At 65.8% G+C, this 51,661-nt stretch carries 21 protein-coding genes (1 of these 21 only partly in view); 6 read left to right on the forward strand and 15 right to left on the reverse strand.

Translation table 11 applies throughout. From position 1 onward, the window contains the following. The 7 genes from IEY68_RS13310 to IEY68_RS13340 all read right to left on the reverse strand — a co-directional run. Positions 1-619: the 5' portion of an IS630 family transposase gene (locus IEY68_RS13310; RefSeq protein ID WP_229718752.1), read on the reverse strand. It extends 413 nt beyond the left edge of the window; only the first 619 of its 1,032 coding nucleotides appear in the window; it begins with the start codon at positions 617-619; its stop codon lies off the left edge, out of view. A 226-nt stretch (positions 620-845) separates the two neighbouring features. Next, complete coding sequence (locus tag IEY68_RS36170; protein WP_229718753.1) at positions 846-2,801, reverse strand: hypothetical protein; 1,956 nt, start codon at positions 2,799-2,801, stop codon at positions 846-848. 505 nt (positions 2,802-3,306) lie between these two features. Then, complete coding sequence (locus IEY68_RS13320) at positions 3,307-5,016, reverse strand: class I adenylate-forming enzyme family protein (RefSeq protein WP_082681658.1); 1,710 nt, start codon at positions 5,014-5,016, stop codon at positions 3,307-3,309. Then, on the reverse strand, positions 5,013-6,362 hold the full coding sequence (locus tag IEY68_RS13325) for an MFS transporter (protein WP_058856907.1): 1,350 nt from the start codon (positions 6,360-6,362) through the stop codon (positions 5,013-5,015). The genes IEY68_RS13320 and IEY68_RS13325 overlap by 4 nt, the downstream gene beginning before the upstream one ends. After that, a complete protein-coding gene (locus IEY68_RS13330) occupies positions 6,359-6,892 on the reverse strand; it encodes a 3-isopropylmalate dehydratase small subunit (protein ID WP_058856906.1) in 534 nt (177 codons plus the stop codon). The genes IEY68_RS13325 and IEY68_RS13330 overlap by 4 nt, the downstream gene beginning before the upstream one ends. Beyond that, positions 6,889-8,133, reverse strand: coding sequence for a 3-isopropylmalate dehydratase large subunit (locus IEY68_RS13335; RefSeq protein WP_058856925.1), 1,245 nt, complete (start codon positions 8,131-8,133; stop codon positions 6,889-6,891). Before IEY68_RS13335 ends, IEY68_RS13330 begins: the two co-directional genes overlap by 4 nt. Before the next feature lie 17 nt (positions 8,134-8,150). Continuing rightward, entirely contained in the window at positions 8,151-9,020 is an 870-nt protein-coding gene (locus IEY68_RS13340) for an isocitrate lyase/PEP mutase family protein (RefSeq protein ID WP_058856905.1), read from the reverse strand. 153 nt (positions 9,021-9,173) lie between these two features. On the opposite strand from IEY68_RS13340, the gene IEY68_RS13345 reads away from it, so the two are divergent. From IEY68_RS13345 to IEY68_RS13355, 3 genes are all read left to right on the forward strand, one after another. Continuing rightward, positions 9,174-9,968, forward strand: a complete 795-nt coding sequence (locus tag IEY68_RS13345; RefSeq protein WP_058856904.1) for an IclR family transcriptional regulator — start codon at positions 9,174-9,176, stop codon at positions 9,966-9,968. A 547-nt stretch (positions 9,969-10,515) separates the two neighbouring features. Beyond that, complete coding sequence (locus tag IEY68_RS13350; RefSeq protein WP_063001107.1) at positions 10,516-27,642, forward strand: non-ribosomal peptide synthetase; 17,127 nt, start codon at positions 10,516-10,518, stop codon at positions 27,640-27,642. 2 nt (positions 27,643-27,644) lie between these two features. Beyond that, complete coding sequence (locus IEY68_RS13355; protein ID WP_058856892.1) at positions 27,645-28,307, forward strand: DUF6875 domain-containing protein; 663 nt, start codon at positions 27,645-27,647, stop codon at positions 28,305-28,307. A 142-nt stretch (positions 28,308-28,449) separates the two neighbouring features. On the opposite strand, the gene IEY68_RS13360 is transcribed toward IEY68_RS13355, so the two are convergent. The 4 genes from IEY68_RS13360 to IEY68_RS13375 form a co-directional block, all read right to left on the reverse strand. Then, entirely contained in the window at positions 28,450-30,396 is a 1,947-nt protein-coding gene (locus IEY68_RS13360; protein ID WP_058856903.1) for an acyl-CoA dehydrogenase family protein, read from the reverse strand. Positions 30,397-30,688: 292 nt separating this feature from the next. Continuing rightward, positions 30,689-38,980: a preprotein translocase subunit SecA gene (locus IEY68_RS13365; protein ID WP_058856893.1), complete on the reverse strand. Its 8,292-nt coding sequence runs from the start codon at positions 38,978-38,980 to the stop codon at positions 30,689-30,691. A 62-nt stretch (positions 38,981-39,042) separates the two neighbouring features. Continuing rightward, the gene (locus IEY68_RS13370) at positions 39,043-39,468 is read right to left on the reverse strand and encodes a YbaB/EbfC family nucleoid-associated protein (protein ID WP_082681654.1); all 426 of its coding nucleotides are present in this window, start codon (positions 39,466-39,468) and stop codon (positions 39,043-39,045) included. Positions 39,469-39,529: 61 nt separating this feature from the next. Continuing rightward, positions 39,530-41,191, reverse strand: a complete 1,662-nt coding sequence (locus IEY68_RS13375; RefSeq protein ID WP_156426405.1) for a hypothetical protein — start codon at positions 41,189-41,191, stop codon at positions 39,530-39,532. A 173-nt stretch (positions 41,192-41,364) separates the two neighbouring features. Between IEY68_RS13375 and IEY68_RS13380 the strand changes: the two genes are divergently transcribed. Then, positions 41,365-41,976 (forward strand): helix-turn-helix transcriptional regulator, encoded by a 612-nt coding sequence (locus IEY68_RS13380; RefSeq protein WP_229718754.1) that lies wholly within the window; start codon positions 41,365-41,367, stop codon positions 41,974-41,976. Between the two features lie 62 nt (positions 41,977-42,038). On the opposite strand, the gene IEY68_RS13385 is transcribed toward IEY68_RS13380, so the two are convergent. From IEY68_RS13385 to IEY68_RS13395, 3 genes are all read right to left on the reverse strand, one after another. Next, the gene (locus IEY68_RS13385; protein WP_082681655.1) at positions 42,039-42,980 is read right to left on the reverse strand and encodes a pyridoxamine 5'-phosphate oxidase family protein; all 942 of its coding nucleotides are present in this window, start codon (positions 42,978-42,980) and stop codon (positions 42,039-42,041) included. Between the two features lie 16 nt (positions 42,981-42,996). Beyond that, on the reverse strand, positions 42,997-44,127 hold the full coding sequence (locus tag IEY68_RS13390; protein ID WP_189094234.1) for a peptidogalycan biosysnthesis protein: 1,131 nt from the start codon (positions 44,125-44,127) through the stop codon (positions 42,997-42,999). 471 nt (positions 44,128-44,598) lie between these two features. Next, positions 44,599-45,480 carry a hypothetical protein gene (locus IEY68_RS13395; RefSeq protein WP_156426407.1) on the reverse strand — a complete coding sequence of 294 codons (882 nt, stop codon included), beginning with the start codon at positions 45,478-45,480 and terminating at the stop codon, positions 44,599-44,601. Positions 45,481-46,009: 529 nt separating this feature from the next. Between IEY68_RS13395 and IEY68_RS13400 the strand changes: the two genes are divergently transcribed. After that, a complete protein-coding gene (locus IEY68_RS13400) occupies positions 46,010-47,236 on the forward strand; it encodes a DUF6250 domain-containing protein (protein ID WP_058856899.1) in 1,227 nt (408 codons plus the stop codon). 143 nt (positions 47,237-47,379) lie between these two features. Here the strand turns inward: IEY68_RS13400 and IEY68_RS13405 are convergent, their stop codons facing one another. Further along, entirely contained in the window at positions 47,380-48,225 is an 846-nt protein-coding gene (locus IEY68_RS13405; RefSeq protein WP_058856900.1) for a 2OG-Fe(II) oxygenase, read from the reverse strand. Positions 48,226-49,218: 993 nt separating this feature from the next. Here IEY68_RS13405 and IEY68_RS13410 point away from each other — a divergent pair. Continuing rightward, positions 49,219-50,886, forward strand: a complete 1,668-nt coding sequence (locus IEY68_RS13410) for a WXG100-like domain-containing protein (protein WP_156426408.1) — start codon at positions 49,219-49,221, stop codon at positions 50,884-50,886. Positions 50,887-51,661: the final 775 nt, after the last annotated feature.

Genomic DNA, 51,661 nt, shown 5'->3' on the forward strand with positions numbered 1-51,661 from the left:
GGGTGACGCCCCACAACTGGTCGTCGTCGAGGCTGTAGCAGCCGTGGAAGTAGCGGATGCCATGGGTTCGGCGGTAGGTCGCGGGCAGCCGGTGCGGTTTCGACGCCTGCGTCCATGCCGATCCGTGGCAGGGCCGGATCGACAGCGGCCCGAACTGGTCGAACGAGAAGCACCGGTCGGGGTGTTCGGTGGTGACCCGCTCGATCCGGTCCAGTTTCGTTTCTTTGTCCGGATCGGTGGATTCTTTCCAGGTTCGGGTGTGTTGGAAGGTGATCCCACGCTCACACAGGATCTGCCGCAGCCGCTCACGGCCGACCGTCACGATCCGAACCGGGTTATCAGCCAGGGAACCGGCGAGTTTGCGCACGCTCCAGTGCGTGAACGGCCGGTCGAGGGTGACCGGTCGCGTTGTGGCCGCCGCGATGACGAACTCGATGTCGTCATCGCTGATCAGGCGGGGACGGCCTCCCGCCCATCGAGGGTCCAGCGCGGCCAGGCCTTTCTCGTTGAACGCATGGATCACGTCCCGGACGGTGTCCTCGTCGGCTGCCACCAGTCGGGCGATCGCCGGTACCAGCGTCCCGGACGCCGACGCCATGATGATCATCGCCCGCCGCATCCGGATCGCCGACCTTTACCGCGCCGCACAATCTGTTGCAGCCGTTGACCTTCCGCGTCGGTCAGCCGACGCGCTCGAACCGGTTCCGCTACAAATCACCCCACACAATTGACAGCGATCACCGTCAACAGTGCGGCAATCTCCCCCACACCGCCGGATTCCCAGCGGCGTGTCACCTCAACCCGGCCAACGTTCGTGGTCAACGCACTAGACCGCCTATCTCCGGCTACGACGAAAACAGATACTTCAAATCGCCGCCCCGCCTGAGGTTATCGATCCTCTGTCGGTATTGGTCTCGCTGATGTGTCGCGTACATGCTCACTGTTTCGCCGGTGACGATCGCCCGGATGACAGTGTTCAGCGCGCTCCGGCCCATTGCCAGGGCGAAATCAGCGATGCTTTCGCACGCCGCGGTGGACAGCGTGCCTCCGTGGATCGCTGCGTTACGGGATCGCGTCAACCGTCCCACCCGGGCATTGAGCAGGCGGAACTCGGCATCGAAGGAACTTCCGAGTGCGGTCGTCGAGCGGAGGATGTCGTCGGTTTCGCTGAGCTGACGCACCAGCCAGTGCTTCGAGTAGATCCGTCTCAACGTGCCCACATGTGGCAGGGCTTTCCGTACATCAAAATGCGAGCTCCACCCGGACTCTTCGATGTCGTCTTGTATCGCCCTCAGGGCTGGATCGTCCGGTGCACCAGGTGTGCGATCCGGCCTGTGCTGGACCACGGCGGCAAAGGCATCGTGTCCGATACGATTCGCCAACGATGTGACGGCGAACTCGTCGAACAGGTACTCCTCGGCAAACGCGTACCAGTTGTACTTCTCGTGGGGCGCAACCCAGGTATTGCAATGTTCGATGGCCCTGACCGCGGCTGTGACAATTGCTTGCGGGTCTTCCCGAGGTACACCCGTGAGCGCATGAAGGAGCGCGAGCACTGGCTGCAGCTGTTGTGCACGTTCGCTGGTGATCAGAAAGCCGTCAGCAGTCATCTCCCTAAGATTGGTGGAGAAGTAATCGTTCTCAAAAAATACGGGATTGGGCATTGGATGCTTCGGCCCCCACTCGGTGGGACGCGGGTTGTAGAAACCGTCGCCGAAAAGCAATGTGCCGCCGAGAACCTGCCACATCTCCTCCGGAGCTCCTGCCACTGCGAGTACCGTGTCCAAGTACAGTCGAGCCATTTCTACGGCGCGGTGGCGCTCGACTCCGTCAACGGCCACCCTGGCGTAGACGAGCTGCGGAAGGTACTCGAAACCGGAAAAATCGTCCATATCGTCGGACAGTTGAAGTTCGCGAATCTTGTCGGTCAGCAGCTCCTCCGGCACCACGGAGAAATTTTCCCGTGCTCGCTCATGGTCGCAGAGTGCACTGGCCAGCTGCTGTGCGTCGTAGAATGTGACATTGCCATGGGTCATGCACTCGTAGCCCTTGACAAACGCCGGGTGAAGACGAAACCACACAACGTAATCCGCCGTTGCGGGCGTCTGCACAATGCAGCGCTCGGCCAGGGTAGCCAGTTCGCTATCGGTCAAATTTGTCGGTGCATTGAAGTTCTCGGGTGTAATTGGGTCGACCGGGTCGCCAACCCTAACTTGCGCGTCTCTGACGCTGCTGGCATGTCCAAACAGAACCTTCACAGCGGTTGACATTGGGCTCCAAAACCAACGCCCTTGCCGGCGCAAGTCGCTTAGTCCGACCAGCGTGTCTCGAAGGTAAGCAACTCGCTCGTGCGGGTATTTGGCATAGTCAATATCGCGGCACGCTTCCACCAAGTCACTCCAAGCCGCAACGAGGGCCTCATCCGGTTCCAGAGCCTTAGCCAGCGTGTCAACATGCCCGGCGATTACGGGCCGTACGCTGTCCTCAAGGTTGTACCCTCTTCCATTCGTCTTGGGAACGAGCAGTTGACTCGTGATCGTTTGGTGAACGACTGTCGCCTTGGAGCCGACCAATTTTTGCAGTTGTGGCCCTATCCAAGTGGCGGCCTCGTCGAGGTCAGAGGCCATCGACTGCCAGTCACGTACCTGCTGCCCAGTATGTTCGCGTGCATCCGCACAGGCGTTAGAGATTTCATGAACGATCGCGGTCAACGGCATACGACCTGCCGTGCAGGTGATCGTTTTCTTCCGCCCGGTGTACTCGTCGAGTTCCTCAAGCCACCGATCACGCTGTTCGAACATCCAACCTCCTCTTGTGCTGGTCATTTGTTAATAGCCGCGCGGCATGACAGGTCGTTCGTTGTCAGTTTGACGTCGATAAGTGTGTTTCGCCAGGTAATCGACCGGGATGCAGCGGGACCAGAACGGGACCACACGCTACGCACGATGCCGAACAACCGCCATGTCAGCGCCGATCGGCGCATCACCGAATCATGCTTCTGACCAGGTAATTTCGCTCAGCGGCTGGACTGGGGGGCAAGTGGGTCGGTGACGACAGGTCTGACGACAACGCCGACGACAGCGGAGTCAGTCGCACCGCCCACTTCGTGCCGACTGAGGGTCGAAACGCCCTGATCGCGGACCGGTCCCGTGCCTGGCAGTGTGAGGACACGGGGATTCGAGGCCGCTTGGCTTCATCAAGACGCAGGCCGGGTCCGGGACCACCCCGTTCCCGGCCTGTTCTATTTGACCCAACCCGCATTTACCTGAAGGTCTGCCCGGATTGCAGCACGGCCGGGGACCTTCTTTATGCGGTCCTGGCCTCGGTATGTTGATCGCGTAGCACTCGTCGGCGAATCTTGCCGGTCTGCGTTTTCGGCAGGTCCGCGACGACTTCCACAGTCCTAGGTCGTTTGTAGGGCGCGAGTCGATCACGGGTGAACGAGATCAGGTCATCGGGCCTGGCGCTGTGCCCGTCCTTCAGGGAGACGTAGGCGGCCACGGACTCACCTTGATACTCGTCAGGAATCCCTACGACTGCCGCTTCGAGCACAGCCGGATGCTCGTAGAGGACATCCTCGACCTCGCGCGGCCACACTTTGTACCCGGAGACGTTGATCTGGTCTTTGATCCGATCGACCAGATACACCCACCCCTGCTCGTCCACGATCGCGCTGTCGCCGGTTCGGAGGCGGCCTTCGGGCAGGGCGGCCTCGGATTCTTCTGGTTTGCGCCAGTATCCACGGATAACCTGTGGGCCGGTGACGACGAGTTCACCTTGGTTGCCGGGTGGGAGGGGGTGGCCTTCGGGGTCGACCACCTCGACGTTCACCCCCGGGAGCGGTAGTCCGATGGACAGGGTGCCGCTGTTCGGGTCGACCGGTGCGCTCGTTCCTGGCGGTACCGCGGTGACTGCCGACGAGGTTTCGGTCATGCCGTAGGCGTTGTGGATGTAGTGCCCGAACCGTTCGCGGAATCGGGCGACCGTGCTCGGCGGGACCGGTGCGCCCCCGCTGAACAGCGTCTTGATGGTGGAGAAGTGTTCGGCGGTGGCGTATTCGGAGTTCATCATCGCGTTGAAGGCGGTGATGGAACCGATTGTGTAGGTGACGCCATGTTCGCGGAGTGCGCTTACGGCGACATCAGTGTTGAATCGTCCGGTGAACACCAGCGATGTCCGTTCGGTTAGCGCGAGTGCGCCGATGACGACGGCTCCGGTTATGTGGAACAGCGGGGCCAGTGCGAAGACGACGTCGCCGGGCATGATGCCTGCGAGCTCGGCGAAACTGCTGGTTACCGCGCGGACATTGGCGTGCGAGTTCATCGCGCCCTTGGGTGGGCCGGTGGTGCCGGAGGTGTAGGCGAGGAATGCCAGGTCCTCGCCGCGCACCTGAACCTGCGGCGGTGGCTGCCCGATGTACCTGTGGGCCAAGCAGAGGAGGTCGGAATCGCGGGGAATCGACTTCGTCGCACCGACTTCGATCACCCGGGGGTCGTGGCGCGACTGCAGTTCCGACTCGGAAGTTCCCAGCACCCACCGGACCTCGGTGCCCTCGATGTCCTCCTGGACCTGCCGCACATCGCGGTCGGTGGTGATGATCCCGATCGGTTCGGCGTCGCTGACGAGTTCGCGGAGTTCCCGCCCGCGATACATCGGATTGAGCAGCAGCGCGACGGCACCGAGTTTCCACAGCGCGAGCAGGACCAGCGCGTATTGCGGAATGTTCTGTAGGTGGATACCCACCCGCTCTCCGTGACCCACGCCGCGCTCGGCCAGCGCGACAGCGAGTGCGTTGGCGAGATCGTCGGTCTGGCGCACGGAGAGCGTCGTGTCGAAGTACACGATGGCCGGGGCGTCGGCGTCGCGCTGCACCCGGTCGTTCCATGCCTCCACGAGTGTGTCGAAACGTGGACGGTGTTCGGGAGCCACCAGCTGCGCGGACCCCCCGCCCGCCGCACCCTCATCAAATGCGGCGGGCGGAGCTGTCCGGGCCGACCTGGTGTCGCCGGCGCTCATGCCGGGAGTTCCTTCCGCCCCGTCTCGCGGATCGTCGCGACGGTGAGCAGCCCGATGGCGCAGACGCCCATCACCCAGTAGGCGGGTGACATCGCACTGCCCGTTGATTCGACCAGTTGGGCGGCGACATACGGTGCCGTTCCGCCGGCCGCGATGGTGCCGATATTGAAGCCGAGGGAGACCCCGGTGTAGCGGACCGTGCGGGGGAACAGTTCGGTGAACAGCGGGAACGCCGGAACCTGCACCACACCGTTGAGGACCATGTAGACGAAGTAGACGAGGCCGATCACGACAATGCTGCTCGTCGCACCCATGATCAGGAACGCCGGGAGGGCGATCACGACGTAGGCGAGGTAGCCGAAGATGAGGACTGGTTTCCGGCCGTACCTGTCGGTGAGCATGCCGCTGATCGGGAAGGTGGCGCAGGCCAGGGCGATGGCGATGGCTGATGTCCAGTACACGGCGTCTTTGGAGAAGCCGAGGTTCTTGATCAGGTAGACGCTGAAGTAGGTCAATCCGATATAGCCGGAGCCGTTCATCGCGATGGCGACACCGACGACGCGGAGTACCGACCACGGGTTCTTCGTGACGACGTCCTTGAGCGGGCTCTTGGCGACCTGCTCCTTCTCGGCCATCTCCTCGAATTCGGGGGTGTCTTCGAGCTTCAACCGGACGCGGAGGCAGACGTAGGCGAGGGGGAGGGCGAGCAGGAACGGGATGCGCCAGCCCCACGACTCCATCTGTTCGTCGGTGGTGACGAGGGCGACCAGGCCGACGACGGCGGCGGCGACGGCGAAGCCGAGGGTGGAGCCGACCGGGGTGAAGGAGCCGAAGAAGCCGCGTCGCCCGGGTGGGGCCGATTCGGCGATGTAGGTCGCCGCGCCGCCTACTTCGCCGCCGGCGGAGAAGCCCTGGGCGAGTCGGACGAGTACTAGAAGGACGGGGGCGAGTACGCCGACGGACGAATGGGTGGGGAGTAACCCGAGGATGCCGCAGGCTATGCCCATCGCGACGACTGTGGCCACGAGGGCGTGGCGGCGGCCGCGGCGGTCGCCGAGGCGGCCGAAGAAGATGCCGCCGAGGGGGCGGGCGACGTAGGCGACGCCGAACACGGCGAGGGTCGACAGGATCGACACCCCGGGATTGTCGGACGGGAAGAACAGGGGGGCGATGGTGACGGCGAGGAAGCCGTAGACCGCGAAGTCGTAGTACTCGATGAGGGTGCCGACGCCGCCGGCGATGGCGGCGCGGCGGGCCACTGAGTTGGACTTCTTCGGGGCGGTCACCTGATGCCGGCCGGTGGGCTGTCTGTCAGGGTTCTCGACGCGATGATCGACATTGGTCATTGCGGTTGTCCTTGGCGTGTGTGCTCGGCGAGCAGGAGTTCATACGAGCCACCGGCTTCGATGACCTGAACGGTCCGCGGATTCGGTGGGGTTCCGACCAGGTCGGTTCCCTCGGGCCGGCGCAGGGTCGCGGCGCGCCAGTCGAGGACCACGGGATCGTCCACTGTCACAGCGGTCGATACGCCGGGGATCGTGATCAACGGCATGCCGTTGAAGGTCTCGCCGCGCCAGAAGCCGGGCGAGAAGGATTCCGCGACGATGGCCGAGATCCCCGCATTGCGGAGGGCGACCATGGGCGGATAGTGCGGGTGACCGTAGCCGAAGTTACGGCCGCCGACGATGATATCGCCGGGGCGGACGCGGTCGGCGAAGGTGGGGTCGTAGGCCTGCATGCACACCGAGCGCAGGTGGTCGGGGTCGTAGGACTTGATATTGGAGACGCCGACGACGAGGTCGATATCGAAATCGTCGCCGAAGATCCAAGCGACCTTGCCTTCGATAAGGTCGGGTGGGGGTGGGTAGGCGCTCATAGGGCCGACTCCTGGATGGTGCCGGTGAGGGCGCTCGCGGCGACGGTGTAGGGGGAGCCCATGTAGATATTGGCGTCGGGGCTGCCCATACGTCCGGAGATGTTGAGGACGCCGGTGGAGATGCAGTTCTCGCCGGGTTGCAGGGGTTTCTGGTAGCCGAAGCAGAAATCGCAGCTCGATATATTGATATGCGCACCTGCGGATCGGAGCACATCGAGGAGACCCTCTGCCTCGGCCTGCTCGTACACCTTCTGGGAGGTGGGGACGACATTGAGTTCCACGCCGGGCGCGACCTTGCGACCGTCGAGGACCAGGGCGGCGGCGCGCAGATCTTCGATGCGGCCGCTGGCGCACGAGCCGATGAATGCCTTGGTGATGGGTGTGCCGGTGAGTTCCTGGGCGGTTTTGGTGTTGACGGCTCGGGCCGAGCCGGGCAGCACTACCCGGGGAGTCAGGGTCGAGAGGTCGATGGTGTGGCGGGCCGCGTAGGTGGCGTCGGGGTCGGGATAGACCGGGTCGAAGTCGCGGCGGGCGACCTCGTTCGCGTAGGCGAGGGACATCTCGTCGGGTTCGAAGATCGCGGAGACGGCACCGGTGAACATGGCCATTCCGCACAGGCCCTGGCGGTGGTCGATGGCCATGGCGCGGGCGCCGGGGCCGCCGAATTCCATCACCTGATGGGCGCAGCCGTCGGCGCCGACCATATCGATGATGGTGTGGACGAGGTCGCGGCTGTCGACGCCGGGTGGGAATTCGCCGACGAGGTCGAAGCGGGTGGTGGCGGGGATATCGACGAAGATCTTGCCGGTGACCCAGGCTTCGATGAGGTCGCGGCGGATGCCCCAGCCGAGGGCGCCGAAGGCTCCGATACCGCTGATGTGGCCGTCGAAGTGGACGAGGAATTCGCCGGGGATCGCGAGGCCCAGTTCGGCGGTGAGCTGGTGGCCGATGCCGCGGCCCTCGTGCAATTCGATGCCGTAGAAGTCGCACCAGTCGCGGGTGACCTGGTGGACTTCGGTTTCCTTGTCGTTGCGCTTGGTGAGCATGTGATCGATGAAGACGATGTAGCGGCTCGGGTCCTGGAGCTCGGTGATGCCGAAGTCGTCGCGCATCTGCCGGAACATCACGTCGGTGTACCCGGGGAAGTCGTAGGCGATCATGCGCGCGGGGTGGACCGCGTGGTTCTCGGCGGCGCGGACAGTGTCCTGGTCGGAGGCGCGGCCCAGGATCTTCTCCGTCATGGTGTAACCCACGGCGGTCACCGGTCCTGTTTCGCGGGTAGGTACTTGTTCTGCTTGGCCTCGACCTCGGGGAAGCCGATCAGTTCGACGAATTCGTGGTGCTGGAGTGTGTCGGCGCTGACCTGGGCGGGTGCTTCGCCCGCGGCGAGCCGGCGCAGCGTCGCCTGGGCGGCCCCGGCCACTGCCATCAGGACCTGGGTCGGCAGCAGGGCGAGGCGGACGCCGATCTGGGCGAGGATCTCGGGGGTGAAATCGCGTTCGGTCCAGGTGGAGGCGGTGAGGGTGGCCATCAGCGGGACCCCGGCCTCTTCGTGGCAGCGCTGCCACTGTTCGACGGTTTCGAAGGTTTTGGTCACCGGCATGATCATGTCGGCGCCGGCTTCGACGTAGGCCTGGGCGCGGCGGATGGCGTCGTCGCCGCGGGCGTCGGTGCGGGCGATCAGGAGGACGTCGTCGGGGATCGAATCGCGGACGGCGCGGATCTTGCCGGTCGCTTCGCCGATGGTGATCAGGTCGACGGGGTCGCCCACGCAGATGGGGCAGGACTTGGGGGAGACCTGGTCCTCCATGAACATCCCGCCGACGCCCGCGTCCGCGAACTTGGCGGCGGTGCGGGCGGCGTTGACGGCGTTGCCGTAGCCGGTGTCGATATCGGCGACCAGTGGCAGCTTCGAGGACTCTCGGATGGTGCGGACTGCCTGCAGGTTCTCGGTCTGGGTGTAGAGCTCGGCGTCGGGCAGGCCCAGCGCCGCCGAGACGGCGAATCCGGACGCGCACAGGGCGCTGAATCCGGCCTGTTCGGCGAGACGGGCGGTCAAACCGTCCCATACGCCGGGGGCGTAGACGAGTCCGTTCGACGTGAGGTCTTTCAAGGTCGGGCTGCGCACCAGTCCACTCTCCGTTTCGCAATGCGGAATGCGTTTCGTATCTCGGTACGCACGGTAAGGTGGTGCGGGTCACAAAGTCAACCCCGGTCGGTGGATGTCTGTTCGTATGGTGACGACACCGATCGCACGATCAACGAAAGCGAGTGAGCCGCAGTGACTGTGTCCATCGAGTCCGAAGCGCCGGGCGGTCGCGACGTTGTGGGCGCTGTTCTCAAGGCCTGCACGCTGCTCGGTCACTTCGGTGCGGACCGGCCCGTCTGGACGCTGAACGACCTCACCACGGCGAGTGGGATGAACAAGACGACGGTGTATCGCCTGATGTCCACGCTGATCCAGGCGGGGTGGGTGACTCGTACCGAAGAAGGCGCCTACCGCGTCGCGATGCCGGTATTCGAGATCGGTTCCGCTGCGCTGTCGAAGCTCGATATCCGTTCCGCGGCAAAGCCGTTCATGTCCGAACTGGCGTCCGCCTTCGGTAATACCGCCTACCTGATGGTGCCCGCGGAACAGGGCGCGGTCTGCATCGACCTGCTCGAAGGACGCAACGCCCTGGTCGTCGCCGGGATCAACATCGGGTCCGTGATGCCCTATCACGCCGCGGCGGGGCCCATCGTCATGCTCGCTCACTCGCAAGCTCTGCGGGACAGGTGGATCACGACCGATCTGCCCGCGATCACCGATCGAACCATCACCGATGTGGACAGACTCGTCGAACACCTCGACGCGATCAGGGAAGCCGGCTACTCGCTGAGCAACTCCGACTATCTGCCCGGGGTCGCCGCGGTGGGGGCGCCGATATTGGGGCGGGACGGATCGGTGGTCGCGTCCATCAGCGTGGGCGGCCGGGCCGAGGAGTTCGAAGGCGACGCGCTCACCGCGAAAATCGAGCGGGTGTGCGACGCGGGCGTGCGGATCACGAGGATCGCGCAAGCGCTACCGCGGGGCTGAAGGGCCCGCGGCTGACAGTCGAGGGTGACCTTCCGTGGGAGCCGGCCGCGATCGTCCTGACATCACGGGGCCTGCGAATGTGACGTTTTCGTATGCTCGATGAAATCGAAATGTTGGACAGGGGCGAGCGGGATAATCGGGTGCGGCTCGCACGCACGATATATGCCATGACAGCTTCCTGTAAATTTCAATTTCTCGTGTTCCTCGGTTGGAAAACGATATGAATTACATGGCTGTGTTTATGGAAATGGTACGCCGCCCGCAGGTTTGGGCTGGTGGATCCCCGTGAGTCGGGGCCGCGATCGCCTCAGCTGGGAATTCGCTGCGTAAGGCCTGTAGCCCGTATAAATTTTCATGCAATTTTGCTGTACGGATCTTGATTTCTGGGGTATACGCAGGCCAGCCGGTCGTCCTACACTAAAGCCCGGTCGGGATACGGAGGAAAGGTCGGCTCTGGAGGAGAGAGATGGCAAGTCCGCCACCCCGGATTCATCCTGGCCCGGTTCCGGACGGAACTGGCGCGACCACAATTTCGGCGATACGGCCGGTGCCGCTCTCGGCCGGTCAGCGGGCACTCTGGCTGGCGCAGCAATTACGCCCGGACGTCCCGATATCCGAAGCGCAGTACATCGAACTCCACGGCGAGCTGGATATCGAGTTGCTGCGCCGGACATCGATCCGAGTGGGCCGTGAATTCCAGACGGGATATCTACGCCTGGTAGAGGACGACGGTGAGCCGTACCAGTTGTTCGATCCGTCGCTGGAGTCGGCGGGACCGCATATCGATATGCGTGGTGAACGAGATCCCATGGCGGCGGCTCTGCGGTGGATGTGCGACGAGTACACCGCACCGCTGGATATGACCCGGGACCGGTTGGTGGCGGGGGCGCTCCTACAGGTCGGGGATCGTCATTACCTGTGGTACAACAGGATTCACCATGTCGCATCGGACGGCTATGCCGCGATGACGATGGTGAACCGGATCGCGGCGCTGTACACCGCTGCGCTGCAGGACCCGGCAGCAGAGCCGAGCGAATCGATAGCGCCGAATCGGGCGGCGGACCTGCGCACCCTGTACGAGGCCGACCGCAGCTATCGCGAATCGAAGAGGTTCACCGACGACCGAGCGTATTGGCTGAACAGGCTCGCCGACGTCCACGACGTTTCCAGCCTTGCCGGTGGATACGCTCCCCCGCGCGCGGACAGCGTGGCCGCGATCGGTGAACTGTCGCCGGCGACGGTAGCGCGGATCGATCACTGCGCCGATGTGCTGGACACCAGCCCGGCCGCGGTGGTGATCGCCGCATTTGGATGCTATCTGGCCCGGATGACCGGGCGGGACGATGTCGTGGTCGATATACCCGTATCGGGGCGCACGAGCGCCGTGCTGCGGCGCTCGGGGGGAGTGTTCGTCAACGTCGCGCCGTTCCCGGTCGTGTTCGGTACCGGGGATACGGTCGCGACGCTGGCGCGGCGGGTGCAGTCCGACCTGATCGGCGCACTCCGGCATCAGCGATGCGGCCTCTACGATATTCGTGCCGCCGCCGGATCGAACGGGCAGCGGCGTTTCGCCGGCCCGGTGGTCAATGTCATGTACTTCCACCAGGAGATCCGGCTCGGGCCGGCGAGCGGGGAATTCCATATCCTCAGCTCCGGGCCCGTCGAGGATCTGCTGGTCGATCTCTATCAGACCGGAGATCCGCCGCGGACGATCCTGCACTTCATGGCCAATCCCAACCTTTACACCCGCGCCGAACTGTCGGCGCATCACGCCAGATTCACGCAGTTGCTCGACGCGTTCGCCGCCGCCGCACCGGATACCGACCTCGGACAGGTCCACCCCGATACGGCCCGTGACGCAGCTCGGATCCGTCACCGCCGTGAGAACCTCGCGTTCTGGCGGGCCACGCTTGCCGACCTGCCGGTGGAACTGAGTCTGCCGTTCGATCGATCGCGACCGGGAGTGGCCTCGGACCGGGGCGGGAGTTGCCGGTTCGGGTTGGGGGCTGGGCTGGTCGGGGGCCTGGCGAAACTCGCGCGGGGGCGCGATCGATCGTTGTTCACGGTGATCCATGCCGCGCTGGCGATTCTGCTCGCGCGGTTGAGTGGTTCCGGTGACATCGTGATCGGAACACCGGTAGCCGGGCGTGGCGCCGCTGCGCTCGACGATACGAGCGGAACATCGGTGGCGGTGTTGCGGACCGATGTCGAGCTCGGTGAGTCCTTCACCGAGTTCCTCGATCGGGTCGGGCAGATCGATCCGGCTGCTTTCGAGCATGCCGATGTGCCGTTCGAGCAGTTGGTGGCGGAGCTCGCCCCCGAACGCTCGCAGTCACCGAATCCGCTGTTCCAGGTCGTGCTGGCAATCCAGGACTCGGTGCGCGCCGACCTGGATGCGCCCGGTTCGGTGACCGATCGTGTCGAGGATGTACCCCGGTGCGATGTGCGGGTCGCGTTGTCGGAGGGCGACGACCATGACGGGTTGGCAGTGACGGTCACCTACTCGGCGGATCTGTTCGATGCGCGCACGATCGATTCGCTGGGGCGCCGATTGGTCCGGGTACTGGAATCGGTGGCCGCGGATCCGGCGGGCGCAGTGGGGTCGATCGACCTACTCGAGCCGGCTGAACGAGCTGATCTGCTGACGCGTTCCGGAGGCCGCACGGTCGCGCCCGTTACTCTCGACGAGCTGTTGACCGCGACTGCCGCCGGGAATCCGGACGTGCCGGCGTTCGTGTTCGACGGTGCGCAGATGAGTTACCGAGAACTCGACGAGCGCTCCAGCCAACTGGCCCGGATACTCATCCGGCAGGGCGTGGGGCCGGAAGATATTGTCGCGGTCGCGATGCCACGCTCTCCGGATTTGGTTCTCGCCTGGTGGGCGGTGGCGAAATCGGGGGCCGCCTTCCTGCCGATCGACCCGGCTTTTCCCGCCGAGCGGATCACCCACATGATGACCGATTCCGAAGCGGTGATCGGTTTGACGGTGGCGTCGGCGCGTGAGCAATTACCCGGCACCATCGATTGGCTGATACCCCGCGACCTCGACAGGACCATCGACAGCCGGCCGATCTCCGATTCCGAACGCACAACCGCGCTGCGACCACAGCACCCGGCCTATCTGATCTACACCTCGGGCTCCACCGGTGTGCCGAAGGGGGTGACCGTGACGCATGCCGGGTTGGCCGCGCTCAGCGCCGAGCAGCGGGAACGCTATGCGGTGAACCGAGACTCGCGGACGCTGTACTTCGCGTCGCCGAGCTTCGACAGCTCGGTCTGGGAGATGTTGTTCGCGGGGGGATCCGGCGCCACGATGATTATCGCGGTGCCCGGTACCTACGGTGGTGTGGAGCTGGCGGAGCTGTTGCGCCGCGAGCGGGTGAGCCACGCAGTGGTGACACCGGCCGCCTTGGCTTCGGTCGATCCGGCCGGGCTCGACAGTTTGCGAGTCGTCATCGCCGCGGGTGACGCCTGTTCACCGGAGCTGGTGCGGTGCTGGGCATCCGGCGATCGGGAATTCGTCAATGGCTACGGTCCCACCGAGGCCACAGTCATGACCAATCACAGTGCTCCGTTGGTGCCGGGGCAGCAGGTGACGATCGGTGGCCCGATTCGTGGTGTCACGGAGTGGGTGCTGGATCAGCGGTTGCAGCCTGTGCCGGTCGGGGTCGCGGGGGAGTTGTATGTGGCCGGTGCGCTGCTGGCTCGTGGCTATCATGCTCGGTCGGGGTTGACAGCCGCGCGTTTCGTGGCCTGTCCCTGGGTGCCCGGTGTACGGATGTACCGCACCGGGGACGTGGTCCGCTGGACCGCCGACGGAGCGATCCAGCATCTCGGCCGGTCCGACTTCCAGGTCAAGGTACGTGGTCATCGCATCGAGCTCGGTGAGATCGACGCGGTACTGGCGGCGCACGAGACCGTCGGATTCGCCACTACCGTGGGCCGCCGCAACAGCTCCGGGACCATGATGCTGGCCTCGTACGTCGCCGCCGCGCAGGGGCGTTCGATCGATATCGCGATCCTCAGCGAATGTCTGCGCGCACGGCTGCCGTCCTACATGGTCCCGCCCTCGATCATGGTGCTCGATCACATCCCGCTGACACCCACGGGAAAGCTGGACCGCAGCGCACTACCGGATCCCGTTCCCACCGACACCGCACCGTTCCGGGCGCCCGAGACGCCGGTCGAACGCAGTATCGCCCGGGCGTTCGCGGAGGTGCTGGGTACCGACACCGTCGGTCTCGACGATTCGTTCTTCGCACTCGGCGGAGACAGCTTGACCGCCACCCGGGTAGCCGCGCGACTCGGTGCGGCGCTGGCTACCGAGATCCCGGTGCGGTTGCTGTTCGAGGCGCCGGAGGTGTCGGCGCTCGCGACCTGTATCGAGCAGCATGCGCGGACGGGGCGGCAACGCCCGCCGCTGGTCGCCGGGCCCCGCCCCGATCTCGTGCCGTTGGCGCCCGCCCAGCAGCGGATGTGGTTCTTCAACCAATACGACACCGGTTCCGGGGCGTACAACATGCCGATCGCCATCCGGTTGCGCGGTGCTCTCGACCTCGACGCCCTGCGTTCGGCCCTGGCCGATCTGCTGCGCCGGCACGAATCCTTGCGCACGCGATATCCGGACCGCGGCGGAACGATTGTCCAGGTCGTCGAACCCGCCGGCGAGTCGGCCCGAGAGCTGAGCCGGGTATCTGTCCGCCCGGACCAGTTGATCACCGCGATAACCGATTTCGTCCGTGCAGGCTTCGATGTGAGTGCCGAGGCGCCGGTGCGTGCCCGATTGTTCCGCATGGTCGGTGCCGAGGAGACCGAATATGTGCTGACAGTCGTGGTACACCACATTGCCGCGGACGGTTTTTCGATGGTATCGCTGGCCCGTGATGTGACGACGGCGTACGCCGCGCGAGCTCGGGGGCAGGCCCCGTCCTGGACACCGCTACCGGTCCAGTTCGCGGACTACGCGCTCTGGCAGCGCGCTGTCCTCGGCGCTCCCGACGATCCCGAATCACTGTGTGCCCGTCAGCTCCGGTATTGGCGCGAGACGCTCGCCGACCTGCCCGAGGAGCTGCGTCTGCCGTTCGACCGGCCGCGGCCGGTCGTGGGGTCGAATCGGAGCGGGAGTTGCCGGTTCGACGTGGAGCCGGGAACGGTCGCGGCGTTGGAAGAGCTGGCGCGGAAGCGTAGCTCCTCGCTGTTCATGGTGGTGCACGGCGCGTTGGCGGTTCTGCTCGCGCGGATGAGTGGTTCCGGTGATATCGCGATCGGCACGCCGGTAGCCGGGCGGGGTGCCGCCGTGCTCGATGATGTGGTCGGGATGTTCGTCAATACGGTGGTGTTGCGGACGGATGTAGCGGGCGGTGAATCGTTCACCGAGTTCCTCGACCGGGTCAAGAGAGTTGATCTGGCCGCTCTCGAACATGCCGATGTGCCGTTCGAGCAGGTGGTCGACGAGCTCGGTCCGCAGCGGTCCCAGTCCCGGCATCCGTTGTTCCAGGTGATGTTGGCGTTCCAGAACTTGGCGCCCGCCGACCTGGAGCTGCCCGGGGTGGAGGTATCGCTGGTCGATCTTCCCGACGACGTGTCCCGGTTCGATCTGCAGGCTGTGCTGTCGGAAAACGACAGTGGCGGCCTGGCGGTACGGGTTGCCTACTCGACCGATCTGTTCGACGCGGACACAGTTGATTCGCTGATGCGCCGGTGGCTCCGGGTCTTGGAGTCGGTGACCGTCGATCCGGCAGTCGCGGTGGGATCGATCGACGTGCTGGAACCCGCGGAACGGACCGATCTGCTGACGCGTTCGGGGGCCGGCGCCGCCCCGCCGGTTACTCTGGCCGAGTTGCTGACCTCGGCCGTCGCGCGGGATCCCGGCGCGACAGCGATCGTGTGCGACGGGCAGCGATCGACCTACGGGGAGCTGGAGCAACGTTCGAACCGCTTGGCTCGGAAGCTGATTCAGCGGGGTGTGGGGCCGGAGGATATTGTCGCGGTGGCGATGCCGCGCTCCGCGGATTCGGTTCTCGCGGTGTGGGCGGTGGTCCGGACAGGGGCCGCGTTCCTGCCGATCGACCCGGCCTATCCTGCCGACCGGATCACCTATATGGTGACCGATTCGGGAGCGGTGCTCGGTCTGACGGTGGCATCGGTGCGGGCGCGACTACCCGGTGATATCGAATGGCTGACACTCGACGACCCCGATGAGACCCGCAGCGCCCAGCCGATCTCCGACGGTGACCGGATACATCCACTGCGTGTCGACAATATCGCCTACCTCATCTATACCTCGGGCTCGACCGGGCTGCCCAAAGCTGTCGCGGTGAGCCATCGCGGTCTGCGCAACTGCGCGGACGAGCACCTGGACGCCATGCGTATCGAACCGGGTTCTCGTGTGCTGTCCTTGTCCTCGCCGGGCTTCGATGTCTCGGTGGAGGAATTGCTGTCGGCGCTGTGCGCGGGCGCGACCATGGTCATCGCACCCCCCGATGTCTACGGGGGCGACGCACTCGCCGAACTGATCGACCGTGAAAAGGTCGGCCTCGTCTTCATCACACCGTCCCCGCTGTCCACCATCGACCGGACCCGCTGGCCGCTACCGGATCTGCGAAATGTGGTGGTCGGTGGCGAGGGTTATGGCGCCGAACTGGTCGAGTGCTGGTGCGACGGCCGTGCGGTGTTCAACGGCTACGGTCCGTCCGAGACCACGATGATGGCGAATCACAGTGCTCCGTTGGTGGCGGGGGAGCAGGTGACGATCGGTGGCCCGATTCGTGGTGTCGCGGAGTGGGTGCTGGATCAGCGGTTGCAGCCTGTGCCGGTCGGGGTCGCGGGGGAGTTGTATGTGGCCGGTGCGCTGCTGGCTCGTGGCTATCATGCTCGGTCGGGGTTGACAGCCGCGCGTTTCGTGGCCTGTCCCTGGGTGCCCGGTGTACGGATGTACCGCACCGGGGACGTGGTCCGCTGGACCGCCGACGGAGCGATCCAGTATCTGGGCCGGTCGGATTTCCAGGTGAAAATTCGTGGCCTCAGGATCGAACCGGGCGAGATCGATGCCCTGCTCGCCGCTCATGAAACTGTCGGTTTCTCCACTACCATCGGCCATCGCAGCAGTTCCGGGACCGTATCGCTGGTGTCGTATGTGGTCGCCGCACCCGGTTGTTCGATCGATGTCTCGATCCTGACCGGGTATCTGAGCGGGCGGTTGCCCTCGTATATGGTCCCGTCCACGATCATGCTGCTCGAGCACCTCCCGTTGACCCCGACGGGCAAGCTGGACCGCACGGCGCTTCCCGACCCGGTCTTCGCCGGCAGCGCGGAGTTCCGGGCGCCCGAGACACCGGTCGAACGCAGTATCGCCCAGGCGTTCGCCGAGGTGCTGGGTACCGATACCGTCGGTCTCGACGATTCGTTCTTCGCGCTCGGCGGCGACAGCATCATGTCGATCCAGCTGGTGACTCGGGCCCGAGCGGCGGGGGTGCTGTTCTCCGCGCGTGAGGTGTTCGAGCGCAAGACGGTCGCCGGGCTGGCCCGGATCGCGGCGCGCGCCGGCGGTCCCGGGGAGGTTCCCCGGCTGGCGGAGCTGCCCGGCGGTGGTGTGGGGCCGATACCGCTCACGCCGATCATGCGATGGCTCATCGAGCACGCGGAGCCGGGATTCGACCGCTTCTCGCAGGCCGTGCTGCTGAGTCTGCCGGTCGATATCGACCGGCAGCAGTTGGCGGGCACGGTACAGGCGGTACTCGATCGGCACGATATGTTGCGCGCACGGCTGCGCCCGGCCGACGACGGACGCTGGATATGGGAGGCATTGCCGGCCGGATCGATTCGATCCGAGGAGGTCATCCACCGGGTGGCGACGGAGCAGGAGCCGGGCAGCGCTGGTTTCCGTGCGTCGGTGGCGGCGGAGCTGGATGCCGCCACGAGCCGGCTCGATCCGGGCGCCGGGATCGTGGTGCAGGTGGTCTGGTTCGATCCGGTGAACACCACGGAGCCGGGCCGGGTGCTGCTGCTGGTGCATCATTCGGCGATCGACGGAGTCTCCTGGCGGGTGCTGGTGCCCGACCTCGCCGTCGCATGGGCGCGGATCCGGTCCGGCGAGCCACCCGGCCTCGCCCCGGTCGGAACGTCGATGCGCCGGTGGGCGCACGGGCTGGTCGAGGCCGCGCACCGCCCGGAGCGGATCGCCGAGCTGGAACTGTGGCAAGCGATGGTGGCCGAGAACGATCCGGTGATCGGGTCCCGGCCCTTCGACCCGGCGGTCGATGTGGCTGCCACCCTGCGCGCGGTCGAGGTCGACGTATCCCCCGAAGTGACCGAAGCGCTGTCGACCGAGGTGCCCGCGGCATTCCACGGCAGTGTGACCGATGGGCTGCTGGCGGCCCTGGCCTTGGCGTTGACGAAGTGGCGGCGCGCGCGCGAGACAAGTGCCCGCGGCGATCTGCCCGCGGACATCGTGATCGGTCTCGAAGGGCACGGCCGCGAGGAGACCGCCGTCCAGGGCGCCGATCTGACCCGCACGGTCGGCTGGTTCACCACGAGTTTCCCGTTGCGCCTGGACCTTTCCGATATCGATCTCGACGACGCGTGCGCGGGTGGGCCGGCCATGGGGGCCGCGGTCAAGTCCGTGAAGGAACAGCTGCGCGCTGTCCCGGACCACGGGATCGGCTACGGCCTGTTGCGGTATCTCGACGAGGACACCGAACCGGTGTTGCGGACGCTGCCATCGCCGCAGATCGGGTTCAACTATCTCGGCCGCATCGCCACGGGGATGCCCGAAGGAATGCCGGCGGTCGGTTGGCTGCCGGTGGACGACGGCGGCGATCTCTCGAGCGCCGAACTCGTCCGTGCGCAGAATCCGGATATGCCGGTGACCGCGGCGCTCGATATCACCGCCCGCATGCTCGACGACGGGGGCCGGCCACGGTTGCGGGCGCTCTGGTCCTATCCCGCCGGGCTGCTCACCGCCGACGAGGTGCGCGCGGCGGCGGAGTCGTGGCGGGCGGTGCTGGCCGCGTTGGCGGCACATACCCACCGCAGCGGGGCGGGCGGATGGACACCGTCGGATCTGGATCTGGTCCGGCTGGCGCAGTCCGAGATCGAACGACTCGAGGACCGGTATCCGGCGTCGAGCGATATCTGGCCGCTGACTCCGTTGCAGGAGGGCCTGCTGTTCCACGCGCTGGTGTCGGAGGAGTCGACGGACGCCTATGTGGTGCAGCTGGTCGTCGAGCTCCGGGGGCCTGTCGATCCGCGGCGACTGCGCCGAGCCGGGCAGCTGCTGCTCGACCGGCACGCGAATCTGCGCACCGCATTCGTCACCGATACCGGGCCGGTGCAGGTGGTCGACGAAGGCGTCGAGGCGCCCTGGTCGGAGCTCGACCTGTCCGGGCTCGACGAGCAGGGACGGGAACGCGAATGGGATCTGCTGATGGCCGCGGACCGGGCGACCCGGTTCGACCCGGCGCGGGCCCCGCTGCTGCGCTGGATGCTGGTCACCACCGGGCCACAAAAGTATCGGCTGGTGCTCACCAATCACCATCTGCTGCTCGACGGCTGGTCACTACCGCTGCTCCTACGGGAGTTGCTGGTGCTCTACGCCACCGACGGTGATATCGCGGCGCTGCCCGCGGTCGATCCCTATCGTGACTTCCTGGAGTGGCTCGCCGGGCAGGACCGGGCCGCGTCGCTCGACGTCTGGGCCCACGTATTCGACGGCGCCGACGAGCCGACGCTGTTGGCCCCGGCCGATCCCGGCCGGCGATACACCCGATCGCACGATGTGCTCGGCGAACTGACCGAGGAACAGACCGCGGCGCTGACCGGCCTCGCGCAGGCCCGGGGAGTCACCCTCAACACCGTGCTCCAGACGGCATGGGCCATTGTGCTGGGCGCGGCGACTTCCCGCGACGATGTGACGTTCGGATCCACGGTCTCCGGACGTTCCGCGCAGATCCCGGGTATCGAATCGATGATCGGGCTGTTCGTCAACACAGTGCCGGTGCGGGTCCGTCTCGACCCCGCCGAGAGTTTGGGGCAGCTGCTCGACCGGGTCCAGGCCGAGCAGGCCGCACTGCTCGATCACCACCATGTGGGTCTGACCGATATCGAGCATGCCGCCGGGCCGGGTGCGGTGTTCGACACGATGACGGTGTTCGAGTCCTATCCGGTCGATCGGGGTGGGCTGACCGCGGATACCGAGATCGCCGGCGTGCGGGTGGCCGGTGTCACCGGCATCGACGCCGCCCACTATCCGCTGGGGGTGGTCGCGCATATCGACACGCGACTGCACCTCCGGATCAAGTACCTGCCCGAACTCTTCGACCGCGACACGATGGAGGCGACACTGCATCGGGTCCTGCGGGTGGTGGGCATCGTTGCCGCCGAACCGGATCTGCCGCTGGCCCGGCTGGATCTGCTCTCCCCCGCCGAGTACCGGGAGTTGACGCAGGTATCGGGTGATCCGGCCGTGCCGGAGCGGGTGCTACCGGAATTGCTGGCGGCGGGGCGGGATCCGGCGGCGGTCGCGGTGGTGTGCGGGGAGCGCCGGTGGACCTACGGTGAGCTCGATACGGAGTCGAATCGGTTGGCGCGGTTGCTCATCGGCCGGGGCGCCGGGCCGGAGACCACTGTCGCGGTGGGGTTGCCCCGGTCGGTCGAGTCGGTGTTGGCGATGTGGGCGGTGGCCAAGTCGGGGGCAGCGTTCATACCGGTGGATCCGACGTACCCGGCCGGCCGGGTCGAACACATCCTCACCGATTCGGGTGTGGCGTTGGGCATCACACTGTCGCAATGGCGGGATCGGCTGCCCGGGTCGGTGCAGTGGGCGACGCTCGACGAGCCGGCAGTCGCTGCGGAAGTCGCCCGATTGCCGGCGACGCCGGTGACCGACGCGCAGCGAACACTGCCGGTGCGGGTGGACCAGGCGGCATACGTGATCTACACGTCCGGCTCGACGGGTGCGCCGAAGGGCGTGGTGGTATCGCATCGGGGGCTGGCGAATCTGGTGGCCGAACAACGTTCGCGGTTCGATATCGGTCCGGGCGCGCGGGTACTGCATATCGCGTCGCCGAGTTTCGACGCGGCGGTCCTGGAACAGCTGTGCGCGTTCGCGTCGGGTGGACGGCTGGTGATAGCACCGCCGGGTGTCTACGGCGGCACCGAGCTGACGCAGATCCTGTCGCGCGAGCAGGTGACCCATGCCGCGCTGACGCCCACGGTCCTGGCGACGATCGATCCGGCCGGGCTGGACGACCTCGCGAATATCGTACTGGGCGGCGAGGTGCCCGCACCCGAACTGGTGTCGCGCTGGGCGCCGGGCCGGACCCTGTCCAATACCTACGGTCCGGCGGAGGCCACGATCGAGACCGATGCCAGTGCGCCGATGGTGGCGGGTGAGGTGGTGACGATCGGCGGACCGATCCGCGGGGTCGGGCAGGTCGTGCTCGACGCGCGGTTGCGGCCGGTGCCGGTGGGAGTCGTCGGTGAGTTGTATCTGGCGGGTCCGGGTCTGGCTCGCGGTTACCGCAACCGGACGGGTCTGACCGCGTCGCGGTTCGTCGCCGATCCTTATGCCGGGCCGGGGCAGCGCATGTACCGGACCGGAGACTTGGTGCGGTGGTTGCGCTCACCGCTGGGGAGTCTGGCGCTGGATTATGTGGGCCGGGCGGATTCCCAGGTCAAGGTACGTGGTGTCCGCATCGAGCTCGGCGAGGTCGAATCGACGCTGCGGGCCTGTCCGGGTGTGGCCGATGCGGCGGCGACCGTGCACCGGGACTCCGCGACCGGAGGCCGGCTGATCGGTTACGTGGTGCCCGAGCCCGGCGTGGAGATCGACCCGGCCGAGGTCCTCTCCTACGCGGGAGAGCAGCTGGCTCCGCATACGGTGCCGGCGAAAGTGGTGGTGCTCGACGCGCTGCCGGTGACAGCGAACGGCAAGCTCGATCGCACCGCGCTGCCCGCGCCGGAGTTCGCCACGGGCCGGACCGATTTCCGGGCGCCGGTCACCGTGGTGGAGAAAACGCTGGCGGGACTGTTCGCGGAAGTTCTGGGACTCGACGAGGTCGGACCGGACGATTCTTTCTTCGCGCTCGGCGGGGACAGCATCATGTCGCTCCAGTTGGTGACCCGGGCCCGGGCGGCGGGGGTGCTGTTCTCCGCGCGTGAGGTGTTCGAGCGCAAAACGGTCGCCGGACTGGCCGAGATCGCGGTGCGTGACGAGAGTTCCGCGGTGGCGGCCCTTCCGGCGGAGCTGCCCGGCGGCGGTGTGGGGCCGGTACCGCTGACACCGATCATGTGCTGGATGTTCGAGCGCGGCAGTTTCGACCGCTTCTGCCAATGGGTGATGCTGACGCTGCCGGCCGGTATCGATACCGCGGGCATCAGCGCCACTGTCCAGGCGGTGATCGATCACCACGATATGCTGCGGGCCCGGTTGCACCCGGACTCCGCGCACCCGTCGGGCTGGGCGCTGCGGGTGCAGGCGACCTCGATGTCGGCCGCCGGACTGATCCGGCACGTGCCGGTGAACGTGGCGCCGGACAGCAGCGCGTTCGCCGCGATCGTCGATGCCGAGGCGAAGGCGGCGGCCGAACGCCTCGACCCCGCCGCGGGAATCGTGCTGCAGTTGGTCTGGTTCGACTGGGCCGGACAGCCGGGCCGGTTGCTCGTGGTCGCGCACCATCTGGTGATCGACGGTGTGTCGTGGCAGATACTGGTTCCCGACCTCGTCTCCGCATGGGCGCAGGTCAGTGCCGGGCAACGGCCCCGCCTCGCGTCTGTCGGTACCTCGATGCGCCGCTGGTCGACCGCGCTGCGCACCGCGGCCGAGAGTCACGATGAACTCGACTGGTGGCGATCCACGCTCGGCGCCGACGATCCACCGCTCGGCTCCCGCCCGATCGACCGGGACGTGGACGTGCAGGCCACCGCCGTCACTGCCACGGTCACGCTGTCCACCGCGGTGACCCGCGACGTACTCACCACCCTGCCCCGGGCATTCCACGCCAATGTGGACGACGCCCTCATCGCCGGGCTCGCGCTGGCTCTGACGCGATGGCGGCGCCGCCACGGCGAAACCGGCACCGAGACCCTGCTCACCGTCGAAAGCCACGGTCGGCACGACACGGTGCTCACCGGTGCCGATCTCACGCGCACCCTCGGATGGTTCACCACGACCTACCCCGTGCGGCTCGACCTGTCCGGTGTGGACATCGACGAAGCGTTCGACGCCGGGGCTGCCGCCGGGGCGGTTGTCAAAAGGGTCAAGGAACAACTCAGGCAGGTACCCGGACACGGAATCGGCTACGGGCTGTTGCGTTATCTCGATCCCGAGACCGCCCGCGTCCTGAGTGCGCTGCCCACCCCGCAGGTGAGTTTCAACTATCTCGGTCGGTTCGACACCCTGCCCGCATCGGCACGCGATGCCGGGTGGATGCCCGCCGGGGACACCATGGCGGCCGGCGGGGTGCAGAACCCCGACGCACCCGTAGCGGCTCTGCTGGGTATCAACGCGGTCACCACCGATACACCGGACGGACCTGCGCTCACCGCCGCATGGGACTACCCGCCCGGCCCGCTCACCTCGGCCGAGGTCACCGACCTCATGGGACTGTGGCGCGACGCGATGACAGCGCTGGCCGCCCACGCGGCCCGGCCCGGCGTCAGCGGGCTGACCCCCTCCGACCTCGATCTCGTCGACCTCGACCAGACAGCGATCGACCGGCTGGAGATCCGGCAACCGGGACTCGACGACATATGGCCGCTCACACCGCTACAGCAGGGATTGCTGTTCCACGCCGAGCTCGCGGCCGGCGATCTCGACGCGTATGTGGTGCAACTCTGCCTGGAACTCGGCGGGCACGTCGATGCCGACCGGCTGCGGCGCGCCGCGCAGATGCTGGTCGGGCGGCATCCGAACCTGCGGACCGCGTTCGTGCGCGACGATGCCGGTGAACCGCTGCAGGTGGTGCACCAGCACGTCGACGTACCGTTCGCCCGGATCGACTCGACCGACGGTGACGAGCCCGCACTCGAACGAATCATGGATTCCGACCGCCGCGCGGGGTTCGACACGAGTATCGCGCCGCTGCTGCGGCTGACCCTGATCAGCACCGCCCCCCAGCGGTACCGGCTGCTGTTGAGCATGCATCACATCCTGATAGACGGATGGTCCACGCCACTGCTGATCCGGGAACTGCTGACGCTCTACGCCGCCGACGGCGATCCCGGGGCACTGGCTCCCGTGCGTCCTTACCGCGACTATCTGACGTGGCTGCGGGCCCAGGACCAGAACGCGGCGGAAGCCGCGTGGACACGGGCACTCGAGGGCGCCACCGAGCCGACCCTGCTGGCGCCGGCGGACCGCGGTCGTCAGCACATCGTCGCCGCGCGCGAGGTCGACCTAGCGTTGAGCGACTACCGGACAGCGGAGCTGGTCGCGACGGCTCACCAGCAGGAGATCACGCTCAACACCCTTGTCCAAGCCGCGTGGGCGATTGTGCTCGCCACCGAGACCGGCCGCGACGACGTCGTATTCGGCGCCACCGTCTCCGGCCGCCCGCCGCAGATCACCGGTATCGAGACGATGATCGGACTGTTCGTCAACACTGTGCCCGTCCGGGTCCGGCTCGATCCTCGTGAAAGCCTGGCCCGGCTACTACGACAGATTCGAACCGAACAGATCGCACTGCTCGACCAGCACCACATCGGCCTCACCCAGATCCAGGACATGGCAGGGCCAGGCGCGATGTTCGACACCGTGACCGTTTTCGAGTCCTACCCGATCGATCGGGCCGGGCTGTCCGAAGCCGGCGATATCGCCGGAGCGCACGTTCTGGACGTGCACGGACGCGACGCCGCGCACTATCCGCTCGGCCTGATCATCCACCAGGACGATCGGCTGCACCTGACTTTCAAGTACCTGCCCTCGTTGTTCACCCGCCGGCGGATCGACGCCCTCGCCGACCGTGTGCGGCGAGTACTCGACGCCTTCGTCGAACAGATCGATCTCCCGCTCGGCCGCCTCACGCTGCTGTCGCCGGCGGAACATGCCGCGCTGGTACCCGTTCGAGGCCGGCCCGGCGCGATGACGTCGGTGTTGCCGCAGGTGCTGACATCCGCGATGACTCCCGACACCGATGCGGTGGTCTGCGATGGCGTGAGCCTGTCCTACCGCGAACTCGACGAGACCTCGAACCGGTGGGCGCGGGTACTCATCGACAGCGGGATCGGACCCGAATCGGTGGTGGCCCTCGCGTTACCGCGCTCCGTCGACGCCGTCACCGCCGTGTGGGCGGTCGCGAAAGCCGGTGGTGCGTTCGTGCAGATCGACCCCGCTCATCCACGCGACCGGACCGAACGAATTCTCACCGATTCCGGCGCCGCTGCCGGGTTGACGTTCGCGGCCCGCCGAGACCGGCTACCGGACACCATAGGCTGGCTCCTCCTCGACGGCCCCGCCTTCGCTGCGACAACGGCGTCGGCGTCTCCTGCCACTATCACCGACGCCGAGCGCACAACCGCGTTACGGCCGGAGCACCCGGCATACCTGATCTACACCTCGGGCTCCACCGGGACTCCCAAAGGGGTGGTCGTCACCCATACCGGGATCGCGAACCTGGCGGCCGAAACGCGGGAACGGTTCGGTCTCACCCCGGCCGCGCGGGTACTGGCCGCCTCCTCCCCGAGCTTCGACGTCTCGATCCTCGAATGGCTCAGCGCCGCAGCCGCCGGAGCCACCTCGGTGATCGCCCCCGCATCGGTAGTCGCGGGCACCGAACTGGCCGAAGCGATCGAAGCCGGACACGTCACCCACGCGGCGCTGACGCCGACAGTGCTCGCCTCGCTGGACTCCGGCGCCCTCGGCACTCTCGGCACCCTGATCCTCGGCGGCGAAATCTGCCCACCGGACCTGGCCACCCGATGGATACCGGGCCGCACGGTGATCAACACCTACGGCGCTACCGAAACCACGATCATGAGCTGCGCCGCTGCCGCGCCGACCACGGTCGCGGACAGCCCGATGACGATCGGCGGTCCGGTCCGTGGCTTCACCGCCGTCGTACTCGACCGCGGATTGCGCCCTGTCCCACCCGGAGTGGTCGGCGAACTGTACCTGTCCGGGCCGGGCCTCGCCCGCGGTTACCACCGGCAACCCGCAACCACCGCAGCCCGATTCGTCCCGGACCCGTACGGGCCGCCCGGGACACGGATGTACCGCACCGGTGACCTGGTCACCTGGACCGCCGACCGGACATTGCACTACAAAGGCCGCAGCGACCTGCAGATCGAGATCGCGGGCAACCGGATCGAACCCGGTGATATCGAGTCCGCACTGCGGAGCCATCGCGATATCGTCCAGGCCGCCGTCACGGTCCGCACCCGGCCCGACGGCACCGACCAACTCGTCGGCTACGTGGTACCGGCTCCCGGCACCACGCCCGATACTCCCGCGCTGACCACCCATCTCGCGGCACGGCTACCCACTCATATGATCCCGACCGCCTTCGTCGCCCTCGACCGGATCCCGCTCACCGCCTCCGGCAAGCTCGACTACAGAGCGCTGCCCCTGCCGGACCGGCCACCAGTCCGGTTCCGGTCACCGTCGACCCCGCTCGAGGCCACCGTCTGTGATGTCTTCGCCCAGATCCTCGACATCGAACGAGCCGGTACCGAGGACAGCTTCTTCACGCACGGCGGCAACTCGCTGGCCGCGGCTCAACTGGTGATGCGGTTGGGCGAATCGACCGGTGTCGACGTGCCGGTCCACTGGGTTTTCACCGATCCGACCCCGCAGGCGCTGGCCCGTCGCATCGAGGCCCGCCGCCGCGGCCTCGACGAACCGGAACCCGGCGACGCACTCTCGGTGCTGCTTCCCCTGCGTGCCACCGGCGACAGCCCACCATTGTTCTGCGTTCACCCGGCCATCGGACTGGCGTGGTGCTTCAGCGGACTCGTGCAGCACCTCGACCCCGACCGTCCTGTGCACGGGCTGCAATCCCCGGCGTTGACCGAACCCGCCACCCGGTTCGCCACCTTGGACGAACTCGCCGCTCGCTATGTACAGGAGATCCGGTCCGTCCAGCCGCACGGCCCCTACCATCTGCTCGGCTACTCGCTCGGCGGCACCATCGCCCACGCGATCGCCGGCCGGCTCCGCCGGGCGGGCCACTCCGTCGCCACTCTGGCCATGATGGACACGCGTGTCGTCACCGCCGACAGCGTCCGCGTTCCCACACCCACTATCGGGAAGATGCTCGCCGAAGTCGGCGGTCTCCCCGTTGCCGAGGACGCCGACGAGTCCACCATCTCCGCCGCGGCCGAGTCGCTGCGCCGGCAATACGGACTCGGCGCCGCCATGACCCCGGAGCATCTCGCGGTCCTGCACGGCGACTACACCCGGCTCGTCGACCTCACCTGGAACCACCGGCCGACACCGTTCGACGGTGACCTGATCTACTTCAGCGCCGCCCCCGGCGACGCAGACGACCCCGGCCCCTCGCCGGCTCTCGCATGGGCCGACCACATCACGGGCCGTATCGCCGAGCACCACATCCCCGCCCGACACGATCGGATGACCGGCCCCGACGCACTCCGCGCAATCGGACTCGTCCTCACCGAACACTTCCGTTCCACCCAGACTCCTTCATCGGAGGCCCCTACTCCAGCAAGGGAAAGCTGATCATGACCACCGACCGAGTCGTAGGGACACGTTCCGGAATCGAGCCGGCCAACTTATTCGCACCCGACCCGGTGAGCGCTGCCGGTGAGCACCCGCTCGCTACCGAACTACGACGGTGGACCACCGAATACCTGTGCCGCCCTCATTCGGACCTCGGCCGCCACGGCCCCGTCTGCCCGTATATGGGCCACGCCATCACGCGCCGGTTCCTGTGGGCCGCATTTCTGGGTGGTCGCGATTTCGAGGTCGAGCGGATAGCCGCCATTGTCGACGACCTCTACGATATGTACCCCGTCCTGCCACCCCGGGACCCGCCCGATTCCAACTTCAAAGCTGTTCTCGCGGTTTTCCCCGACCTCACCGACTACACCGGTATCGAGGCCGTGCAACACGATCAGAAAACGCGGTTCGTGAAACAAGGCTTGATGCTCGGCCAGTTCTATCCGGGTTGCCGCGTCGCCGGGCTGCACAACCCGGACTTCCCGGCACTCGATTCGCCACTGCCTCTTCTCGCCGTCCGCCATATGGTCCCCACCGACTTCTTCTTCCTCAATACCCGCCCCGAATGGATAGGCACCTACCTCAAGACCTTTGCCCCGGCCATACCCGATTTCATCACCACCACCATGGCGGGCGAACTCGCACATATCGCCGACAGCGCGTGAGGAATCCGCGGACAACAGCTCTGCCGCTACCGCCGTGCCTCCGGCCGCATCGACAACCCCTGCCCGCACCACCGGACGCCGGCTCGCGGGGACGACAGTGGGCTGCGCCGGGAACGGATCCACGGCAGCAGCCCACGACCGATTACCGAAACGCGCCCACTCGCAGCCACGGCCGCAGCAGGTTCTCCTCGGTGGACGGACCCGTCTGCCACTCGGCGATCCACGGACCGGTGCCCTCGCTCTGGTCGAGCACACCCTTTTCCAGCCACCGATAGCGGCCGTCGAGCACGTTGCGGGCCGAGCGCGCATCCGCGTCGTCGGTGTTGTCCCACAAGGAGTCGAACAGCTGCCGCACCCGAATTCGCGCCTGCCGGCAGAAAACGTCGGCCAGTTCCGCGGCGGCTTCGCCTTCCGCCGTGCCGTCGACGCGCTCGGCCTGCGCTCGGACACAGACCGCCGACATCGCGAAGAGTTCCGCGCCGATATCGACGAGGCGACCCAGGAACACTTGCCGGTACTCGAGCTTCGCCTGCCAGCGCGCCATGCCGTACGTCAGCGCTCGGGCCTGTTTGCGGGCCATCCGGTCGACGAAGCGCATATGTTGTGAAAGCGGCCCGAAATCGCTGAACGCGGCCGGTACTGTGCCGGGTCCGACGGCCAGCTGCGGGAACCATTTGGCATAGAAGCCGCCGGCGCCCACGGCCGCCCTGGCCTTCTCCTTGAACTCCGCGTGCCGGTCGACGAGTGCTCCGGCGGCGGCCATATGCGCATCGGCCATCTCCCGGGCGATGAGCAGTCGCATGATCTCACTGGAGCCCTCGAAGATCCGGTTGATCCGCAGATCGCGGACGATCTGTTCGGCGCCGACCGCACGTTCCCCCCGCGCCCGCAGGGATGCCGCTGTCTCGTACCCGCGGCCGCCACGAATCTGCAGGAGTTCGTCGGCGATCCGGCAACTCATCTCCGAGGCCCACAGCTTGGCGAGTGCCGCCTCCATACGAATGTCGTTGCGGTTCTCGTCGCACATGGTCGCCGAGAGATCGAGTACTGCCTCCAAGGCGTAGGTCGTCGCGGCGATAAAGGACACTTTGGCGCCCACCGCGGCATGCTCGCCCACCGGCCGCCCCCACTGCACCCGGACGGAGCTCCATTCGCGGGCGATCTTCAGTGACCACTTGGCCGCCGCGGTGCACAATGCCGGAATCGCGAGCCGTCCGGCATTGAGCGTGGTGAGGGCGATCTTCAATCCGTCGCCTTCGCGGCCGATCAGATTCTCTTTGGGTACCCGGACGTTGTACATGCGGGTGACGCCGTTCTCGAGGCCGCGTAAGCCCATGAACGAATTGCGCCGCTCCACCGTGATGCCCTCGCTATCGGCTTCGACGACGAAGGCGGAGATACCGCCGCGGTGCCCGTCGCTCTTCGGCACCCGTGCCATCACCACCAGGAGTTCGGCGACCACCCCGTTCGTGGTCCACAGTTTGACGCCGTTGACCTCGTAGGATTCGCCATCCGCCGTGGGGGTCGCGGTGCTGGCCATCCGGGCCGGATCGGAGCCGACGTCGGGTTCGGTGAGCAGGAAAGCGCTTATCGCGCCCCGCGCGCAACGCGGTAGGAATTTTTGCTTCTGCTCCGGGGTGCCCGCCAACTTCAGCGGTTCGGGGACACCGATCGACTGGTGCGCGGACAACAGCGCGCCCAAACTGGGGTGTACCGAGCCGACCAGCATCAACGCCTTGTTGTAGCCGACCTGGGAGAGGCCCTGCCCGCCGTATTCCTCGGGAATCTTCAGTCCGAAGCAACCGAGCTGGGCGAGGCCGTGCACATACTGCTCCGGAATACGGGCCTGTTCCTCGATCACACTGCCGTCGAGGGTCTCGCAGTACGCCCGGAGCCGGGCCAGATACGCGTCGCTCTTGGCTGTATCTTCTGCGCTGGGTCGCGGAAATGGATGGATCAGGTCCACCCGGTAGCGGCCGAGGAACAACTCCTTGGCAAAAGACGGTTTGGACCAGGTGGCCTCGCGAGATTCCTCGACCAACTGGCGTGCCTGTGCCTCGGTGGCGTCGACTTTCGCGGCAGTGGCCATAGTGCCCTCCTCGGAAGTGATGACGGTCACAGTAGAGTGTAGAAGCGTTTGTTACCCGCCGGTAGATCCGAACGGTGAACGATCGGTATCGACCGCTACCGAAGGTGGTGCCGGGGCGGAATCCGGCCGTTCGGACCCGCCCGGTCCGGCCCGCCGGCGCGGCAATGGCCCTGATCGGGCGGTGCGTCGACAGATCTACGAGGCGCAGCCGATATCGCTGCCCACGTCAGCGGGACAGGCTGACGGTCGCGATTCCTGCCAGGGCATCCGGTGTGTCTCCCGGACCGACGCGTTATGGCCCCTCGACCTGCCGATGCTGCCACGGAGTCGGAGTCGGGATGGGCTCGCCGGGAGACGCCGGCTGAAGGTCTCGGTCGTCGTCCTCGGGGTGGTGATGTGATGTTTGCGCCGCGTCGGGGACGCCGCGACCGGGGCGCGGGGTCCATGGTGCGGAGTAGCGGTCGCGGCGGTGGGGAAGGTCGAAGACGTCTTTGAAGTGAGGAGGGTGGGCCGACCGGTCCGGCGATTGCTCTGCTGTATTTGTGGTGCCGGTTTCCTGGCGGGTTTTCCAGGGTTGCGGATGTCGAGTGGTTGTTCCGGCGGCGCCTGGGTGTTGTGTTTCGGTGGCCGACAGGAAGTCGTCGGGGCGGTTCGGTGCCGGGCTTTCGGCGGATGGCTCATCGCGGGAGGCCGGTTCGGGTTCTCGGCTGTTGTCCGGGTTGCGTTGTGTTCTCAGGGGTCGGTCGGGGACGGTGGGTCCGGGGCGCGCGGCCCATGGTGGGGGGTTGCGGTTGCTGTGGGGGAGGCCGAGGGCATTTTCGATATCCGGGGTTTCGTTGCGGGGTTGCCCTGGTGTGGTGGTGGTGTTCGCGGTTTCTGCTTTCGCCGGTTGTTGTGCCGGTTCTGTGTTTGTTCTGCCGGTTTCCCGGCGGGTTTTCCAGGGTTGGGGCGGGGATGTCGTTATGTTGTCGCCTGGATGTCTGGTGTGGAACGCCGACGAGGAGTTGACCAGCTGATCCGGAGATGAGAGCGACGCGGTGGGGCTCGGGTCAGTTGAGGCGTGGGCTTGCTGCCGGGCCGGTCCGGGGTGTTCCGGTAGCGGGGTGGCCTCGGTGAGCGGGTTGTCGATTTTGCCGCCCGGGTGTTGGGTCCGCTTGCGTCCGAGAAGGTTTCGCTTGGGCTCGTCGGCCCGGCCCGGTGACAACCACTCGAGGGTGCTCTTGTTGTTGTCGGTGAAGTAGGCGACGAAGATTTTATCGGGATCGTCGAGGAGAGTTCCGAAGTGGATGCCGGCGCCCTTGACGTTGGCGATGATCGCGCCGTCCACCATACCGTCCTTCTCGGTGACCACAACGGCGAAGGCGATGCCGTTCTGCCGGGTGCGGACGGTCTCTTGGATGCCGGCGACAGCGTCGTCTCCTTTTGCCCGAAGCAGCCGGAGTGGTGCGCCGAGAGTGGCTTCGAGGGGCTTCCAGTTGTCCTTTCCATGCCATTTCGGGTCGGCGTAGTCGGGTTCGGGTGAATTGTCCTCGCTGAGTGTCCGGAAGGTGCGGGCGAGTCGGATCGCGGTGTTCGTGGCTGCGGCGGATTCCGCACTATCCGGCTGTTCGTTGTTCCTGCCGCGCGTCAGGATGCCGCCTACCGACGCGGTGATGCCCGCCGCAGTGAGTGCTGCCGCCTCTATCCAACCGGTCACCCGGAGACCATGGGACAGCACCACGTTCAATGCCGCACCGCCCGCAAAGCCGGCGAGAGCGTTGATGACCATGATGGCGGAGGTCGAGGCGCCTATCGAGTCACTGGGAACACTCTTTTCCCATCGCACACCGAACTGCAGGTTGTTGGCCATCTGGGTCATACCGGCGAAGAATGCGGCCCCGAAAATTCCCAGGAAACTACCCGGATATTCCCCGTACATCAACATCATCAGCGCCAGTGAGAAGTACGACAACGGTAGGGTGAAACTTGCGCTGAGACGTCGGAGCAGGCTCTCCATCGGCTTTGCCGCGGTGATTCCCAATGCGACGGCGGCGAGAAGTGCCCCGCCCAGCCACATGTTGTATTCCTGCCCGGTGATCAGTTGGTTCAAATGCGTCGTGCCGATTGTGACTGCGGCGACCGCCGGGACGGTGGCCGCGAAGTACCAGCGCATCCAGTGGTCTTTCAGCAGGTTGCGGAGCCCATCGATGATAGTGGGATCTTTTTTTCGATTCTTCCCGGATTGTTGCTTTTCCTCTTCCGCTAGCCTCTTCAGTTCCGCCCGGGCTTGTTTGAATTCTGCCCGCGTCTGCGTCGGAAGCGATCTCAATACCCACCAATTCAACCAGTTGGTCATACCGAGGATGCTGGTCAGGAGCCAATCGACCTTGTTGCTCAGCCCGCTGAAGGACTTTCCTCCCGCACTGGCGATCGAACGCTCCAACAGCGCCAATGATTGAGCGCTCAGTTCTTCCCGACGTGAATTTGCCAGCCATTTGGCATAGAGCCTCGAGATGTTGGTGTAGATATTGTCGATCAAGGTATAGGCGCCGACAGCGCCTATCATCATGGCCATCTTGCCGCTGAGACCGGATAGCATCCAAGCGGCCCCGGCAGCCGACACCACGAAACCGGACGCCGCCAGCGTCTTCAGCGTTTCGCGGTGCCGGAACCTGTGTCCGAGCGGTACGGCCGCGAATTGGCCCGCCAGTTGCGCCGCTGAGGAAACCATTGTAGCCACCGAGAGCATGGCGGGCGATGCGCCGTGCGCGGAAAGATACAGGCCGTTGCCCGCAATGACGGAACCATTCATGACGGAGTTCAGGGTGCCGGACCTCCACCGCCGTATGATGTTCGCGTTCGCTTTTTCAGGGGTTCTCGCAGTGCGGGCCGGTGCCGAATCGAGGAATCGCGCGACGCCATTGTTCTGTGCGGCTCGGCCGGGTTGAGGGGTTTCGGCGGGTTCTGCGGCTTCGTCGGGTGTGCCCTGGATTCTGCGCTGCCGCTCCGCCGCGTCCGGGCCGTCGACACGATCCGGGCGCAGCGGTTGGAGCCGGCCCGCGGCGTCCGGGGTGAACTCGAGGACGAATGCGGATTTGATGCGCGCCGAGTCGGTCGGTTCCCAATTCTCGCGGGTTCGGACGCGGGCTATGCGTCCGTGGTCCGTCGGTGCGCTGGTTTTCGCGGTGGCCGGTTGGGCGATGTTGGTGTCGAAGATGACCGTTCGGTCACCGATGGTGGTGACGGTGAAGCTGTGGGCGTTGGTGCCGTAGTCGACGACGATGACGGCGGTGTCGATCCTGTTGCGGGAGTTGGCAACTCGGTCGAGGATATGGGCGACGGGGTCGGTCGCCGAGTCGGCGACTCTGGTGAAAGCACCGTCGAGGTTTTCCTCGAGGGCCTTCCAGGTGTCGGCGCCCTTCGTGGGGATGGTGGCGCCGTCGTAGCCGAGGGCGTGGGTGGCGCGCACGGACTGGACGAGGCAGTCGCGGACGTAATCGGGGATCTCGGCGACAGTGCCTCGTGTCTTCTGGGCCACCACCGACGATTCGTTGCGGACCTGTCGCTCCAACAGCTCGGTAAGACGGAGGAAGGCCCTATATTGCGTCGTTCTGATCGCCTCTGTGGACCGGTTCAGGGCTTCCGCCGTCTCGGCGGGCGACAGCCCGAGCAGGAAACGATGGTGCAGCACCTGCCGCTGTTCCGGTGCGAGTTGTTCGATCCCGTCCTGCAGCGCCCGCGGGTCCTTCTCCAGCGCATCCCGGACCCTCTGTGGCAGCTGCCCGGCGATTGTGCCGCGGGCCAGCGCCAGCACCAGTCCGGCGGCGGGTGAGGCGGTCGCACGGTGGGACGGGGGAGCCTGCGCGGGCGAGGTATTCGGCACCGGTGGCGGGGACTCCGTGATGCGCGGCGCGCTGACACTGCGTCCGGGCGCGCTGGTCCGGGCGACGGCCGCGGCTGCTGGATGGGCCGCGCCGATATGCGTTCGGTGCCTGCCCCACGGTGTGTTCGCAGCGGGGTCGACCGCACCTGCCCGGCCGGCTCCGGCCGCCGGTACCTGTGCCGGCTGTGCCGGCTGCTGGGTCCGGCCGGGGCGCGGGGTCGTGTTCGGGATGAGCAGTGTGGCACCCGGATCTGCCGTGAAGGTGTGGCCGAACCATGGTGTGGGTGCGCTGCTTTCGGCCGTGGACCGGTTCGATATCGATGTTTCGAGCAGCCCGCCCGGAAACAGGGCTGCTCGGGAGGAGGTTCGGACGGCGAGGTCGGCGTTGTGGATCGGTGTCGCGCCCGGATCGACGGGTGAATCGGGGAATGCGACCGATGGGGTGCTCCTGACGGCTGCCGCCGCGTCCTCGGGGCCGGCGCGCGATGCGGCCGGGGTTTGCGCCTGGACCGCGTGCGTCAGCTCGCCGACCGCGGCGAGTTGGTGCGCGGTGAGTTCGTGGCCTCGCCGCAGCGCATCCTGCGCGCCGGCGAAGTGCCCGACCTGGGTGTGCGCCAATTGCCCGAGAGCGTCGCCCATGACGTTCTGCAGCTTCTCACCCAGCCAGCCTTCGAGGTCGCGGCCGTGCGGGGTCTGCCATCCGTCGAGCTGTGCGGCACGGAAACCGGCCGAGTTGATCGCGTGCGCCAAGTGCTGCACGGGCGCTGCCGGTGCGCCTTGTGCCGGATCCCAGCCCAGAGTGGTGAGTACGTGCTGGAGGGTGGTGGAACCGAATTGCCGCCGCAATGCCTGCGTCGCACCCGGATCGCCGTCCCGCGCTTGTCGCAGCAACGCATCGGTGTCGGCCGCCGGCCACTTGCCCACTTTGCCGGCAAGGGGTTCCTGCTGCCCGGCGGTGGCGGCGCTGAGAACGCCAGCGGACGATTGCGGGAGCTGGTTGGTCGCCGGCGAATGCTGTGTTCTCTCGTCGTCGTCGAACTGGTCGGCGGGAGGTGCGCGGGTGGCCGGACCCGAGGTGTTGCCGGCCGGGGCCGCAGCCTGTCGGCGTTGCGCGGCCGCCTCCTCCTGTAGCGGCTGCACCAGTCCACGAAGGTCGTTCTCGGCTCGGCTCAGCCGCGCCTGAGTCTCGACGCTCGGCGCCACCCGATGCTCCCCGGCTGCCTGGCCGTACTCGCCGACATATTTGACGACGACCTGCCGCACCATCGGGTTCTCGGTAAGGGCGTACAGGTTGTCACTCGGGGAGGTGTAGTACCGGACGCTACCGGGATCGCCGTTACGGGCGGCGCGGTTCTGGGCCTGGATATCGATATCGTGGGACAGCGCCGAGCGGCCGGTGACAGCCACATGCAGGCCGCCCAGTTCCCTGGTCACCGCATTGATCGGGATATCGACTCCACGAGCGCCCTGCATATTGATGACCAGGACTTTCCCCTCCTGACCCGCGGCATCGAAGATTCGCTGCAGCTCGGCCTCGGCGCGGGTGCCGTGCTCGAGGAACCATTTCGCGTCGACCGCGATATGTTCGACACGGCCAGGACGGCCCGGATCGTCGGAATGCAAAAGCTTCGACAAATGGGCGACGATATCGTTACGGTCGGCCAGGATCAGCTGTGGTCGGCCGGTCTCCTGCATCTGCCCGATATCGGTAGCGAGAGTCCGCAATTTCGCGGCTTCGTCGGGCGAGATCGTATCCGCCATGACCTCGAGCTTCGAGTCGTGGAAACGGTCGACGGAGATGACATCGGTCCCGAGGAGGTCCGCGAGCTGCTTCGCCGAACCACGTGCGGTGCCCGAGGCGCCGGTGACCTTGTCGTAGTGCTCCCGGCCGAACAGTTCTTGCGCGGTGATGGATTTCGAACTTTTCGGGTCGGCCTGGATGACCAGGCCGTGCTCGGCTTCGATCGCCTGGGCCAGGCCGCCGTTCCATCGGCTCTCGGTGGATGTTTCGGGATCGAACAACACCTTGTGGGTGGTCTGGTCGATGATGAATACCCGTTCCCGCCCATCGATTTCGTGCCGGATATAGTGCACATTCTCGACGTACTCCCATTTGGCGGCGGCCGCCATGTTCAGCCGGTTCAATTCCCCGGCACTCAGTCCGCGGCCCAGCCGGCGCTCCACCATCTGGCGGCCGCCTTCCGTCAGATTCGCGGCGCTGCCGCGTCGGTCCCGCGCGAGCCCGAAATCCGAAGCCGTCAGAACGCCTTTTTTCAGGATGTCGTGAGCAACACCGACCTGCGTGGTGACCAAGGTATCGGCCGGTCGGCCCGCACCGTCGGACAGAATGTACTGGGTGTCGGCATGGACGAGTGCCTCGTCGATCTCGTCGATCGTGGCGTGGCGGCCCGGTACCCAATTCTCGCGGAGTGCGGCGAAACCCACGTCCTGCTGGGTTCCGATGTAGATGGTGGGTCTGTCCGGTGTGGGTGGTGGCGGTGCCGTATCCGGGTTCATTCGCACGATATCGAATCCCAGCGGCCCCAGAACTCGGGTGAATCTGATGAATTCGCGGTTGGCGAGGGTGTCGCGGGTGGTGATCACCTGTACTGCGCCGTGGGCCACGGCGTCGCGGGCCGCGTGGGCGACGAAGACCAGCGATTTGCCCTCACCGGCATCCATGTTCACCACGCTCTCGTGCATCGCCGTCATCGCCGCGACCTGTGTCCAGCGCAGCACCTTGTCCTCGCCACGCCGGATCACCTCGATCAGTGCCGCGGTCGCATCGGCCGGGCTGCCGCGCAACATCTCGACCAGGGTTTCGTCGGAGGCGTTCACCAAACGTTGTGCCTCCGGGATGTCGGGTCCGGAGCGAGCCGTGTAATCCCGCAATGTCTCCTCGGCGTGCTGCCGTACCGTGTCGCCCGCTGAGGTCGTCGTATCGGCTTCATCCGGGTGCTTGCCGGCCCCGTCGACAGGGGCGGTCTGCTCCGCGGTTTCCGGTTCGCCCGCCCGGTCCGCGGCCTTCGCGGATTCCGCCGTCGGCTCCGGATCGGCGGGCTTCGGCTGCTGCGCGCCCCCGGGTTCGTCGGCGGCTACCGGCCGGTCCGGTCGCGCTTCGGGAGTTACGGGGTGCTCCGCGGTGCCGTGTGTGTCACGGTTCGTGCTGGAGCGGCCCGATTCCGAAGGGGCCGTGTCTCCTTCCGGATGGTGTGGCCGCGGACCGGCGGTATCGCTGACAGCGTGGTTCCGCAAACCCTCACCCACCGCTGCGGGATCGGCGGGATGTATCGGGCCGAGGGTGTTGACATCTGTGTGCGGGGCGCGGCTCTCCCCAGCGGCGTGCGACGACTGGATCAGTGGCGCCTTGTTGCCGGGCAGCTGTTCACCGCTGGGGTGCGTGATGTGGTCGCCCCGGACCTGATTGACGCCGTCGGGGAGTACGGTGTCCGGACCCTGGGGCTTCGGGATACCGCTGTTGTATTCCGCGCGGACGAACGGCGCGGGTCGCGAGATCAGATCGGCCGTCGCCCGGCGGGCCGGGGCCGGATCGCTCGGGTTGTGCCCGCGGGAGCCGTGCTCGGCGACCGAGGGGGTGGATATGTCACCGACAGAGCGGGCGTGGCGAGCAGCACCGCCGAGCGCGTCGACCGGGGGAGGGGCGTCGGAGTGCAGGGTCCCGGCGAGCGCACTGACGGTGAGGGCACCGGCGGCGAGAGCTCTGGCGGTGCGCCCGCCACCGGGGGAAGCGGCGGGAGTCGCTGCGCGGGTGGCGCTGCGGATATCGGCGGCGCCCTGTGCGGCGGCGCCGAGAAAACCACCGACCATGGCCGGAATCAGTGTTTCGCCGATGCTCTCGAGGGTGAACTCCTGGCCCACGAGCCCGACCGAGGTGCCGACGATACCGCCCGCGAGTCCGGCGCCGGTACCGACGAGCGCCGTGCCACCGACTTGGTAGAGCATCCGGCCGAAGCTGCTGTTCGCGCCCTCGGCCAGCGCCACTGTTTTCGGAATGATCCACCGCTCGCCGATCTTCTTGCCCGCGATCGCGCCGGCGGCACCGCCGGCCCCACCGGAGAGCGTCATCACCCGGGCGCTCGACCAGTCCATCGACTCTCGGGTGTCGTTGATCATCTGACCGGCTTGCACGAGGACGTTCATGCCGCCGACCTGCAAGCCGCCCCAGAACGCCGCGTTGCCCGCCAGTCTGAGCGTGCTGCGTTCGGCCGCGTACTTCGCGGATTGGCCGGCGAGGAAGATGACGGTCTTCCGGCTGACGACCTGCAGCGCCGTCTTCGTCGCCATCCGCTGGATGCACATCTCGATCGCGGCGCCGGCCGGGGAGAACATGATCGCGGCGCGGAGCAGCTGCCATGCCAGGAGCACCGCGAACCCGTAGACCGTCCATTTCTGTAGCTCGGTGTTGTTCGCGTTCTCGTACAGTTGTTCGGCCAGCGAGTCGTTGCACTCGGCTTGAGATCGGAACTTCGCCGCCAGGTTTCTATGGCTCTGTGCTGCCCCGTCACCCCCGATACTCCGGGTGGCGGCCTCGCTCTTCACCGCCTGGTCGTCGTGGTGGTCGGCGGTTGTGCGACAGTCTTCGGCCTTATCCGACCAGTACCCCGCCATGTCGCGCATCGCGGTCTCGTCGCCGCGCGGGAAATGGCCCGCCGTGCACTCGACTACCATCGGGGGCAGCCACGGTGGTAATTGCAGGCTCATCTACAGCCTCGGCCCCGTTGCTCCGAGTCCGGTCAAGGTTTTTCTACCACGCCGTCGACCGATTACCGCGCTCGGTCATCGTCATCGCGGAAGAAGGCCCGGACCTCATGGACGCTGGGTGCTTCGGGCAGGAGATCGGGAAGGTCGGGAACGGCATCGGCAGCGGCGGGAGCGGTCAGGCTTTCGTGCTGTTCGCGGGCGGATCGCGCCGCGTCCTGGACCGCGTCGACAATGGCGGCGGCGAGTTGCTCAGGAGTTCTGCGCAGTGCGGTCGTCGTGAGCGTCAGGCCGGTGAGCACCCCACCGCCATCGACGACGACCTGGACCGACCGGTCCGGCGAGTCCACCTGTACGCGAATAGTCTCCAATTGCCGCAGCATCTCGGTCAGCCTTGGTCTCTGTTGCTCGTAGGTGTCGAGAAAGCTTTCGATCTGGTTGCGCAATCCGCTGTTGGCCGACCGCAAAGCCTCTTGTCTCCATCGGTCCATACTGATCTCTCTTTCCTGTGCGCCACTGCCCCGCAGGCTGATCCGATTGCCACCGCTCTGCTCACAGGTTCGTGTCGGGTAGCCTTGCCAGGGTCACCAGCAGCCGATGCAGGACCTGCTGGGGAGGTCCGGCCGATTCGCTGTTCGACTCGACGGCGGCGAACGCCTCCGCCAGCGCTTGCGTGGGGGCGAAAATACCGCGCTCGAAACAGTTTCCGCTCAGCCCGCCGCGCCATCCCTTGTAACCGCGTACCACCCGCGCGAGCGTGTCGCCCTTGCTGCCGTGCACCCGGAGATATTCGGTGATCAGCGCACGCTGGGCCTCGGTGCGGGCCCGGCACCCCCCGGAGATATCGAGCGCACCACCGAGGGCGCGCATGACCGTCGCGTAGATCGGACGCTCCTGGTGGACGGCCGCTGTCGACTGCGGTGACGCGGCGGCCGGATCATGCGGCAGTCGGGGGTTCGTGGCGGCCGCCGTGTGCAGCACTATCCAGAGCGCGGGAGCACCGGGGTCCGAAGCCGTGCCGCGGACTTCGGTGCGCGACGGTGCACCGGCCACGTGGGCGATCTCTATTCCGCGCAGCGGCAGGGTGTATCGGCCGAGTACGTGATCGAGGGCCGCCTCGATCTGTCGCACGGTGTGCTGGTGAAGTCCCGCGGCCTCGAAACCGCAGAGCTCGAGATTGTGGCGTGCCGCCATTTCGCGCGCGATCCGCATCGCCTCGACATCGCTCGTCTGTGGTCGTTGCACGAGGGGCCGTGCGGTTTCGCGCGCTGGTTTCCCGGCTGTGCGCTTGTCGCCCTCCGTTCGCGGCGCCGCGGGCCGGGGTGGGTAAGTCCTCGGTGGGGTGCCGCTCTGCGGTGCAGTGACCGAAGGGGAGGTGGGTGGGGATTTCGACCAGGGACTGTTCGCGAGATTTCCCGGCGAGGCCGTGCCGGTCGCGCGTCCGGCTGGTCCAACCTGTCCGGTGGGCACCGGCCTAGCGCGTGCCCCGTCAGCGGGTTTCGCGGGGGTGGCCTCCGGTGCCGGGGTGTTGACCGGTGGGGTGCCGCCGGGCGGTGCGCTCAGCCACGGGGCATCGATATCGGCGACGGGTGGTAGCGGCGCGCCGGTCTCCCCGTCGCCACCCGGGTACTGACCGGATCCGTCCGGGTCGGCGGATTCGCTCGCCCCTGGTGATGCGGTCTCGGATTCGGGGGACCGTTCGGGCGGAGAGGGCGAGTACGGTGTCCCGGTCGTCCGGGATCGACCGTCGGAGAAATGTCCGTCGTCGTCGCGCGAGCCGGCGCCGTCGGCGTGCGGATGGTACCCGGTTGCGGGAAGGCCATATTCGGGCAACGCAGCGGATGCCGGACCCCGGTAACTCGGCGGACGGGATACGCCGAGCTCTCCGGTCACCGTGGGTGAGCCCGGGTCGGCGACGTGATTCGCACCGGTGCTGTCGCTCTCGCTGTAGGCGTCCGCCGCCTCGGCGAAACCGCGTTCGGCGTTACGCAATTCGGCGACCAGGCCCGCCATACCTGCCATCGCCTGTTCGACTCCGGGGATATACGATTGCGCGAACAGCTTCCCCGGCTCGTCGTCTCCCCAGAACTCACCTTTGAGCGTGAGTTCGGCCTCGAGTTCGGCTACCATCACGGCTGTCCGGGCGGCGACCTGGTTCAGCTCCGACGACGAGGCTCGCATCGCGTCGATATCGACCCACACCGACTCGCCCATATCGTTCTCCTCGTGTGCTCCCGCCGCGGTAGTTCCCACCCGCCGATGTGGACGATATTGTCGGCCACCGACATTCAGGGCGTCGATCTACGACCGCCGATATTTGACAGTTACGTGAATTTATCCCGGACGATCGGGTCGGCCGGGAGGGAACTTCCCACGGTTGGGCACTGGTGGGCCCGATCCGAGTGGATCCGGCCCGCCCCCGCACGAAGTCAGGTTCGGGTAGCCGTCACTTCACGGGTGCGGCAGGCGGCTATCGGCTCGTCGCGGGGACGGCCATGCCGCCGCTGCTGGTCGACGAGGAGGAAGCCGTCGCCATAGCGGAACCGGCCGGCCTCGTGAGCATGCGCCGCCGGTGGTACCTGGTCGCCCGTGATCGGAAACGTGACACGTGGCGGGTCTTTCGGGTCGAACGCGTCGAACGGCCCCTCGCGACCGGTATCCGCTTCACCCCGCGCCCGCCGCCCGCCGCCACGTCCGCCGAGTACGTGGCCGGGCACCGAACCGATTGGGGAACACCGATGTTCCGGGTGTCGGTGACCATCGACGCGCCGGCCGGGGAGATCGCGGGCCGGCTCGGCGAGAGCCCTGGTGAACTCACCGCGCTCGATACCGGTACCTGCCGCCTCGCGGGCTCCCGCGACGATTCACCGCAATGGCCGGCGCAACGACTGGTCGGGCTCGATGTCGATTTCCGGGTGCACGATTCGCCGGAACTGTCGGCGGCGCTGCTGGCCCTCGCGGCCCGCGCGAACGCTGCGGTCGGCGGCTCCCTCGTATGACATCCGCCCCGGCGGTTCGATCGAGCGGTACGCGACGCGCGGATCGTTCGAATCGTGCAGGCCTACTGTGGAGCTCGACGCTGCCCGGCCGCCTCCTCCTCGATCTCGGATAGCGCTACTTCCATTCGCGTATCGTGCTTGTCCACCGTCCAGCGCTGCGCGTCGTAGAGCCCCCACCGCTCGATATCGAGCCGGTAGAAGCGCCGCGGACCGTCGCCTCGGAAGGATTCGACCGGCAGCGCCCAGTCCGCGCGTTCGGCGGGATCGGGGAAATTCGCCGCGTAGTAGTGCTCGTAGCATTCCGGCAGCTCGGCGGGTGAGACCTCCCGGCAGCTACCGGAGAACTGGGCGCCGTCGATCGGGAGGCCGGAGGGCGCGTCGGGTCCGGTCAGACCGGTCATGAACATGGATCCCGAAACACGCGGGTTGGCGATGATGTTCGCGGAGTGCTCGGCGGTGCGCAACGAGTACCAGATCAGGTGGAGTGGACGGTGCCGCGCGACGAAGTTCACCGTGGCCGCCCACGGTCCGTGTGGTCCGGTGGTGGCGAGGGTGACGAATCGTGCCCGGTCGAGCAGGAAGCTGCTGCGGGCCGGCGCCGACCGGGATCCCGCGGCGCCGGAATCGGATACGGCGGCGGAATCGGATCGTGCGGCGGCTCGCTGTGGCAGCGGGATCGGTAGTGGGGGGTCGGACAGGATCCGGGAGTCGAGGATGTCGTACCACTCGTCCTGACCGGTCCTCCGGCTCTCCCATTCCGGATCGGCGGAGCGCCGGCTCACGGCGCGGCGGTACTCTCCCCATGCTGCTTCGTCGGCGAAAGTGACCTTGTGCTCCAGGCAGTGCACATTGTCGCCGATGGTGACGGTATGCCAGGTGGTGTCGAGGACCATGTCCAAGCCGTCGTAGAACCAGAGCTGCCGGTCGGCGATCCACTGCCAGAACTGCGCGAGATCGGCTCGGGCCTTCGGGGTCGGCGCGAATCGGTAGACGAGATGCAGCATCGGTACTCCTGTTCGATCAATCGAGATAGCCGGACCACGCCGGGCCGAGCGCGGACTGGTGGCCGGCGAAGCGATTGTGGTATTCGGTGGCGAATTTGCGGTTGTGGGAATCGATGCCGGCGGCGTCGGGTTCGTCTCGCAGCAGGGCGACGGCCGCGAGGGGTTCCAGAGTCGCGCCCCGGCGAACCTTCGCCTCCAGCGACGAGGTCGACAGGTGGACGCGGCGGAGCCCGGATTGCGCCGCGTAGGCGACGGGCCCGTGACAGGTGGTGAAAAAATAGGGCGAACCGGCGCGACCGGCCGATTCGTCGGCACCGAAATACCTGCCGTGCAGAGCATCTCCGTGGTGATAGCAGACGGCGGTGGTGACCAGGACGCCGTCGCGGCGGCACAGCAGCACGGCCGCGGATTCGTCGAGACCGACCTTCCGCTGCGCCTCGAACACTCGATTCATCCAGTCCACGCCACCGCCGCCGCCGTACTTGCTCCGCACATTCGCGATGAGTGGCGCAACCTCGGCGGCGATATCGGCGGTCAGCCCGGTCCATTCGACCGTATGCCCGGCGGCGAAGAAGTCACGGATCTCGCGCCGTCGCCGCTTCCGGTTATGAGCGCTGACGGTGCGGCTCGGGCCGGCCGTACCGTGCGGTAGTACATGCACTGTGGCGTCCGCCGAATGCAGCAGGACTCGCGCTCGCGGGTGGGCGGCGGCCAGCTCCTCGGCCGCGCCCACGGGGAGGTAGGGAACTATGACGCCGTCGTACTCGGCGGCGAGGGCGTGGTCGAGGACGACCGAGAGCAGGTGTGTCGCGGTGGGCGAGCGCGATGGACCCGTCTCGCACACCACACCGTTGCGGACCGCCCGGCGCGCTCCGGCCCAGAGCAACCGGGCCGAGGCGAGTGCGGGCAGGTCCGGAAAGAAATCGGACAGCCGGAACAGGTTCCCCTCCATCCGGTCCGGCTCCCAGAACGGCATCGCGGCGACCGACCGCCCGCTGCGGCGCACTACTACGGCGGAATGCGGGGCCGACGCTTCGTCCAAGTGCCGCAGCCATGCGTGACTGCAGAACAGGTCGCCCTCCGCGACCAGGCTGTCCCACTCGGTCGCGGTAAGCGACGAGATAGCCGTCACGGACGAACTGAACATTGAGCATTCCTTCACGACCCCTGACGCGGAACCTATCACGATCATCGGGCCTTCGCCTGTGGGCCGGGAACAGCTCCTTCGACCTGCAGAGGGCCGATCGGCGTCGGCGCCGGGGTCTCGGCCGCGCTTTTCGCCGGAACTTTGCTCCCGGTGAACTCGGCCGCACGCGCCGTCGATGCCGTGTGATCCCGGCCGTTTGTCTGTGGTCTGGTGCGGCAGGTTCGCTGGATCGACCGGGGGCGGTCGCATACCGGCCGGCACCGATCGTCGGATGGCCCCGGGTCGGCTATCGCACCCATGAGTATCGGGCCGGTCCGTGGAGTTTGCCGGCGAGGCGCTCGCCGCGAAAAATCGAGCGGTCCGCGACGCGGCGGCACCTACGAGGACCATGCAGGCACTACCGCAAGACCGAGAATCAGCGTCCGGCCGCCGGACCGGTCGTTACGGCAATATATGGGGCCTCACGGTGTATCAATGTCCTGAGCGCTCGAGAAGCTCCGCCATCGGGTCGTAACGCCGTAGTACCTCTGTCTGCAACAGATGCTCGCGGGCTGTGTTATCGAGACTCCATGTGGCGAAATAATCGCGTGCCTCATCCCAATTGTCATTGTCTCGGGCCGCGCGCAGCAAGTCCCTGGATCGGAGCATGAACTGTATTTGGACCGGGGCGTCGGGGTTGTCCCACCAGAAATCGGAGAAATTGCTGTAGTTCCCGAATTTCGCCACCCAGCTGTCGAATGAAGGATTCGGGTAGTGCAGGATCACCGGATGCGCAACGGTGCGATGCTCGCCGTCGTAGTCGACGAAATCGTGGATACCCGCTCTCACGCCGGAAGTTACGCGCACGGCACTCTTACCGTTGCCGTACGCCATGAATTCGGTGCGGCCGTTGACTCGGAACAGAGTGCATTCCGTGAAACAATTGGTGAGTTCCTGGCTCGCAGGAACTGCCTCGTGATTCATGAAAGTCACGTGGCCCACGCCTTCCCACGACTGCCAGCTGTGATCGCCTCCGTCGTAGAGAATCTCATCGCTGTCCACGGGAAGAAGCCAAGATATCCCATTGTCGAGAGCGTATGAGACGGCCGTCTGGGTATTGGCCATTATGCGGTTCATGATTCCGGATGGCGTCATGTCACTGCGGTCGCTGGGGCCTTCCAGCAGTAGAACTCGATCGTGCTCGGTGAAAGGAGCGAACATGTTCCGCTGTGTGGGATCGTCCATGAATATCAGGACCATAGCCGCGCGTCGCAAATGGTATTCGAGCCAAGAGTGGAGGCTCGGTCCGGGGTTCAGAATGGTCGAGCAGATGAGCAGATCATGCTGGACGGAGGGTGAGCTGTTCGCGGTCACAGCCGAAGCCTAGCAACGTGCGGATTCCCCGGCTCGGTGCTCCTGTTCCTTCCTGGGAAGAAAGGTTTACCAGATCGTCGAAGTGGGATGCGGTAACCGAGGACGACAAGGCTCTCCGGTTCGCGGCGGCCACCGCGAGCCTTCGGCAGCGTGTCGGCGATGTGGATCACTCCGGTGCGTGCGGGGACGCCCGGTATGGCAGCTCGCCGATGCGTCATGCTTCTTACTGTCTGCAGTGGGCAGCCTCAGCATGTCGATCTCCTCATCCGTACTCCACCTCATCCATCGTTGACCGCAGCCCGGCGTGCTCTGCCTCTGGATCGTTCTGTCCGATAACTGTCCATTGTTGGGGATATGTGTCTTTGACCTGGCCTTCGTCGGCAGTCTAGTATTCCTCGGAAAGTTCGTGCGGCATCATGGATATCAGAGTTGGTAGGTTGCAGTCTGTATGTCGGAATCAATCGGAAAATCAGTTGTCCTGGTTACCTTCGCCGGGCGTCGAGATCGAATGGAATTACTGTCAGGATACGTGGCGGAGGCGATGCGCCGCAATCTTATCGATGAGTGGCACGTATGGGACTTTTCCAGAAATGACGACGACGGCCAATGGTTGAAGGGCCGATTCCCGGTTCCGGGTCGAACTCCGGATGACCTGATCTATTACCCGGCCGGGCAATTGGATTTCGGGCCCGATAATTGTTGGCGCAGCCGGGTTCGCGCCGGCAAGGATGTTCATATCGCCATCAAACCTCGCGATGCGCCTCCCGGTGCAGAAGCTTTCGAGTTCGTTGTGGGGGGTTGGGACAATCACCGCACTGTTCTACGCCGTGTCGACAATATCGATCTACTCGTCGGAGACGATTTCGACCGCATGGTGATGCGTCCTCCCGTCGTTGACGTTGATACGCCGGGCGTCCTTTCTGGCACGGTTTTCCGGGGTATCGAGATTTCCATGAGCTCTACCCGTTTAACCCTTGCGATCGACGGAGTGGAGCTGATCGAGTTCGACACGCCTGTGCAACCCGGAGCGAGGGATATCTACGTAAAGACCGGTTACGGCGCCGATGGTGAATGGCGATTTCCGGGGATGGATGGGAATGGTGAATATCTCTACCACAGCAATGAGCTACCGGGGGAAGGTTGGAACAGTGTGTATCGTTTCTATTCCGCTGGTGCCCCTCGCTACGAGGATACGGTATTTCTGAAGTGCGACGATGACATTGTATATATTCAGCTCGACAGTCTCGAAGAATTTATCCGTTTCCGGATTCGGGAACAGCAGTATTTCCTGGTGAGCGCCAATGTTGTCAATAATAATGTGTGCGCCTATTTTCAACAGAAATACGGCGCTATTCCGCGCAGCCTGATGGAACTGGAACTCCCGCCCGGCGGCTACCAGGGCAGGCTCTGGCAGAGCGGCGAACTTGCCGAGATGCTGCACTATCACTTTCTGGATAACCCGAACGCTTTCGACCGCATGCCTGCCGAACCGATCGAGTGGTTCCGGCGCCTCAGCATCAACTATGTCGCCTGGCTGGGCAGAGATCTGCCGTATATGTCGAGAGTTCGAGACGACGAGCGTATGCTCTCCATCGAAATACCGGCGTACTTGAGGCGACCGAACTGCATATACCCGGGGTTCCTGGTGAGTCACCTCTCCTACTATGCACAGGAGAGTTCCTTGGATGCTGCTGCTGTCATATCCCGATACCGAGAACATGCCGAGAAGCAGCGCTTACTGGACTGCGCCGTATGATGGAGTGGTTGCCCGGCGCGTCGTTCGATTCCGAATCGGACCGTAGTCCAGGATTCGAGCATCCGTATTGCCCGGCGACCCCTGCGTGCGAGGTGTTCAGCGTAGCCGGGACCTGGCCGTCACCATTCGATGAATGGCTCGAATCAACGGGAGATCGGGTAGCGGCGCATCCATTTGTTTATAATCCATTTCTCGCCGGCGCCGACCGGCAGTCCGGCATGCTCTGTCGCCGGATCGAGCTGTCCGAGATTGTTGAAGTACCGGAAGTATACCGCCTGTCCTTTGCGTGGAGTAAACGAAATTCCTGGCTTGGAAAAACTTGTTCCGCCGCCGGCCTCGACGTCATTGAGATAGACTATGAGAGTCGCGGTCCGTTGCCCGCCATCAGTGAGATGTGCAATACTTCCGGGGTCGTTCGGTGGAAAGAAGTCGAAATGGTGCAGGTACTGGCCTCCGGTCCGGTAGCGGACAACCTGTAGACCCTCGCCGTTCTCCAACGGGCAGTTCATCAGGGCGGATATTCGCCGATCGACTACGTCGATGAGTGGGTTCTCGGATAACCAGAATGTGCAGCTTTCGCTGGCACGATTCTCGGCTTGTTCGAAAAGCCCTGTGGCCGGGTCGATGGTCGCAGAGGGCTGCAATCGACTCTTGGACATCTCGATTATCTGATCGCATTCATCGCCGGACAGAACGTTGTCGAACAAGATCAGCTGCGGCTGTTCTACGCGCAGCAGTGCGTGGATTGCGCGGTCGTGGGCGTGGATAATTCGGTCCGGCAAGACCGGGTTCGGATCGTATTCATAGGATGAGGTGTTCGGCATTTCTCCTCTCAGCAATGCGTGCACCGCTGATGTGGCCGCCTCTTTATCGAGACCGTCATCGGTCAGGGATTCGATGATCGACTCGACCGAATGACCTTGTTCGAGGCTCGCATTTATCCAGGTCTTGATACTGCTTTTCCACGAAATACCCAGTGCCACCGTCATCCTCGCAGACTCACATCGTATTCTGTTCACCCCGCCGATGGCGAACGATACCGTGGCCGGGTAGTCCATCGGCGCCGCATGTCGAAAAGTCCGGTGGCGGACCTGACGACACCGTTGAATGGCTTCCAGTGCTGCCGCGTCGATGTCGTGCGAGTTCTCGGCACTGCCGGCGGTGCGGGTCTCGGCCGGTTACTGGGCCCTGACCTGCTGATTTCTTGTCGTGTGGGCGGGTTCGGCTGGGCGCTCCGGGAGTTCTCCCGGGTAAGTGCTGCCGGCTTCCCGACTCTCCTTGTCTCACCGTGGGGGTCGGATGGCCGGGCAAGTTCGGCGCTCCCGTTATTCCCCGTGTTGGTGATAGTGAGACCGCGGGTGTTGGGTCGGCGCCTGCCCTCGGCGACACCCGACGCCCATCGGCTCACACTCGCGCCGATCGGAGTGCCGGGGGATATCGCGCAGTCGGTGCCGATGCATCGGCGCGACACGAACCTCTCAACGCCGAGTGTGCTGAACCAGCAGACCTGCGAATTCGTGATCGGGCGACCGTTCCCGGCGCCACTCGGCCCGGGTGGATCCCGGGTCGGACGGAGTCGACGATCCACAGGGTCGACCGCGTTGCTTCGTCTTTCGGTCACGATCCCCCGATTCCACCGGAGTCGCCGCCGAGCGGACTTCGATCCGGTGTCATCGGCGTTCGGCAGCGGGTGAGAAGACCGGTCGGGAATCGTGTGTTGGGTAGTCTGTCCAGGCGTCGGGTCGGTAGGGCGAGGTGGCGCACCATCTGTTCAGAACGCGTAGGAAGCGAGGTGCGTGAGGTCGAATGTCCCTGCAGCTCATGCCACGCTCCGCGCCTGTGCCCTGTGCAGTCGGTGACGGCGAGTCGCTGAGGCCGGTGACAGGTATGACCCGCTGCACCGATCAGCACTGTGCCGGATCGTTTGAACGCAGATCACGGTCCGGTAGATCGGTTTACGCTGCTGTGAGAAGGTTCGAGAATTGAGCATCCACATACCGAGTGAGGTTGTGTTCTTTCTCAATGCCCTGGGCATTCCTTATCCGGACATCGACGTGGACCAGGTTCGCGAGATGGGCCAGAGCATCAATGAATTCGCCGTTGATGTCCGAAGAACCTTCGATGAGGGGACCGGCACCATCGGAGAAGTAGAATCGGCCATGTCCGGCGATTCGTACCAGGCGATTCTCGTACAGTGGTCCTACATCCTCGGGAAAATGGAGGAGCTGGATACCGCGTTCGATATTGCGGCGGCGGCGCTCGATATTGCGGCGGACGTCATCGAGGCGGTACAGATTGCCGTGCTGATAGAACTAGCGGCGCTCGCGGCGAGTTTTATCGCGAGCATGTTCACACCGGCCGCGCCGGCTACCGGTCCGCTGCTCGCAGCTGCGGCGCGCCAGATCGCCAAGGAAATGGCCGAGTTCGTGATGTGGTATATCGCGGCTGAGCTGCTGGCGAAGGCGCTCGATCCGATGCTGGATCGCTTCGATCAGTTCATTCGTGATGCTCTGCGTCCGCCCGACGTGGCTCCGCCGGCACCCGGCTCCGCGCCGGTGACGCATATGGACCCCGATGCGGTGTCGCGTTACATCACGATTTTGGAGAACCAGGCCCGTGATATGGAGGAGCACGGCCAAAAACTCAACGACCGGCTGGACAACCTGGATTTCACTACTCCAGGATTGGATGTACCACCTGGCGAATGGCCTTCGCCGACCAGCGTAGTTCCGCCGGCCGGCAGCACACAACCCGTCCCGCTGCCGTCTATTCCTCCCAACATGTTGCCGGATGAGCAGCAGCCGATCGCCGAAACACCCTCCAGGAATCCCTCGGCCCCGGAGGCGGGTTCGTCTGCGCCCGGAGACCAGCCCGCAAAGGTCGGTACCGCTCCGCCCGCGGGAGTCTCGTCCGGAACTGAGACAAGTCAGCCGACTACCGTGACACCCGAAACGGTTTCGCCCGCGGCATCGGCCGCCGGGGCCGCCCCGGGCGATTCCCTCTCCCCGATGAGCGTCTCGCCGGGCGGAATAGATTCTTCCGGACAAGGCGGGAATTCCGCGGACAGTGGTTCGATCACCCCGGATAGCGTGGGTTCCAGCTCGGATCCCGCCGGCTCGGCATTTGCGCACTATGGACCTGGTGTCACCGCTGCGATGGGTCCTCAATCGGCAATGCAGACCAGCCCATCGGCATCGGCATCGGCACCCGGTCAGTCGCAGGCAGGGTCCGCCGCTTCGAACGGGCAGCGCCCTACCGATGCCGCAGGCAAGGCTCAAGGAAGCGCCGGCCGCGCGAGTGGTGGCCCTGGGGGATCGGATGCGGGGCAACCGTCCGGCAGGAAGTCGTCGAAGACGCCGTGGTCGCGTGCGGGCGGTAAGGCGGCACGCGTCGCGCCCGAGACGGAACCCTCTGGTCGGAAAGTACCCGCGGTCTCGGCGGGAGAATCCGGAACGAGTGGCGAGGAAGCCCGGACAACATCGGCGACATCCCCTGGACACGAAGGTCCGCAGGTGTTCGCACCGAGCGTCGCGGCACCTCCTCCCGAATCGTCGAACGACAAGTCGACCGGGGAAGACCGCGACCGAGATGTCCCGGTCGAAGCTCCCGTGAAGGATTCCGACACATCCGGCGTCGGAGGTCGGTCGTAGGCGGGATAACGGAGGGTCGATCAGCACAGAAGCGGACTACGGCTCTGACGGTATGAGAGTTCGGTCGTCTACGTGGATTTCATGCCAGCTCCCCGACCGTGGGGATAGTCCAGAATTGGGGCGGTCTGATGAACGACTTGACAAGGGGCTGTGTTCTTGTGCCGTCGAACTCATAGTTCCAAACGGTTGATCAGGGCACCCGCCCGGTTGGGCCTGCCGAAGTGCCGAACTGTCCGGATTCGATGTAAAGCGGAACCCGCTCTGTATCGATCCAGGTGAGGCGCCGTTGGCGTGACGAATAAGTGGACACAAGGAAAAGCCTCGGTCGAGGCTGGAGGATGTAGTGGCGGGCGGACCGGGAGAACTCTTCAGCAGATTCAGTCGGGGGTTCAGGAGTCTGGAGCCCGGGCGTCGTCTCGGCGAGGTAGTCGATCGCTTCCCGCGCATGCTCCGACGTAGTCGCGATGACTCCGTGGATGCGGACAGGCGCGGGCGCGATGAGATGAACCGCAATAGCGGAGAACCCCCAAATCGCCAGCCTGATAATTCGCGTTCGAATCCGCCTGCGAACACGAACCCGCCGGCGAACACCAATCCGCCTGCGAACACGAACCCGCCGGCGAACACCAATCCGCCGGCGAACACGAACCCGCCTGCGAACACCAATCCGCCTGCGAACACGAACCCGCCTGCGAACACCAATCCGCCGGCGAACACGAACCCGCCTGCGAACACCAATCCGCCTGCGAACACGAACCCGCCTGCGAACACCAAT

Source organism: Nocardia jinanensis (genome assembly GCF_014645735.1).
Lineage (GTDB): Bacteria > Actinomycetota > Actinomycetes > Mycobacteriales > Mycobacteriaceae > Nocardia > Nocardia jinanensis.

Excerpts from the sequence above, each read along its gene's own strand:
- IEY68_RS36170 (WP_229718753.1), bottom strand. The coding sequence starts at position 2,801 with ATGTTCGAACAGCGTGATCGGTGGCTTGAGGAACTCGACGAGTACACC.
- IEY68_RS13320 (WP_082681658.1), bottom strand. The coding sequence starts at position 5,016 with ATGAGCGCCGGCGACACCAGGTCGGCCCGGACAGCTCCGCCCGCCGCA.
- IEY68_RS13325 (WP_058856907.1), bottom strand. The coding sequence starts at position 6,362 with ATGACCAATGTCGATCATCGCGTCGAGAACCCTGACAGACAGCCCACC.
- IEY68_RS13330 (WP_058856906.1), bottom strand. The coding sequence starts at position 6,892 with ATGAGCGCCTACCCACCCCCACCCGACCTTATCGAAGGCAAGGTCGCT.
- IEY68_RS13335 (WP_058856925.1), bottom strand. The coding sequence starts at position 8,133 with ATGACGGAGAAGATCCTGGGCCGCGCCTCCGACCAGGACACTGTCCGC.
- IEY68_RS13355 (WP_058856892.1), top strand. The coding sequence starts at position 27,645 with ATGACCACCGACCGAGTCGTAGGGACACGTTCCGGAATCGAGCCGGCC.
- IEY68_RS13360 (WP_058856903.1), bottom strand. The coding sequence starts at position 30,396 with ATGGCCACTGCCGCGAAAGTCGACGCCACCGAGGCACAGGCACGCCAG.
- IEY68_RS13365 (WP_058856893.1), bottom strand. The coding sequence starts at position 38,980 with ATGAGCCTGCAATTACCACCGTGGCTGCCCCCGATGGTAGTCGAGTGC.
- IEY68_RS13370 (WP_082681654.1), bottom strand. The coding sequence starts at position 39,468 with ATGGACCGATGGAGACAAGAGGCTTTGCGGTCGGCCAACAGCGGATTG.
- IEY68_RS13375 (WP_156426405.1), bottom strand. The coding sequence starts at position 41,191 with ATGGGCGAGTCGGTGTGGGTCGATATCGACGCGATGCGAGCCTCGTCG.
- IEY68_RS13385 (WP_082681655.1), bottom strand. The coding sequence starts at position 42,980 with ATGCTGCATCTCGTCTACCGATTCGCGCCGACCCCGAAGGCCCGAGCC.
- IEY68_RS13390 (WP_189094234.1), bottom strand. The coding sequence starts at position 44,127 with ATGTTCAGTTCGTCCGTGACGGCTATCTCGTCGCTTACCGCGACCGAG.
- IEY68_RS13405 (WP_058856900.1), bottom strand. The coding sequence starts at position 48,225 with ATGACGGTGGCACTGGGTATTTCGTGGAAAAGCAGTATCAAGACCTGG.